53 protein-coding genes and 5 pseudogenes (2 of these 58 cut by a window edge) are annotated in these 56,654 nt (G+C 60.2%); 35 read left to right on the plus strand and 23 right to left on the minus strand.

Translation table 11 applies throughout. The annotated features are described in order from the left end of the window. Together GWE18_RS08320 and GWE18_RS08325 are read right to left on the minus strand one after the other, a co-directional pair. Window positions 1-628: the 5' portion of a response regulator transcription factor gene (locus GWE18_RS08320; protein WP_275185290.1), read on the minus strand. It extends 77 nt beyond the left edge of the window; 628 of the gene's 705 nt are visible here — the first part of the coding sequence; the start codon lies at window positions 626-628; its stop codon lies off the left edge, out of view. Window positions 629-662: 34 nt separating this feature from the next. After that, window positions 663-2,153, minus strand: a complete 1,491-nt coding sequence (locus GWE18_RS08325; RefSeq protein ID WP_275185291.1) for a DUF4173 domain-containing protein — start codon at window positions 2,151-2,153, stop codon at window positions 663-665. Between the two features lie 314 nt (window positions 2,154-2,467). Between GWE18_RS08325 and GWE18_RS08330 the strand changes: the two genes are divergently transcribed. Next, window positions 2,468-3,769, plus strand: coding sequence for a glycoside hydrolase family 3 N-terminal domain-containing protein (locus tag GWE18_RS08330; RefSeq protein WP_275185292.1), 1,302 nt, complete (start codon window positions 2,468-2,470; stop codon window positions 3,767-3,769). Here GWE18_RS08330 and GWE18_RS08335 read toward each other — a convergent pair. The 3 genes from GWE18_RS08335 to GWE18_RS08345 all read right to left on the minus strand — a co-directional run bounded on the left by GWE18_RS08335 (window position 3,661) and on the right by GWE18_RS08345 (window position 6,193). Further along, window positions 3,661-4,944, minus strand: a complete 1,284-nt coding sequence (locus GWE18_RS08335) for an OpgC domain-containing protein (protein WP_275185293.1) — start codon at window positions 4,942-4,944, stop codon at window positions 3,661-3,663. The genes GWE18_RS08330 and GWE18_RS08335 overlap by 109 nt on opposite strands. Window positions 4,945-5,107: 163 nt before the next feature. Further along, window positions 5,108-5,383 (minus strand): hypothetical protein, encoded by a 276-nt coding sequence (locus tag GWE18_RS08340; RefSeq protein WP_275185294.1) that lies wholly within the window; start codon window positions 5,381-5,383, stop codon window positions 5,108-5,110. A gap of 171 nt (window positions 5,384-5,554) precedes the next feature. Beyond that, window positions 5,555-6,193 (minus strand): S24 family peptidase, encoded by a 639-nt coding sequence (locus GWE18_RS08345; protein ID WP_275185584.1) that lies wholly within the window; start codon window positions 6,191-6,193, stop codon window positions 5,555-5,557. 131 nt (window positions 6,194-6,324) lie between these two features. Here GWE18_RS08345 and GWE18_RS08350 point away from each other — a divergent pair, with 131 nt between their 5' ends. From GWE18_RS08350 to GWE18_RS08360, 3 genes and pseudogenes are all read left to right on the plus strand, one after another. Then, complete coding sequence (locus GWE18_RS08350) at window positions 6,325-6,858, plus strand: GcrA family cell cycle regulator (RefSeq protein ID WP_275185295.1); 534 nt, start codon at window positions 6,325-6,327, stop codon at window positions 6,856-6,858. Continuing rightward, window positions 6,855-7,025, plus strand: a complete 171-nt coding sequence (locus tag GWE18_RS08355; protein WP_275185296.1) for a hypothetical protein — start codon at window positions 6,855-6,857, stop codon at window positions 7,023-7,025. The genes GWE18_RS08350 and GWE18_RS08355 overlap by 4 nt, the downstream gene beginning before the upstream one ends. Window positions 7,026-7,071: 46 nt before the next feature. Continuing rightward, window positions 7,072-7,648: pseudogene (locus GWE18_RS08360) on the plus strand (DUF6456 domain-containing protein). Here the strand turns inward: GWE18_RS08360 and bamA are convergent. Next, entirely contained in the window at window positions 7,629-9,974 is a 2,346-nt protein-coding gene (gene bamA / locus GWE18_RS08365; RefSeq protein ID WP_342804236.1) for an outer membrane protein assembly factor BamA, read from the minus strand. The pseudogene GWE18_RS08360 and the gene bamA sit on opposite strands and share 20 nt — an antisense overlap. Window positions 9,975-10,243: 269 nt before the next feature. Here bamA and GWE18_RS08370 point away from each other — a divergent pair, with 269 nt between their 5' ends. Further along, a complete protein-coding gene (locus GWE18_RS08370; RefSeq protein ID WP_342804244.1) occupies window positions 10,244-11,263 on the plus strand; it encodes a hypothetical protein in 1,020 nt (339 codons plus the stop codon). Window positions 11,264-11,284: 21 nt separating this feature from the next. Here GWE18_RS08370 and GWE18_RS08375 read toward each other — a convergent pair whose 3' ends face one another. Next, window positions 11,285-12,841: a winged helix-turn-helix domain-containing tetratricopeptide repeat protein gene (locus tag GWE18_RS08375; protein WP_275185298.1), complete on the minus strand. Its 1,557-nt coding sequence runs from the start codon at window positions 12,839-12,841 to the stop codon at window positions 11,285-11,287. A 143-nt stretch (window positions 12,842-12,984) separates the two neighbouring features. Here GWE18_RS08375 and mddA point away from each other — a divergent pair, with 143 nt between their 5' ends. The 3 genes from mddA to GWE18_RS08390 all read left to right on the plus strand — a co-directional run bounded on the left by mddA (window position 12,985) and on the right by GWE18_RS08390 (window position 15,802). Continuing rightward, window positions 12,985-13,761 (plus strand): methanethiol S-methyltransferase, encoded by a 777-nt coding sequence (mddA, locus tag GWE18_RS08380; RefSeq protein ID WP_275185299.1) that lies wholly within the window; start codon window positions 12,985-12,987, stop codon window positions 13,759-13,761. Window positions 13,762-13,796: 35 nt separating this feature from the next. After that, complete coding sequence (locus tag GWE18_RS08385) at window positions 13,797-14,219, plus strand: GFA family protein (protein ID WP_275185586.1); 423 nt, start codon at window positions 13,797-13,799, stop codon at window positions 14,217-14,219. A 320-nt stretch (window positions 14,220-14,539) separates the two neighbouring features. Continuing rightward, entirely contained in the window at window positions 14,540-15,802 is a 1,263-nt protein-coding gene (locus tag GWE18_RS08390) for a CoA transferase (RefSeq protein WP_275185300.1), read from the plus strand. A 286-nt stretch (window positions 15,803-16,088) separates the two neighbouring features. On the opposite strand, the gene GWE18_RS08395 is transcribed toward GWE18_RS08390, so the two are convergent. Then, window positions 16,089-17,195 (minus strand): Fic family protein, encoded by a 1,107-nt coding sequence (locus GWE18_RS08395; protein ID WP_275185301.1) that lies wholly within the window; start codon window positions 17,193-17,195, stop codon window positions 16,089-16,091. A gap of 564 nt (window positions 17,196-17,759) precedes the next feature. Here GWE18_RS08395 and GWE18_RS08400 point away from each other — a divergent pair. Beyond that, window positions 17,760-18,893 carry an alpha-hydroxy acid oxidase gene (locus tag GWE18_RS08400; protein ID WP_275185302.1) on the plus strand — a complete coding sequence of 378 codons (1,134 nt, stop codon included), beginning with the start codon at window positions 17,760-17,762 and terminating at the stop codon, window positions 18,891-18,893. Between the two features lie 153 nt (window positions 18,894-19,046). After that, window positions 19,047-19,253: a hypothetical protein gene (locus GWE18_RS08405; RefSeq protein ID WP_275185303.1), complete on the plus strand. Its 207-nt coding sequence runs from the start codon at window positions 19,047-19,049 to the stop codon at window positions 19,251-19,253. On the opposite strand, the gene GWE18_RS08410 is transcribed toward GWE18_RS08405, so the two are convergent. Next, entirely contained in the window at window positions 19,254-19,382 is a 129-nt protein-coding gene (locus GWE18_RS08410) for a hypothetical protein (RefSeq protein WP_275185304.1), read from the minus strand. Between the two features lie 326 nt (window positions 19,383-19,708). Between GWE18_RS08410 and GWE18_RS08415 the strand changes: the two genes are divergently transcribed. Further along, window positions 19,709-20,062, plus strand: coding sequence for a phasin (locus tag GWE18_RS08415; RefSeq protein ID WP_275185587.1), 354 nt, complete (start codon window positions 19,709-19,711; stop codon window positions 20,060-20,062). 8 nt (window positions 20,063-20,070) lie between these two features. Here the strand turns inward: GWE18_RS08415 and GWE18_RS08420 are convergent, their stop codons facing one another. Further along, the gene (locus tag GWE18_RS08420; protein WP_275185305.1) at window positions 20,071-20,292 is read right to left on the minus strand and encodes a hypothetical protein; all 222 of its coding nucleotides are present in this window, start codon (window positions 20,290-20,292) and stop codon (window positions 20,071-20,073) included. A gap of 110 nt (window positions 20,293-20,402) precedes the next feature. Between GWE18_RS08420 and GWE18_RS08425 the strand changes: the two genes are divergently transcribed. Beyond that, the gene (locus GWE18_RS08425) at window positions 20,403-20,780 is read left to right on the plus strand and encodes a hypothetical protein (RefSeq protein WP_342804237.1); all 378 of its coding nucleotides are present in this window, start codon (window positions 20,403-20,405) and stop codon (window positions 20,778-20,780) included. Window positions 20,781-20,872: 92 nt separating this feature from the next. Here the strand turns inward: GWE18_RS08425 and GWE18_RS42245 are convergent, their stop codons facing one another. Next, window positions 20,873-21,247: a hypothetical protein gene (locus tag GWE18_RS42245; RefSeq protein WP_342804238.1), complete on the minus strand. Its 375-nt coding sequence runs from the start codon at window positions 21,245-21,247 to the stop codon at window positions 20,873-20,875. Window positions 21,248-22,234: 987 nt separating this feature from the next. Here GWE18_RS42245 and GWE18_RS08435 point away from each other — a divergent pair. Further along, a complete protein-coding gene (locus tag GWE18_RS08435; RefSeq protein WP_275185306.1) occupies window positions 22,235-23,689 on the plus strand; it encodes an acetamidase/formamidase family protein in 1,455 nt (484 codons plus the stop codon). Between the two features lie 124 nt (window positions 23,690-23,813). Here GWE18_RS08435 and GWE18_RS08440 read toward each other — a convergent pair whose 3' ends face one another. From GWE18_RS08440 to GWE18_RS08450, 3 genes are all read right to left on the minus strand, one after another. After that, window positions 23,814-24,668: a sugar phosphate isomerase/epimerase gene (locus tag GWE18_RS08440; RefSeq protein WP_275185307.1), complete on the minus strand. Its 855-nt coding sequence runs from the start codon at window positions 24,666-24,668 to the stop codon at window positions 23,814-23,816. A gap of 3 nt (window positions 24,669-24,671) precedes the next feature. Then, window positions 24,672-26,030: an MFS transporter gene (locus GWE18_RS08445; RefSeq protein WP_275185308.1), complete on the minus strand. Its 1,359-nt coding sequence runs from the start codon at window positions 26,028-26,030 to the stop codon at window positions 24,672-24,674. Between the two features lie 105 nt (window positions 26,031-26,135). Next, window positions 26,136-27,005, minus strand: a complete 870-nt coding sequence (locus GWE18_RS08450) for a phytanoyl-CoA dioxygenase family protein (RefSeq protein ID WP_275185309.1) — start codon at window positions 27,003-27,005, stop codon at window positions 26,136-26,138. Window positions 27,006-27,103: 98 nt separating this feature from the next. On the opposite strand from GWE18_RS08450, the gene GWE18_RS08455 reads away from it, so the two are divergent. From GWE18_RS08455 to GWE18_RS08465, 3 genes and pseudogenes are all read left to right on the plus strand, one after another. Beyond that, window positions 27,104-28,114: a LacI family DNA-binding transcriptional regulator gene (locus tag GWE18_RS08455; RefSeq protein ID WP_275185310.1), complete on the plus strand. Its 1,011-nt coding sequence runs from the start codon at window positions 27,104-27,106 to the stop codon at window positions 28,112-28,114. A gap of 840 nt (window positions 28,115-28,954) precedes the next feature. Next, window positions 28,955-29,941: a transporter substrate-binding domain-containing protein gene (locus GWE18_RS08460; protein WP_275185311.1), complete on the plus strand. Its 987-nt coding sequence runs from the start codon at window positions 28,955-28,957 to the stop codon at window positions 29,939-29,941. A gap of 27 nt (window positions 29,942-29,968) precedes the next feature. Continuing rightward, window positions 29,969-30,280 (plus strand): annotated as a pseudogene (locus GWE18_RS08465) (TRAP transporter large permease subunit); the annotation flags it as partial. Window positions 30,281-30,876: 596 nt separating this feature from the next. Here GWE18_RS08465 and GWE18_RS08470 read toward each other — a convergent pair. Next, entirely contained in the window at window positions 30,877-31,140 is a 264-nt protein-coding gene (locus tag GWE18_RS08470; RefSeq protein WP_275185312.1) for a hypothetical protein, read from the minus strand. A 66-nt stretch (window positions 31,141-31,206) separates the two neighbouring features. On the opposite strand from GWE18_RS08470, the pseudogene GWE18_RS08475 reads away from it, so the two are divergent. Beyond that, window positions 31,207-31,374: pseudogene (locus GWE18_RS08475) on the plus strand (STAS domain-containing protein); the annotation flags it as partial. A 431-nt stretch (window positions 31,375-31,805) separates the two neighbouring features. Here the strand turns inward: GWE18_RS08475 and GWE18_RS08480 are convergent. The 5 genes from GWE18_RS08480 to GWE18_RS08500 form a co-directional block, all read right to left on the minus strand. Beyond that, a complete protein-coding gene (locus tag GWE18_RS08480; RefSeq protein ID WP_275185314.1) occupies window positions 31,806-32,678 on the minus strand; it encodes an ABC transporter ATP-binding protein in 873 nt (290 codons plus the stop codon). Beyond that, complete coding sequence (locus GWE18_RS08485) at window positions 32,675-33,580, minus strand: ABC transporter permease (RefSeq protein WP_275185315.1); 906 nt, start codon at window positions 33,578-33,580, stop codon at window positions 32,675-32,677. Before GWE18_RS08485 ends, GWE18_RS08480 begins: the two co-directional genes overlap by 4 nt. Further along, window positions 33,577-34,998, minus strand: a complete 1,422-nt coding sequence (locus GWE18_RS08490; RefSeq protein WP_275185316.1) for an ABC transporter substrate-binding protein — start codon at window positions 34,996-34,998, stop codon at window positions 33,577-33,579. Before GWE18_RS08490 ends, GWE18_RS08485 begins: the two co-directional genes overlap by 4 nt. Window positions 34,999-35,161: 163 nt before the next feature. After that, complete coding sequence (locus GWE18_RS08495; protein ID WP_275185317.1) at window positions 35,162-35,950, minus strand: Crp/Fnr family transcriptional regulator; 789 nt, start codon at window positions 35,948-35,950, stop codon at window positions 35,162-35,164. Between the two features lie 101 nt (window positions 35,951-36,051). Further along, entirely contained in the window at window positions 36,052-36,351 is a 300-nt protein-coding gene (locus GWE18_RS08500) for a DUF971 domain-containing protein (protein WP_275185318.1), read from the minus strand. 154 nt (window positions 36,352-36,505) lie between these two features. Between GWE18_RS08500 and GWE18_RS08505 the strand changes: the two genes are divergently transcribed. The 5 genes from GWE18_RS08505 to GWE18_RS08525 all read left to right on the plus strand — a co-directional run bounded on the left by GWE18_RS08505 (window position 36,506) and on the right by GWE18_RS08525 (window position 41,586). Then, entirely contained in the window at window positions 36,506-37,519 is a 1,014-nt protein-coding gene (locus tag GWE18_RS08505; protein ID WP_275185589.1) for a putative sulfate exporter family transporter, read from the plus strand. Between the two features lie 141 nt (window positions 37,520-37,660). Then, on the plus strand, window positions 37,661-38,434 hold the full coding sequence (locus GWE18_RS08510) for a ferredoxin--NADP reductase (protein ID WP_275185319.1): 774 nt from the start codon (window positions 37,661-37,663) through the stop codon (window positions 38,432-38,434). A 162-nt stretch (window positions 38,435-38,596) separates the two neighbouring features. Further along, window positions 38,597-40,339: a fumarate reductase/succinate dehydrogenase flavoprotein subunit gene (locus GWE18_RS08515; RefSeq protein ID WP_275185320.1), complete on the plus strand. Its 1,743-nt coding sequence runs from the start codon at window positions 38,597-38,599 to the stop codon at window positions 40,337-40,339. Between the two features lie 33 nt (window positions 40,340-40,372). After that, the gene (locus tag GWE18_RS08520; protein WP_275185321.1) at window positions 40,373-40,606 is read left to right on the plus strand and encodes a ferredoxin family protein; all 234 of its coding nucleotides are present in this window, start codon (window positions 40,373-40,375) and stop codon (window positions 40,604-40,606) included. A 2-nt stretch (window positions 40,607-40,608) separates the two neighbouring features. Beyond that, window positions 40,609-41,586 carry a HEAT repeat domain-containing protein gene (locus GWE18_RS08525; RefSeq protein WP_275185322.1) on the plus strand — a complete coding sequence of 326 codons (978 nt, stop codon included), beginning with the start codon at window positions 40,609-40,611 and terminating at the stop codon, window positions 41,584-41,586. 168 nt (window positions 41,587-41,754) lie between these two features. Here the strand turns inward: GWE18_RS08525 and GWE18_RS08530 are convergent, their stop codons facing one another. Then, window positions 41,755-41,925: a hypothetical protein gene (locus tag GWE18_RS08530; RefSeq protein WP_275185323.1), complete on the minus strand. Its 171-nt coding sequence runs from the start codon at window positions 41,923-41,925 to the stop codon at window positions 41,755-41,757. 118 nt (window positions 41,926-42,043) lie between these two features. Here GWE18_RS08530 and GWE18_RS08535 point away from each other — a divergent pair, with 118 nt between their 5' ends. From GWE18_RS08535 to GWE18_RS08580, 10 genes and pseudogenes are all read left to right on the plus strand, one after another. Further along, window positions 42,044-42,262 carry a cold-shock protein gene (locus tag GWE18_RS08535; protein ID WP_275185590.1) on the plus strand — a complete coding sequence of 73 codons (219 nt, stop codon included), beginning with the start codon at window positions 42,044-42,046 and terminating at the stop codon, window positions 42,260-42,262. Window positions 42,263-42,497: 235 nt separating this feature from the next. Further along, entirely contained in the window at window positions 42,498-42,932 is a 435-nt protein-coding gene (locus GWE18_RS08540) for a hypothetical protein (protein WP_275185324.1), read from the plus strand. A gap of 420 nt (window positions 42,933-43,352) precedes the next feature. Further along, window positions 43,353-44,941 (plus strand): annotated as a pseudogene (locus GWE18_RS08545) (ABC transporter substrate-binding protein). A gap of 61 nt (window positions 44,942-45,002) precedes the next feature. Next, a complete protein-coding gene (locus GWE18_RS08550; RefSeq protein ID WP_275185325.1) occupies window positions 45,003-45,935 on the plus strand; it encodes an ABC transporter permease in 933 nt (310 codons plus the stop codon). Between the two features lie 67 nt (window positions 45,936-46,002). Next, window positions 46,003-46,824 carry an ABC transporter permease gene (locus GWE18_RS08555; RefSeq protein WP_275185326.1) on the plus strand — a complete coding sequence of 274 codons (822 nt, stop codon included), beginning with the start codon at window positions 46,003-46,005 and terminating at the stop codon, window positions 46,822-46,824. Next, window positions 46,821-47,801, plus strand: a complete 981-nt coding sequence (locus GWE18_RS08560; protein WP_275185327.1) for an ABC transporter ATP-binding protein — start codon at window positions 46,821-46,823, stop codon at window positions 47,799-47,801. Before GWE18_RS08555 ends, GWE18_RS08560 begins: the two co-directional genes overlap by 4 nt. Then, the gene (locus GWE18_RS08565) at window positions 47,794-48,831 is read left to right on the plus strand and encodes an oligopeptide/dipeptide ABC transporter ATP-binding protein (protein WP_275185328.1); all 1,038 of its coding nucleotides are present in this window, start codon (window positions 47,794-47,796) and stop codon (window positions 48,829-48,831) included. The genes GWE18_RS08560 and GWE18_RS08565 overlap by 8 nt, the downstream gene beginning before the upstream one ends. An 87-nt stretch (window positions 48,832-48,918) precedes the next feature. Continuing rightward, window positions 48,919-49,219, plus strand: a pseudogene (locus GWE18_RS08570) (transposase); the annotation flags it as partial. Between the two features lie 130 nt (window positions 49,220-49,349). Continuing rightward, on the plus strand, window positions 49,350-50,576 hold the full coding sequence (locus GWE18_RS08575; RefSeq protein WP_275185329.1) for an acyl-CoA dehydrogenase family protein: 1,227 nt from the start codon (window positions 49,350-49,352) through the stop codon (window positions 50,574-50,576). 10 nt (window positions 50,577-50,586) lie between these two features. Then, window positions 50,587-51,141 carry a flavin reductase family protein gene (locus tag GWE18_RS08580; RefSeq protein ID WP_275185330.1) on the plus strand — a complete coding sequence of 185 codons (555 nt, stop codon included), beginning with the start codon at window positions 50,587-50,589 and terminating at the stop codon, window positions 51,139-51,141. 42 nt (window positions 51,142-51,183) lie between these two features. Here GWE18_RS08580 and GWE18_RS08585 read toward each other — a convergent pair whose 3' ends face one another. After that, window positions 51,184-52,059, minus strand: coding sequence for a polysaccharide deacetylase family protein (locus tag GWE18_RS08585; RefSeq protein ID WP_275185331.1), 876 nt, complete (start codon window positions 52,057-52,059; stop codon window positions 51,184-51,186). 25 nt (window positions 52,060-52,084) lie between these two features. After that, window positions 52,085-53,191 carry an LLM class flavin-dependent oxidoreductase gene (locus GWE18_RS08590; protein ID WP_275185332.1) on the minus strand — a complete coding sequence of 369 codons (1,107 nt, stop codon included), beginning with the start codon at window positions 53,189-53,191 and terminating at the stop codon, window positions 52,085-52,087. A gap of 179 nt (window positions 53,192-53,370) precedes the next feature. Here GWE18_RS08590 and GWE18_RS08595 point away from each other — a divergent pair, with 179 nt between their 5' ends. The 3 genes in view from GWE18_RS08595 to GWE18_RS08605 are tightly spaced (each overlapping or abutting the next) and all read left to right on the plus strand, a layout consistent with a single transcriptional unit that may run on beyond the window. Then, on the plus strand, window positions 53,371-54,252 hold the full coding sequence (locus GWE18_RS08595; RefSeq protein ID WP_275185333.1) for a xanthine dehydrogenase family protein subunit M: 882 nt from the start codon (window positions 53,371-53,373) through the stop codon (window positions 54,250-54,252). Beyond that, on the plus strand, window positions 54,249-54,734 hold the full coding sequence (locus GWE18_RS08600) for a (2Fe-2S)-binding protein (protein WP_275185334.1): 486 nt from the start codon (window positions 54,249-54,251) through the stop codon (window positions 54,732-54,734). Before GWE18_RS08595 ends, GWE18_RS08600 begins: the two co-directional genes overlap by 4 nt. Beyond that, on the plus strand, window positions 54,731-56,654 hold the 5' portion of the coding sequence (locus tag GWE18_RS08605) for a xanthine dehydrogenase family protein molybdopterin-binding subunit (RefSeq protein WP_275185335.1). It continues 470 nt past the right edge of the window; the window shows 1,924 of its 2,394 coding nt (coding positions 1-1,924); its start codon is at window positions 54,731-54,733; the stop codon falls past the right edge of the window. The genes GWE18_RS08600 and GWE18_RS08605 overlap by 4 nt, the downstream gene beginning before the upstream one ends.

Here is a 56,654-nt window from a genome sequence, read left to right on the forward strand (position 1 = left end):
CGGACAGCTTGGCGCGGATATTGCGGATGTGGCTGTCGATGGTGCGATCCGATACCTGGATGTTGAGCTGATAGGCGGCGCTCATGATCTGCTCGCGGCTGAAGACGAGCGTTGGCCGTGTCAGAAATGCCCTGAGGATACCGAACTCGATGGCGGTCAGGCGCAGCGGCGTGCCCGCGAAGTCGGCGATATGCTGTCCTGGATCAACCGACAGCTTGCCTTGCGAAAGCGCCGCCGTTGGGGCCCTTGCATCCTCCCCGCGCGAAGCCATGCGGCGCAGGATGACGTTCACCCTTGCTACGAGTTCGCGCGGGCTGAAGGGCTTGGTGACATAATCGTCACCGCCGATCTCCAGGCCCAGGACGCGATCGATCTCATCGTCGCGCGCGGAGAGAAAAAGGATCGGAACGTCCGAGGATTTTCTAATTTCCCGGCAGACGTCCAGGCCGTCGAATTCCGGCATGCCGATATCCAGAATCATCAGATCCGGCTTGTCGGCGGCAAAACGGGTCAACGCTTCCTTGCCGTCGCGCGCCTCGAAGACGGTCATTCCGGCCTTCTTCAGTGCAACACGGATGACCTCGCGTATATGCAGTTCGTCGTCAACGATGAGAATGCGGTGCGTCAAACGTCTCTCCCGGCTCAATCGGCCTGCGGTCGAACTAGCCTGTGGTCGAACTCTTCGGTTGGGCGTCCAGGGCGCGCTGGAGGCGCCAGTTCCGAAAACCCCAGGAGCGCCAGGAAGCCGTCTCTTTCACCTGCTGTTCTACAAGGCAACCACGGCGGGAAACAAGGGTGGGATCGAACCCGCGAAGGGCTATGGCCCGGTCGATGGCCGGCAATGCCTGCGGTCCCAGGGAAAACAGATAGTTCATGTCGATCCATACTCCCTTGCCGGTGGCTTCGCGGCTATGGCTGACGTTGTAGTCAGCTATGATGGCGGCAAAATTGATCAGCGAGCAGATGTAGAGCGCTGCCGTCAGGGTGATGAGATTGGCGCGGATCAGCCAATCATTCGAGCGGTTCAGGACGATGCGGGCGACAATGAGCACGAGCCCCAACGCGACCAATAGCATCCAGATAAAAGCCGCGACGCGCCACCAGGTCAGCAGGTAGATTTGAACATAGAGATCGAGGCGCAGGATCGACGACATCACCAGCAGGACATTTTGCGCCACCCACAGATAAACCAGCGGCCGGATCACCCTCGATTGTTCGGCCGGGCCACCTGGCCTCATGGCGGCCAGGACGAAACCTGCCGCCAATAGCGCCGTGACAATGAGGGGATAGGCGCCCCGATGCGCATATGAAGCGTAGCCGATATCGGCGGGCAAGGTCGCGTTGCCCCAGAGATAGATCGCATCGAGGGTGGTCTGAACGGCGAACAGCAAATTGAACAGGACCAGCGAACGCAGGATCGTCGCAACACCAAAAAACTCGACGGTATCCGATCGCGGCTTCCGGTCCGCAGCAGCCATTTCGGCGAAACCGGACGAGAACCGAACCTTGCTGCGCCACCAGACATGAATGAAGGGCCATATGATTGACAGCGCAACGGTCCAAAACAGTATTCGTCCTGGACTCAGATAGGAGCCGACATTGCCGGGGTTCATCAGGCGAACCCACTTCTCGAGCAATGGATTTGCCGAGACCAGCAGAGAAACAAAAATGCCGCCGAGAACCACGGGAATCAACCAGACGGTGAAGCCGGTCTTCAAGATCGGCAGATTGAACACGCCGATGGTGTCCCAAAAAAATCTGAACGGACCGACCAGAAAGAGATCGCATAACGCCGCTGCCCGCTCGCTGAGGCTGTTCTGTTGAGTATTGGTCGTCAGCAGCAGACCAACGCCGAGCCCAAAGGCCATGAAGGCCAGAGAAGCTGCGTTGAATTCCTCGACGACAGGTACGAGTCCGGCTAGCAATAGCGCGCCTGCCGGCAGCATCCGGCTTCTGTTCAATCTTGCGAAATTGGCAGCGAGCGAGCCGACAACCAGTGCGAGCGCAAAGGCGACTGCGGAAATTCCGATCTGGTGGCCGTAGAACAGCCAGTCGGCCAACGCCGCCAGCGCGACGGCAATCGCGGGTTTGACGGGAAGCGGACTCGCCTGAGCGGAGCCTGCATCGGATGCCGGCGTAGCGAAATCGGTCATGCTTGCGATGCCCGTTTGGAGAGGAAAATTGCAAATCAGCGCCGTCGCGGGGCGCTCACACAGCCACCACCCGTCGTTCGCTAGTCTTGTGGGAATAGGCATTCGATGATCGCCACTGTTTGCGCGACGAACTATCCGACGCCGTTGTGCATTTGCTTGGAACGCCGTCAGCAGGAGTTCAGGATTTTTATGCAGTTTCCGTGCAAGCGCGGTTATGCGCTCGCATCGGCGAGGCAAGTTTGATACGGGAAATTCTGCTTTGATACGGGCAATTCTGACGTTCGACCTCCTCTCGCAAGCCCCATCCCATTTTCATGCAAATTCTCAAACGCATTGGCCTCATCCTGGTCTGGCTCGCCTGGGCCGTCTTCGTTTTTGCTGCAGCCAACAAGAACGATCCTTATCTGATTTCGCTGCGCGGGCCGGGAAACATTGTTCTGGTTGCCGCGAGCGTCGTTATTGTCGTCATCCTCATTGGCGGTGGCTTTTGGAGGAGGGGTATTGCGGGAAGGGCGCTCATTCTTCTGTGGTGCCTGCCATCGCTATCGATGCTCGGCGCGCATGCTTCGTTTGAATGGCGCAAGCAACGTGTTTTGCAAACTGACGCCTCGCAGGCGCGAAGCCTTGGACGGCATTTTATTGTTGGATACTCGTCATTCCCCGAGGTGGCTGTTCTTGCCGAGAAGGGCCTGATCTTCGGCATCTACATCACCAAGCACAATGTCGTGGGATCGTCGGTGGCGCGTCTAGGGGAAGAGATTGCGGCGCTGCAGGAAAAGCGGCGCGTTGCTAGTCTGCCGCCTCTGATCGTTGCGGCCGACCAGGAAGGCGGCATCGTATCGCATCTGGCGCCGCCCTTGACCAAGCTGCCGGCGCTATCGACGCTTGCGAGCCTGGCGCCGGATGTTCGCGCCGAGAAAGCGGAGGCGTTCGGGCGTATTCACGGGCAGGAGCTGGCGGCGCTCGGCGTCAACGTGAACCTTGCGCCGGTGCTGGATTTGCGGCCCGAGCTGAAGCGCAACCGATTCGACTTCAACACGCTGATCGGCCGACGCGCGATTTCAGATGATCCGACTGTCGTCGCCGATATCGCGCGGGCCTACGTAAACGGGCTGGAAGCGTCAGGTGTCGGCGCGACGGTCAAGCATTTTCCAGGGCTCGGACGCGTACGAACCGATACCCATCATTTCAGCGCCGATCTGGATACGCCCGTGGACGAACTCGAAGCGTCGGACTGGATACCTTTCAGGAAGGTGCTGGCCGGCTCGAAAGCGCAACTGATGATCGGGCATGTGACGCTGACCTCAGTTGATCCGGAGCGCGCCGCGTCGCATTCCAAACGGGTCGTCGACGGCATCATCCGCAAGAAATGGAACTATCAGGGCGTCGTCATGACCGACGACCTCGTGATGGGGGCGATCTACCAGCGCAACGTCTGTACGGCGGTGGTCGAGGCGCTCAACGCCGGTGTCGACCTGCTGCTGGTCGCCTTTGACGGGTCGCAGTTCTATCGCATTTTTACCTGCGCGGTGGCGGCGTCGGCCGAGGGAAGGCTCGACGCCGGCATGCTGGGCGCGAGTGAGGCGCGGTTGAAAGGGGTATTCCCCGCAGATTGAGGGGCGGGTGCAGGTAGCCCCGTCGTCGCCTGGGTCCGGAATGCCGGCTTGTGATCTTGTCGTTTGGACCACGACACGTAGTAGGCCACGCCCGTCATGATCAAAATCCCGGCAAAGCTGACGAGGACATGCATGGCGAGCAAATCCGGGCTCGTGATCAGGACAAGGTGTCCGGCAAACGAGAGAAATACCCCGGCGCAAAACACCGATAGCCACTCCCGCCCACATGTGATGATCGGCTGCAACATCTGCCATCGGAATCCGGACCAGTCGCGCGGCACCATGTAGCTAAACAGAAAAGCCAGCGCGAGAAAGTGAAGCACCTGGTGAGGGGCAAGGTTTCCCTTGTCGTTGGGAACAAAGACGCCACGCAGGAGATCCGGAAGGAGGCCGGCCTGGGGAAATTTCCCTGCCAATGCCACCACCAGGGCAAACAGCAGATACAGCCACGTCGCGGCGCGCAGAACCGGGAGCTTCTGAAGCGCATGTAGGGCGCGCATTTGATTCGCGCCGCTCAAGGCAAGCCAGGCGCCGAGCATAAACAGGAGTTGCCAACAGAACGGATTGAGGTGCCACCGTCCATCCGGAAACGAAGACAGATTCCAGTCGAATTGACGGGCTGCGAGGTAGAGTCCAATCGACCCGGCCATGGTGACATTCGGCCGGCGGATCATGCCGAACAGAACGAACGGGAAGACCGCCATCAATACGATGAACAGTTGCAGCACATCGAGGTTCAGCGGCTTGGCCTGAAGCAGCAGGCCGTGAATCAGGGTCCGGATCGTATGGTCGACGATTCCCGTGACGTTGAACTCGCCGATAAGTGCGGGCGCGGCGGATTGGCGCGCGACATATCCGATCAGATCGATATAGATCACGAACAGGACGATATAAGCGGCGTAAAGCTGCCACAGCCGCTTGAAGATACGGGTTGCCGTCACGACGAACCCCCGCTCCAGCATCATCCTTCCATACAGGATCGCGGCCGTATAGCCGCCGATAAACACGAACAGGTCGGTAGCGCCGCTGAACCCGAAACTGCGCATGGTCAGCAGGCTGACCGCATTGTGCGGGACGTGATCCAGAAAGAGAAACCAGGCCGCGACACCAAGCAGGAGACAGAGTCGGAGGTCGCCATCGCGCGCCGCGAGCTCAGCCTTCATTGACGGATACATTGCGGGTTAAGAACTTTGCAGGTCGGAGGAATCGAATCGCAACATTAGCGCGACCGTCCGCTCAGCCGGAATAGACTTTACGTGAATAATACTTAATCAAGATGTCGGCGATTCAAGCCCGCTCGACAGTCACAATGTTTTGAGGGAATGGAGTGTGACCGAGTCACGCTCTCTCGTGCTTACGCAGATCGCGAATGTGATCGAAATGGTTGGCTTGGAGGTCGGTGCCCGTCGCGCCGATCTCGGGCAGGGCCGCCTCGCTGAGAATCTCGGTGGTGATATCCTCGACCGAACAATCTGCGATTTCGTGGATGAAGCTGATATTCCTGTATTCACCCGACGCAACGCGGGAGATGACCTCGCGCCTTGTGATTTCCGGGTCGACGATGGCCTCGCGACCGCGGCGGCCGTAGTCGATCATCACGACGAAATACTGCATGCTGGCGATCTGACCTTATCCCGTGCGTCGGTATCGACGATGGCAGTATTTCTGAAAAACGGAAATTAGTCAAGTAAAAATTCTGAAAAACAGAATTCGTGCCGAGAGCAGGCGGAGAGTGTTGCGGCCATCGACAGAGTTAGCTCGATTCGGAAATCGCGACCGCGGTTGCTATCTGTCCGGCGAGCGACCGCCCGCCGTCCTTGCGGCCTTGCGTACCCGGGCCGCCGCCTTGTTGCGCAATCGCTCGATCTGGCCCCGGGGCAGGGTGACGCAAATCTCGCCGATCCATTCCAGCTTTACACCGGTGATCGGCTTGGCATTGAAGCTCGTGAGGTTGACCGAGGTCGAAGATTTCCCCCGCTCGATCGTCTTCAGATAGCGCTCGCCCGTCTTCAGGCGGACGGCGGCTTCCTCGCCGTAGAAGCTCGATAGCGGGTGGCGCTGCTCGCGATAGACCACGATAATATCGCCATTTTCGTATTTCGGCAGCATGGAATCGCCGGACACCTCGAAGGCGATAGTCTCTTCGGCGATCGGGAAGGGCAGTTCGACCTCGCCGAGGCCTTCCGGCGGCACCTGCTCGTGCTCCGGCTCGATCGAGGCGCCGGCGCCGACGCGGCCCATGATCGGCACCGAGTTCAATTCGAGATAGTCAATGATCGGCGCGATCTCAGACGCCTTGATCAGGCGTATCCCTGACAGGATTTCGGAGACGGCGCCAGGGCGAACGCCCATCGCGGCGGCCAATCCGCCCTTGGTCTTGCCCGGCTTTTCCAGGCCCCGCTCGATCAACCTGATGTCCAGCACGGTCAAACCTTTCCGAATTTCAGGAATCATAGCAGTTCCGATTATCCGAAATCAAGCTTGACTTTTCATTTCGGAATATCAGAAATTGATTGTCCGGCGTCGGGCGGCGTTGACAAGAGCAAGGACAACAAATGGAACTGTCGAACTGGGCGCCCGAGCACTCGGACGCGCTGCGGGAATTTATTGCCAAAGGCATGAGCTATTCGGAGGCCGCGCAAGCGATCAATTCACGATTCAATACGTTCTACACTCGCAGTGCAGCGCTCGGGCGCGCGCGGCGCCTGGGACTGGGGGTTGATGATCGCCTGCAGCCGTCGATGCCCACCAAGCCGGCAGACCTGGCTGAGATCGCAGAGCCTCGAGCCCGCGATTTCAGGGCACCCGCGCTCCTCTGGCCGGCGCCGGTGTTCAAGGAGATCAAGCCGGTCAAGCTGCGCTGCGTCCCGGTCGAACCGCGGCATCTCGCCCTGATCGAGCTTGAGCGTGGCGATTGCCGCTATCCCTATGGTGGCGATGAAGAGGGCGAGGCCATCACCTTCTGTGGTCATCCGCGGCGGCCGGGTTCGAGCTATTGCACGCCGCATTTTCATCTGAGCCGCGATCCGATCGTGCCTGCCGAACGTGCGGTGAGCACCGTTTCGCTGCGGGTGGTGGAGGTGGCATGAAGAACGCTGCAATCACGGGGATGGCCGAGCGGCTGAAACGGCTGCCGCGCCGTCATCGGATCGCTCATCTGCGTGCGCTGATCGGACTTCAGCCGTTGGGCTGCGGCCGCCGGGACGAACTGTCCGAACTGCTGCGCGAGGAGATCGCGGACGCATCAATCGAATAGATTTTCTGGTCGAAACCGAATTCTACCGTTTGAAGGAGTCAATCAGATGCCGAAAGCCAAACGGCGAAAGCCACACAACCCAGCCAAGGCGCATGACCGGAGGTCCCGCGATCTGTTACGCAATGCCGAAGTCGCAACCGTCGAGGTCGATAATCCCCTGGCGTTGGAGCCGGGCGAGAAGATCGTCGCCCTGCGTTCGATCCGTAACGATCCACTCGCGCGCCTGCATTCCCACCGTCAGATCGACGAGGCCCAGTATCAGGCGGGGCGGGGCGTTCCAGAGCGACTGGGAGAAGGCCGAACGCGGGCCGCGGGCGGTCGATCCGGCCCGGGAATATGTCGATGGCGGGCAGGGGCGCGAACCGATCACCGAGGGCCAGCGCAAGGCCGTGCTGCGGCTGAACCGGGCCGAACGCGAACTTGGCGCGGACGGCTCGGCGCTGGTGCATGACGTCCTGGTCCAGGGGCTGACCATGGAACAGGTCGGCCAGCGGAGGGGCCTGTGCACCAAACGCTGGAGCGACTATTTTTCAAGGCGATTCCGCGAGTGCCTCGACCGGCTGGCGCTGTTGTATGGGTTCGCGACGGAGCATCCTGTTCCCGTCAAAACCCTCCCGCGCTGAATCGCAGAGGCTGCACCACGTCATAAGCAGCCTTGGTCAGCGGTACGGCGTAGTCGACGGTCAATGCTCCGAACGGCGAGGCCCAGGTCAGGCCTGCGCCGACCGAGGAGCGAACGACATTCTTGTTGGCGACCTGAAGCGATGCCGTCGATCCGCTGTAGCGAAATACGCTGCCGGCATCGACGAAGGCCGTGGCCCTGAGGCCGTATTCGTTGGGTACGCCGGGGATCGCGCTCTGCAGTTCGGTGGTCGTTGCCCAATAGGCACTGCCGCCGACGTTATCCATCGTGGTGCCCGGCGTCAGGTCGCGTGGGCCGAATCCGTTGGGGGCAAATCCGCGCACCATGGTCGGGCCGCCGAAGAAATTGTTCATCAGCGGCACCTGCTGGCCACCCCAACCGGTGACGTAGCCGCCCTGGGCGCGAACCATGCCAACCAGATCGCTGTTGAGCGATTTGTAGTAGCGCACGTCTTCCGTGGTCTTCAGAAATTTGACGTCGCCGCCAAGTCCCGCCAGATCCTGACTGAGCTGCGACCTGATTCCGCTGGTGGGGCTCTTTGTGTTGTCCAGTGTGCTGTAGGTCGTCGTGCTGCCGGGAGCGGAGACCCAGGTCGGACCGGCGGCCGCCGCCTGCCGGACGGCCAGCGAGGGTGTCAGGCCCGAAGCGTTCGGCGAAAGCCTGATGTTCTGATTGTAGATCGAGTAACGCCACTGCACGCCGAGTTCCTCGTTGATCGGCGTACCGAACTGCAGTCTCGCGCCATAGGTCGTGCTGCCATAGGATTGGTAGCTGTTGGCGTCGTTTTGGCGGCCGAAGAGCTCGATGCCGGCCGCAACCTTGGTGCCGAGAAAATAGGGCTCGGACGCAGCAAGGTTGATGCCGCGCGCATATTGGCCGTAGGTGAAGGTAGCCTGGACGTTTTTGCCCGTACCGTAGAGATTGCGTTCGCCCACCTTGACCTCGACGAGCGCGCCGTCGACGGTCGAGTAACCGCCGGCCACATTGAAGTCGCCGGTCGCCTGGTCAACCGCCTCGACATCGAGGATGACATGATCGGGCGCCGAGCCCGGCCTGTTCGATATCTTTACGGTCTTGAAGTGGTTCAAATTCTTCAAGCGCCGTTCGGCACGGTCTATCAGCGTCCTGTTGTAGGGATCGCCTTCTGCGATGTCGAATTCGCGCCGGATCACGTAGTCGCGGGTGCGCGTGTTGCCATGGATCTCGATCCGCTCGACATAGGCGCGAGGCCCCTGTTCGATCACGAAGGCGACGTCGATGCGTTGCGTGGCGGTATCGCGCGTGAGGCGAGGGGTCGTCTGGGCAAAGGGAAAGCCGAGCTTTGCCATTTCGATGGCCAGAAGCTCGGTAGCCTTGTCCAGCGCGTTGCCGTCGAACACTGCGCCGGGGTGGACGGTGGGGAGGGCACGAAGCTTGTCGCAATCCATGCCCGGAACGTTGCAGGTGACGCTGACTTCCCGGAAGTGATAGAGCGGACCCTCGTCGATTGCGAAGCTCAGCGTGAAGCCCTTCGTGGCCGGATCATACTCAGCCTTTGCCGATGGGACGCTGACATCGGCATAACCCTTGCTGCGGTAGTAAAGCCGTAGCTGTTCCTGGTCTTGCGCGATACGGTCGGGATCGTAGACGCCACCGCCGGTCAGAAAACTCAGCATGTGGGTGGCGGACGTCTTGATCACGGCGCTGAGCTGTCTTTGGCCAAAGACCTTGTTGCCGGTGAAGTCGATCTGCCGTACCGGAGTCTTTACTCCTTCCGTTATGGCGTAGATGAGGTCGACCCGGCCATTGCCGCGGTCGATGATCTGCGGGTCGACGCTGACCTCGGCACGGCCGACACGCCTATATGCCTCGATGATGCGGCCGACGTCGGCCTGCACGGTGGCACGTTGCAGCGAGCCGCGCGGCTTCGCTTCGACCGCTGCGGCCAGGTCGGCGTCCTTGACCTTCTTGTTGCCTTCGAATGCGACGCGGTCGAGCACGGGCGCTTCGGATAGATGCACGACAAGCCGCTCGCCGGCGCGGTCGATGGAAACCTTTTCGAACAGGCCTGTTGCAATCAGCGCTTTCAACGCTGCGTCACGTGCGTCGTCGTCGAAACGTCCATCGGGGGATGCGCGAAAATAGGAGCGGACGGTCTCGGCGTCGACGCGGCGGTTCCCTTCGACGACGATCGAATCCTTCGATGGCGGCGCGGTTTCGGCGACGACAGGTGTCGCGAAAATCAAGCCGAGGGCGCCGGCAAGCCGGCAAGCGGCCATCCCCGATCGGGATGGTCGGTTGCGCTGCGTGATGCGTCTGATCTCCACGTCCCGCCGGACTCCTATTGATCGGCTGCGATCGAATTGCCCGCGCGGGGCGAAAAAATGTCTGGGATAAGGTGAGTTGCGGGCGAGTTTTTCGCGATGCGCCACAATTTGGACGCCTTCTCTTAATGCGGATTTTCTCAGAATTGTCGCAATGCACGCTTCATGCTTCGCCGTCGAGAGCGCCTAGGACCTCGCGTACGAAACCGCGAATGCGCCTACGCTCGCAGGAGCATCACATGCGTTATGCAGTCTTCATTGCCGCCGCGCTTATGCTGGTTCAGCCGGCGCATGCAGGGAAGACACCGGAGGCCGATCCGCGCGCCTCGCTCGGCGTCGTCCAGCAATGGATCTATAACTACCGGGCCAAGCCGGACTATGCCCATGTCCCGGCAGCCGTGCGCGTGCTGTTTCATTCGCAGACGTTCAAGGAGCCGGAGAATGCCGGAATCTATCTCGGCTTTATCGCGGGTGCGATCGGCTCGAACCCAGCCAAGGCCGAGCAGCTCATTGCCAGTTTCTTTCCCGTCCGCCCCGAAGACGAGTGGGTGGTCGTCCGCGCCATCGCCTATTCGGGGCTGCCCGACTGGAGAAACGTTCTGCGCCGGGTCGCGCCACGAATGCCGGGCCGGCGGGTCATGATCGACAATTACCTGGCGGGCAAACTGCCGACCTTGACCGACATCCCGCTGGAGGAGGTGAAGCCCGGCGTGATGGACAAGCTGCGCGGGGCATTCACCAAGAATCCCTTCGCCAAGGAGGAGCGCAAGCTGAACACGACGCTCACATTTGCGAACAACCAGGATTTGCTGGATACGCTGTGGGGCTACTATTTTGCGACCGGCTCGCATGCATCCGTTCAGCGCATCATCCAGATGCTGCCGTGGAGCAAGAGCCGCGAGACGATCGACAAGCTGACGGTTGGAAGCATGGCGCGCTATACGCTGGCAAGCTACGCGATCCGCGATGCCAGTTTGCGCGAATATCTCCGCAGCGAACTTGCCAGACAACCGGCGGCGGTCAAGGTGCCGCTCGCCGAAGTGGTCGAGGCGGCGGACACGGTGCAGATCGCAGCTCTCCGCAAGGATGCGCTGGCCGCCGTGGATGAACTCAAGACCAAGGGCTCCGATAGCCGCCGCGACCTCAGCTTCTGGGGCCAGGTCGGCGTCGGCGCGGTCGCGCTCGGTTGTGTCTCTGCGGCTGCGCTGGGACAGGTCGCGGTCGGCATTCCCTGCGTGATCGGCGGCTCGGCCTCGCAGGGATTGTTGTCATTCTGGGAAAAGCAGCAGTAATCCAGGACCAGTTGCCGCAGCTCATTCCAGCCCGGCGCGGCGAAAGCCTTCGAGATAATGCTCGCGATCGGCGTCGTGCTTCCAGGGTAACTGCGTCGCGATCCAGGCGAGCGAAATATTGGGCTGGGTCCGGCGCAACTCCTGAAGCGCGGTCCGGGCGAGCTCGATCTGGCCGGTCATGCCGGCGGCGACCGTCAGCACCCGATAGGCGCCGGTGAGGTCGCCGCGCTGACGGGTGGCCTCGCGCGCCAGCGCAATCGCTTCCTGATAATTCCTTCCGACGAACTGGGCGTAGGCCGCAACGCCGTAGTAGATCGCCGAAGAGGGATCGCGCGGGCTCTGGCGGATGGCGCGTTGCGTCGCCGCATAGGCATCCGTCCACCGCCCACTATAGGACAGCGCCAGGGCGTAGTATCCCTGCGCCAGGGAGAAATTCGGGTTGAGCTGAAGCGCCAGTTCGAACTCGGCCAGCGAATGGTCGAGCCGGCGTGTAGAGAAATACACGCTGCCAAGAGCCGTATGTGCCCAGGCATCCTCGCTATCGGCGGCAATCGCCGCCAATGCTGCTTGCTCGGCGATGGGCGCCGCGGTGGCAAGGTCAGTCCAGCCCAGATGCACGCCGAACATATGATTGGTTGCGAACAGGGCCAACGCCTGGCCGTAATTCGGATCGATCGCAATCGCGCGTTCCAGCAGCGCCTGCGCGGCGAGGCTGTCGGGCCGCGTCACCCGCCAGTGATGCGACAGCGCCCGCATCACCAGATCCCACGCGTCCACGCTGCTCGGCGGCTTGCGCCGGCTGCGAAAGTTCTCAGCCGCGTAAATCTGTGGCTCGATCGCGGTAACGATGGCGTCGGTGATCTCGTCCTGCACGGCGAAGACGTCGGTCAGCTCGCGGTCATAGTGCTCAGCCCAGATGTGGCTGCCGGTCGCGGTGTCATTGAGCTGCGCAGTGATGCGTACGCGATCGCCGCTTCTTCTCACACTGCCTTCGACCACGTAGCGCACCCCGAGCTCGGCCGCGACCTGCCTCATGTGTACCGCCTTGCCTTTGTAGGTAAACGACGAGTTGCGCGCGATCACGAAGAACCAGCGCAATTTCGACAGCGCAGTGATGATGTCTTCGCTTATTCCGTCGGAAAAATACTCCTGCTTGCGGTCGCCGCTCATGTTGTTGAATGGCAGTACGGCTATCGCCGGCCGGTCGGGCAGCGTCAGTCCCGGACGCAGATGTTCTGCTTCTACCCGCGAAGCGGCCTGTGCATCGCATGGCCCATTCACGGTGCCGACGAAGCGCATCCCCTTGCGCGGAATGGTGCGAATGAGCCGCTGTTCCTTGCCGTTGTCGCCGATCGCGTTTCGGGCGGCGTTGATCCGGCTGTCCAGCGTCGAGTCCGAGACGATCCGTCCTCTCCACACCAGCGCAATGAGATCATCCCGGCTGACGACACGCTCGCGGTGTTTCAACAGGTGAACCAGCAAGTCGAATACTTGCGGCTGCATCGCCACCAGTTCGCCGCCACGGCGCAGCTCGCGACGATCGGTATCCAGGATGTGATTGTCGAAGTTGAATTTCACGTGCGCTGCCGCACCTTTCTCAAGAAACAATCAAGTCCGTCTCATGAAGAGATCAAGCGTCAGGCAAAGCCCTGGCGCCGTTCTCGGTGCATCCTGCCGAAATCGGGAGTTGTATTCCCATTTCCCGTAGCGGAGCCAATTTCATGACGGAAGCCCAAGCCATCAACCCGGCGATGCCGGGCAATCGAGTGCTAAGATTCACTGCATTTCTGTTCGGCGGTGTGGCCTATCTCACATTTCTGTTCACGATTCTGTACGCCATCGGGTTCGTATCGGGGCTCGTCGTGCCGAAGGCGATCGATACCGGCGCGAATTCGGGGATATTCGAGGCAATTATCGTCAATCTCGCACTGATGTCGTTATTTGCCGTCCAACATAGCGTCATGGCGCGTCAGTCGTTTAAACACTGGTGGACGCAGTTTATTCCGAAGTCTGTCGAGCGCAGCACCTATGTGCTGTGTGCAAGTCTGACGCTTCTGCTGCTGTTCTGGCAATGGCGTCCGATGCCGGCTGTCATCTGGAGCATCCAAGGGCCTGAAATGGCCATGGTGATTGCGACACTGTCGTTCGTTGGTTGGGTGATCGTGTTCACAAGCACCTTCCTGATCAATCATTTTGAACTGTTCGGATTGCATCAGGTCGCCAACAATCTGGTAGGCCGCGAGATGCCGCCGCCAGTTTTCCGGACGCCGTTCTTCTACCGTTTTGTCCGGCACCCGATCTATCTCGGTTTCATCATCGCCTTCTGGGCGGCCCCGACGATGAGCGCCGGCCATCTGCTGTTCGCGGCGGTGACGACGGCCTACATCTTCGTTGGCATAATGCTCGAAGAGCGCGACCTCGTCGGCATGTTCGGCGACGAATATCGCCGTTATCGGGAGCGCGTTTCCATGCTATTCCCCTGGCACAAGCGGGCCTGACCATTTCCCAATTGGCTGGAGGAGGCGGAGAAATGATGAAGCATACTGGAAGCTGTTTTTGCGGTGTGGTCGAAATCCAGGTCACGGGTGCGCCGGAAGGAATGGGTTATTGCCATTGCCGTTCCTGCCGTTCGTGGTCCGGGGGACCGGTGAATGCGTTCACCCTGTGGAAACCGGAGGCAGTACGGATCACGGCGGGAGCGCAACACGTTGCGACGTTCGAGAAGACGCCGATGAGTCAGCGCAAGTACTGCGCGGAGTGCGGCGGTCATTTGATGACCAATCATCCGACGCTCGGGTTGGTCGATGTCTTTGCCGCGACCCTTCCGACGTTCCCCTTCACGCCCGGCGTGCACGTCAATTACGCCGAGACAGTGCTGCCGATGCGGGATGGGCTGCCCAAACTGAAGGATTTTCCAGCCGAGCTTGGCGGCTCCGGTGAAGTGATCGCCGAGTAGGAACACGGCCTTCCGCAGAAGTGACGACGCAGCGAAGGTTGTTCGCGGCGTCTCCTCATCGATTGGACGCTGCTCGTGTCCCGGATCAGACCGGGAGGCGGGCGGCGTCTTTTTGCGGGCCGTCACGGTCGAGTCCGGATCTGCACCTTGGATGCAAGGGCAATGTTGCGGCTCCACGTGCCGTCTTAAGCTATGTCAGCGGCAGGTCCCGCCCTGCAAAATCGGGGTTTGGGTTACCCGTCTGGTTCCGGTAAGAAAGCCTTGAAGTCGCGGCGAAACCCTTTGTTTCGCCAGGCAAAATAAACGAGGAAATGCCGGAGATGACTGCCAGACCGCAATTGCCGGAGCGAACGCCGCGCGCAAAAGGCGAACCGACTGCGTTGGATGGTCTGCTGGTCGTCGACTTCACCAGGGTCGTTGCCGGCCCGGCCTGCACGCAAACGCTGGCCGATTTCGGCGCCGTGGTGATCAAGGTCGAAAACCCCGACGGGGGCGACGATACCCGCCATTACGAACATGCGGAAATCGGCGGTGAGAGCGCGGCGTTCCTCAGCCTCAATCGCAACAAGCGCGGCATCGCGCTCGATTTCAACAACCCTGCGGCGCTCGAAGTCGCGCGCGAACTGATCGCGAAGGCGGATGTCGTCGTGGAGAATTTCTCCGGCGGCGTGATGAAGAAGTTCGGCCTCGACTATGCTTCCGTCGCGCCGACCAATCCGAAGTTGATTTATTGCTCGATCTCGGCCTATGGCCGCAAGGGCGAGTTCGCCTTGCGTCCGGGCTTCGATCCGATTACGCAGGCCGAAAGCGGCTTCATGTCGCTGAACGGTTTTCCCGATGGGGAGCCGGTGCGGACCGGTCCGCCGATCGTCGACATGGCGACGGGTATGTCGGCATGCAACGCGATCCTGCTGGCGTTGATCGCCCGCGACCGGCTCGGCCGCGGCCAGCAGGTCGAGGTCGCGCTGATCGACACCGCCGTGGCGATGACCGGTTTCTACGGCATGGCCTATCTGATCAGCGGTGCGAATCCGGGCCGCTTCGGAAATTCGCCGAACGGTTCACCCACCGTCGGCGTCTATCAGGCATCCGATGGGCCGCTTTACATGGCCTGCGCCAACGATCGCCTGTACCGCCGGCTCGTGGTGGACGTGCTCGATCGGCCGGATCTCGTCACCGATCCCGAGTTCGCGCATCGGAAGAACCGAACCGCCAACAGGGAAAAGTTGCGCGCCATCATCGCTGGTGTCTTTGCCAGCGACAGTCTTGAGAACTGGATGGCGAAGATGAAGAAGGCCAACATACCGGTCGGCTATCTGCGCACCGTAGAGGAAGGCTTCAACGCGCCGGAAGTGCGTGACCGCCATCGTCTCAGCCGGATTGCGCATCCAACTGCGGGTGCCGTTCCCAATATTGAAACGCCGCTGCAGATGAGCCTGACGCCGACCGTCGACCCCGTGGCGGCGCCGCTGCTCGGCGAGCATACCAGGGAAGTACTCCGAGAGACTCTCGGCTATGATGAGCGACGTATCGCGGCTCTGGCCGAGGCGGGGGCTTTCGGGAAGGCGGGCAATACGGCCTGAGCGATGCTGTCAGGTTTGAAGACCTGCCGCGAGGGGCCATGAAGTCTCCGTGCGTTTGTCCCGAAAATTCACTGAACCTTGACGTATTCGGCCACAATCGAGGCGGATGCTGGCGTCATGAAAACGCTGGTCGCCATTTCGCTTCTTGCGCTGCTCACGATTTCTGGAGCGGCCTATACCGACCAACTCTTCATGGGCGATCAGGAAACGACGCGAGGGGTGGATTGAATTCGCCCCGGAGGCGTGTTGGCGGCTTCGGCACAAAACTGGCATCATGGAGTGGCGTTCAAGCGGAGACGAGGGAGTAGCTCGTGCTTCTACCGCCGCCTTCGCCCTTGGCGAGGATGCCATGGTCAACGAGATCCTGAATGTCGCGCAAGGCGGTATCGGGCGAGCACTTCTCGATTGCTGCCCATTTGCTCGAGGTCAGTTTTCCCTCGAAGCCGTCCAGCAGACGATTGAGCATATCGCGCTGCCGATCGTTGAACCTGGCAGCGGCATGCCGCTTCCAGAATTCCGTCTTTTCGAGCACGGCTGCGAGAATGGTACTAGCTCCACTGAAGGCGCGGTCGAGACAGTCCAAGAACCACTCAAGCCACGACGTGACGTTGAGGTCGCCCTTCTGGGTACTCTCCAGCATGTCGTAGTAGGTTTTCCGTTCTGCACGTATTTGGGCGGACATGCTGTAGAAGCGTTGCGGGATTCCTTCGGAACGGGCAAGCGACATGTCGGCGATGGCGCGCGCAATCCGTCCGTTGCCATCCTCGAAAGGGTGGATGGTCACGAACCAAAGATGTGCGATCGCGGCCTTGATGATCGGATCGATGTTTTCTTCCGTGTTGTACCAATTGAGAAACGCAGTCATTTCGGCCTCAAGCTTTTCCGCCGTCGGTGCCTCGTAATGCACGCGTTCGCGTCCGTAGTCGCCGGAGACGACCTGCATCGGTCCTGCCGACGCGTCGCGCCAGGCTCCCACAGTGATCTTCTTCATGTTGCTGCGGCTCGTCGGGAAAAGCGACGCATGCCAGCCGAAGAGTCTCTCCGCCGTAAGCTCGGCTTGGAATTTCTGAGTGGCGTCGAGCATCATCTCGACAATGCCTTCGACATTGCGATCTGCCGACGGCAAAGCGCCCGCATCCATGCCAAGGCGACGCGCGAGCGATGAGCGCACCGCGTTCTTGTCGAGTTTTTCTCCCTCGATGTCGCTGGACTTGAGGGCTTCTTCGGTCAGGGTGGTCAGCACAGCTTCTTCCTGCTGGGGGAAGCCCAGTCCCTGCATCCGGCCAATAAGCTGCCCCTGCCGCAGCCGAACCGCGGCAAGCTGCTTTGCCAGGGTGGTCGAATCCCAGGAAAAGTGAGGCCAATCAGGTAGTTGGTGGATATACTTTTGCATTCTCCGCGTCCTTTGCGGAGAATATGACCGCTATTCTCCGCATCCGCAAGGGTTATTTTTCGCAAATTGTGCGGAGAATGGAGCGACGATTCCCCGCATCGGGCCGAAAATCCCAGCATCGGACGATGAATTGAGCCCAGGGTTAGCGAGAGCGGTTTGTTCGTCAGCTCGCCGTGCGGGACCTTCTGTGACCCAATTCGACCGCGTAACCCAAACGTTCTTGAGAGGAATCATCCGTTGGTTGCTTTTGATGAAAGGACCGTCGGTTCAGGCGGGACGTTGTAACGGTCGTGCGGGCCGTTCGTTCGCACGCGCAGCGCAATCGAAGCAGACTAGACGATTTGAGATCCAGTTTGATCATTCCCGTATTCACCAGTGTGCCGGCCGTGATGGCGGGCTTCTGGTTGCTTTCCTGATTTCGGGGGCGGGAAACTCTCACTCCATCCCGATGCCTCTCGCGAATGAATAACATCCCTGCATTTGCACGGCGCCTAACCCGTTCAAAGCGGTAGCTTTTCCCGTTTGTCTCCGGCTAATGTGCCGCCAAAACGGGAGAGAAGCAGCATGAATGACGGGACCCCCTTGCAGCCGGCGAGGAATGTCGAACTCGGCGCCAGCGGTGAAGAATTCCAAAATCTCCACGAATTCGTCCGAAAAGCCCGCTCCCGACTCAACCAGAACGCATGGGATTACATCGTCGGCGCCTCCGAGACGGAGACCACCATGCGCCGCAACCGCATGGCGCTCGACGAGATTGCTTTCCGGCCCCGGGTGCTGCGCAATGTCGCGGAGGTCAACGCCTCGACCAAGGTATTCGGCCGCCGCCTGCGTTTGCCTGTCATGATCGCGCCGGTCGGCGCGCTTGAGATTTTCGATCCCGATTCAGGCGCCGCCGTCGCGCGCGGAGCGGGGCAGTTCGGCGCCGCTCACATGTTGAGTTCGGTGTCCGAGCCGGGGCTTGAGGCGACGGCCAAGGCCGCGCCCGCCGCGTTGCGCATTTACCAGCTCTATGTCCGAGGCGACGACGCCTTTGTCGAAGACGTTGTCAGCCGCACCATCGACAACGGTTATGCCGCGTTTTGCCTGACCGTCGACACGGCGCATTACAGCCGGCGCGAGCGCGATATCGCCAAGCGGTATGTCCGCGAAAGCCGTATCCGGGCCACCGGCGGCGACTTCCAGAAGGGGCTGGAATGGCGCACGGTGAAGCTGATCAAGGACAAGTATAAAATTCCGCTGGTGATCAAGGGTATCGCCACCGCGGAAGACGCAGCCATCGCGCTCGATCATGGCGTGGATTGGATCTATGTGTCGAACCACGGCGGCCGCCAGCTAGACCATGGACGCGGCGCGATGCACGTCTTGCCGGAAATCGTCGACGCGGTTGCCGGCCGCGCCAAGATCATGGTCGACGGCTCGTTCTGCCGTGGCACCGACATCGTGAAGGCGATCGCTTCCGGCGCCGACCTGGTCGGCATCGGCCGTCTGCAATGCTGGGCGCTCGCTGCTGCAGGCGAGGCCGGCGTCGTGCGGATGCTTGAATTGCTGGAAGACGAAATGATCCGCTGTCTCGGGCTGCTCGGTGTCACCAGCCTTACCGAACTCGACAAGTCCTATCTGCATCCGGCAACACCGACCAATCCGCCAAGTGTGTTCAGCGCCTTTCCGTTGCTGGATATCGAGCCCTATCGCTACTGAGGATCAAGGCTGCGGCACTGTCCGGCGTGCGGACCTCACCGGGCAGGTTGCCTTCGCATCGTCGGGAACCCGGTGTCGATTGCCGCATTATCAGGCGCAGCCAAGGCTTTGCAGCAACAGACCCGATCCACCTGATCCAATGGTCGAGCGCGAATGGCGGACAATCCTTTCGCTGAATTCAGCCTCGAGAAGGCTATCGCTCTCCGCTGGACATTGCGGGACATTCAGGCTCGCCGACTGAAAATGTCGCCGGTCAGCGATGAAGATTTGCGAACGTTGACAGACCTCGGCCTGATCGAAGTGCGCGACGAAGGGCTCGTGCTGACGCCGGCTGGAATCTCCGCAGTCAATGGCGCGTGATCAGCGCGCCTTCAGGAAGCTCTCTCCGGAGTCGCAAGGCGTGCAGCGATAGGTCAGCACGTCGTAATTCTGATCGCGTGGCTCGACCATGGCCAGCCGCATCTGCGTGCCGCATTTCATGCAAGGCATTTCTATGCTCGTTTGAAACCGCGTGCAGGTTGGCGTCGGCCGAAATGTTTGCAGCATCGTATCCCCTTGTCCCGAGAGAGACTTAAAACCAGAGACGCAACGCCACCGACGATCGATCCCTAACCCGAATCACTATGCCACACTGTTGCCACCATTGGAATCGGCGCCGCATCCGTACGGCTACGGACTGCGAGGGAAGGAAATCATTCCTTAGGATGGCGCTAGGCCCGGATGCCGGCCGCCACCGACCACGCTGGGGCCAATACAACGGAGACGCGGCCGGGAATTATGCTAACCTTGCCAAAGTCGACTTGGGAGAAGCGACCATGACTGAACCGAAACTAGAAGTCCCGGCCGAGCTGCGCGACCTGGCAGAGAAAACCATCGATCAGGCAGAAAAAGCGTTCGGCATGTTCTTCGATGCCGCCGGCAAGTCCATGACGGCGATGCCCGGCGCGAGCACGGAAATTTCCAAGCAGGCGCTCTCGTTTACCGAGCAGAATATGAAGGCTGCGTTCGAGCATGCCCGAAAGCTGGTCCATGCGACCGACCTTCAGGAGGCGATGCGGATCCAGTCTGAATTCCTGCGCAGCCAGTTCACCAATGCAGGGGAACATATGCGACAGATCACCGGCGGCGTCATATCGGCCGCAAAGGATTCGACGAAAGGCAAGATCTGAGAAACGCCCTAGCGGCGGCGTCCGACCGCGACACCGAACAGAAAGGCGATGAACAGGCTGGCGAGCGGCGCTTCGCGCGTAATCGCGCTAATGGTCGAGAGCGGCATTCCCGGTTTCCGTGCCTCTGTAATCGCATCGCTGAGGCGGCCGACCGCTGCCTGCAGCGCGGCGGATACTTCCGTCAGCGTGCGCGAAACATCGGTCGCAGTGTCGATGGCGCGTTCTGCCATGCCAGGCTGCGATGGATCTGAGGTTTCGGTTTTCACGTTCTGCAACTCACTGGTCACTCGGCCATTGGCCGAGCGACGACTGACATCCTGACAATACCTGGCTAAGGTATTTGTTCCCGGCAGTTGTCGCGCGTTGGCAGATAAGGAACCTTAATGATCGCTCGGATTTAATCTCGTCAGAGGAAATCAACGCGGATTTTCAGATGGCGAAGGAATTGACGGAAGATCGTCTGAGTCGACATGGTGGCGCGCCGCTGAGGGTTGCGATAGCGGTGGCGGTTCTGGGCGTACTCGGCATGCTGATCGTCGACCATGGGCCATGGAACAAGCCGAAGCAGCAGCCGGCCTTTATGGCGAGTTACAGCTCGACCGGCGAAGCTGCCCGCGCAGCCGGCGCGCAGATCCTGCCGACCGAACCGAAGTTGCAGGTGGAGCCTAATCCGCCCGTGCCAAGACCGGTTCACCCGGTGAACCCGGCGCCCAAGTAAAGCGTCCAAATAAAGCGCGCGGTTTGACACGCCGGGCAAATCACCGGCACAACGGTATCATCACCGAAATTCGCTGGCTCCGGACGAGTGCGTCAGCGCACGCTGACGAATGCGCCCCAGCACGCAGCCAACACTGCAGCTACCAGCACGAGTAGCGGATTGTCGCAGAACGGGCTGCCATATTGGCACATCGCGACGCCCAGCGAGCCGATCTCGTGACGGCTCGCCGCATAGAACAAGCCCGACAGAATCGTGAGCACGGCAGCAACGAAAAACATCGGACAGCCTCCTTGCGCTCTGTTGGGCCGCAGGTTGCGCCGTCCACGGCCGAACGATTTCGTTTCGATGCCGTTGTGCTGAATCTGGTTTGCTTTGGCCGCTTGACGCGTCGGGCAAATCAGGGGCACATTGGCATCATCGCCGATATCGTAGATGCCCGCGCCGGAAACGGCGGCGGGCTTCTTCATTTCACAAGACAATCGGCTAAGGCCGTTTCAATTTACCGAAACCGTTTCGTCGAATTTTCCGAAATTTGTTGAGAGCCGGCCATCGGAGTGCAGTGAAGGCTGCGAACCGGGGGAGCCGGTCGCGTGCAGCGCGAGCCTTTGGCGCTGTTCTCCCATGCAATCACGGCTCGACATGCACGCGCAATTAGACGCTCCGCTGCGAATGATGGCGCCCGGAGCATTGATTTTGTTGCCTTCTCAGTTCGAGCGCCACCATGCCGTTTCACACGGCGCCACTGCTGTGTCATCAAAATCAATGTGCAGACAAACATTTACGATCACAGGCGGTTAGCGCGACATCGTCGCTTTTATCTTGCCGTCTTGCCGTCTTGCCGTCTGGTGCGGGCGAAGCAATCCAGAGCTGCAGACAGACCAGGTCGCTTCGCTGCTTCCGACTCGCTCGTTGAGCTACTGCGGGACGAGGCACTTCGCAACGATATCAGGAGGTTGGCATGACCGGGTCTCTGATATGGGATCGCGCTCGTAATTGCCATTCGCTACGTGAACAAGTTGTGGACCTTGGACAAGGTTCTCGGCCTCGGCACAACCGATCCGCCCGTGGGCTTCGGGGCGATTACCTCGCATCTTGTGGTGCCGTGACATTCGCGGCACGCCGGGCCGACAAGATCATCGCGATGAAGAATGGCGCGCTCTACGTCCATCTGCTCGATATGGCCACACGAGGAGTAGTCACCAGTGCAAAGAAGTTATTGCATGGCAACGGTGGACACCCTTAGCGCTCAAGCAATGTCCGTGCTTCTTAAAGTTTGAGCACGCAATGCTCAAGCAATAGGCGAGGGGCTGTATATCCCTCGGCTGCGTTGAGCGGCGACGCGGCATTCGCCGTGCAACAGTCAAACTGACATGATGCACAAGTTTGACTGTTCCGATGAACTGCGATGGGATGAAGGCGCGCGTAAAATGCACGTTCAAACCAGGAGAGATCCGATGTGCGCGGGTGACGACAAGAGCTGTCCGGAATTCGAATTGCATCACCGCAAGTTCAGGGAAACGCTCGATCGGGAACGCCGGTCGTTCTTGAGGTCCAGCTTCGCCGCGGCCGGGGGCGCGGCGGCGATGACTGCGGGCGGTATTTCTCTCGTGACGCCGCAGATGGCGGCTGCCGCCGAGCGGAACCAACCAGCTAAGCGGTCCTATCACCATTTGCCGGCGAACGGCGACACCGTGCATTGGGGCTATTTCAGCAAGAAGTTGAAACCGCAGGTCGAGATCGATTCCGGCGACTTCATCACCATTGAGGCATTAACCCACCATGCCAACGACGACGCCGAGCGCATGGTGAAGGGCGATCCCGGCGCCGAAAGCGTGTTCCTGTGGACCAAGGAGAAGAAGGGCGTAAACCGACGCGGCGCAGGACCGATGGATGCCTCGCTGTTCGGGCGTGGCGCAGGCGAGGGCCTTGGCGTACACATCTGCACCGGCCCGGTCTACGTACGCGGCGCCCAGGAGGGTGACGTGATCGAGTTGCGCATTATCGACGTCACGCCCCGACCTTGCGCCAATCCGCAATATCCCGGAAAGGCTTTCGGCAGCAACGCGGCCGCATGGTGGGGCTTTCACTACAAGGACCTGCTCACCGAGCCAAAGCCGCGCGAAGTGGTCACGATCTACGAAGTCGACGCCACCGGCGAGCGCAACTGGGCGAAAGCCGTGTATAATTTCCGATGGACTCCGCAGACGGACCCCTCCGGCGTAGTTCACAAAACCATCGACTATCCTGGCGTTCCAGTCGATCACTCTACGATCAAGGAAAACCATGGCATCTTGAAGAATGTGCGCATTCCGATACGCCCACATTTCGGCGTGATAGGCTTGGCGCCCAAGGAGGCTGATATCGTCGACTCGATTCCGCCGAGCTATACCGGCGGCAACATCGATAATTGGCGGATAGGAAAGGGCGCCACGATGTATTATCCGGTTGCTGTCGATGGTGGCCTGTTATCGGTTGGCGATTCGCATGCTTCTCAGGGAGATTCCGAGCTGTGCGGTACGGCAATCGAATGCTCGCTGAACGGCACTTTCCAGATCATCCTGCACAAGAAAAACGATCTCGTCGGTACGGCTCTCGAAGCTCTAGACTACCCGATGCTGGAAACCAAGGACGAGTGGCTGGTGCACGGCTTCAGCTTCGCCAACTATCTCACCGAATTAGGGGACAAGGCACAGTCGGACATTTACTCGAAATCATCGGTCGACCTGGCTTTGCGCGATGCGTTCCGGAAGATGCGCAAATTTTTGATGACAACCAAAAAGCTGACCGAGGATGAGGCGATCTCTTTGATTACGATTGGCGTCGACTTCGGCATCACCCAAGTGGTGGATGGAAATTGGGGCGTTCACGCGGTTATCAAGAAGGATATCTTCGCCGGCGGCGAGGCCTGATCCTTAACACCGATGCGGTCGGCTCTCGCAGAAGCTGGCCGCGTCGCGCTGCATTTCGGGTCAACCGCGCTGAGGTCCGAATCCGGATATCGAAACGCAGAGCAGCTTGACGGCTTCTTACATGTCATCGCGGGCGCGCATCCTCTGCCGTGATCCGCTGCCACAGCGCCTTGATCATATCCTTCATTCGCAGCGCGTCTTGCCAGCGATCCGACAATTCCGCGCCGTCAGGCCCGGTGATGGCATAGGGCGGTGGGCCGAGTTCGCACAGGAAGGTCAGCACCGCATTGGGGCTCGCGCGTTTGCGCCAGGAGCGGATGGCGTATTCCCACCAGCCCATGAACAGATCGACCCAACCCTGATGCTGCGGAAAGCCCAGCGAGATCTGCACCTGCTCGCGGCTGGCGATCCGTCCGTGAATTCCCCAGGAATTGTCAAGTATGCGATGGATCATCGCATGATTGATCCGGTCCACCGGCCAGGCGAATTCGCGGCCGACGAGATAATGCGATACGTCAGCCGTTAGCCGCAGGTCGGGAAAGCAATCCAGCAGCTGCAACGTGAAAAACAGGTCCGTCGTCATGCGGTCGCGGTGGGTTTCCACATGCACCGCCAGACCCGCTTCATCACCCAGCCGCCGCCATCCCTCGAGCAGGGGAATGCACGCTTCCAGCCGTTGCGGCCGCACGTCCGGCTGTAGGTTGACGTGGTCGGCGCCTAGCCGCGCGACCAGATCGAGCACCGGTTTCAAGTCGTCGACGCAGGTAGGATAGCACTGCGCCTGCCAGATCATCCCATTCGCGCGAAGGAAGTCGGTGACTTCCCGCGCGAACGCCGGATCGATGAACCGGACACCGGCGCCGTCGAAGCCGGCGTCGCGGATCATCGCGAGCTGGGTTTGCAGCGGCCACTCCGCTTCATCCGCCCGCCGCCGCTCCATCGCCCAGAGCGACTGCAGGATGCGAAGTTGTTGCGCCATCGGCTACGTGGCGTGCTGTGGGACAGCGGCCGTCGCGGCGTTCATCCGGCCGTCGGATGTATTGTCGACGGTGATGCTCTCCTCGTAAGTCTCCGGACCACTCCAGATCGCGAGCGCGGTGAGGCCGGCCAGTAGTGTGGCGTAACATGCGACTGGCCACCAGCTTCCGGACCATGCCACCAGCGCCGCGGCCACGAACGGCGCCGGTCCGCCGGCCAATAGCGAGCCTAGTTCGCGCGCGAAGGCGAATCCGGCGAAACGCCGCTGCGGTGGGAACAGTTCGGCGAAGTACGCCGCCTGCGGACCGAACATCGCCGCCGTCACCACCGCGCGTGCGCCGATGAAGGCGACCGTGATCCAGATCCACTCCTTGGTGCCGACCAGCCAGAAGAAGGGGAACGCCCAGGCGATGCCGGCGAGCGCACCGAACATATAGACAGGACGGCGGCCAATGCGATCAGAGAGCGTGGCGAAGCCGACAATGGTGAAGAGCTCGATGACGAAGGCTAGCATTAGCGCGCTGAGCGCATCGGATCTGGGCACGCCGAGCGTGGTGATGACATAGCTGAGGCCGAACACCGGGAACAGATAGCCGAGACCATTTTCTGCCAGCCGAGCCCCCAGCACCACGAAGAAGTTTCGCGGATGCCGCTTCAGCGCTTCCATCGCCGGATTGCGCTCGACCTTGCCGCGCGCCACCACCGCCTCGGTGAAGACTGGTGTTTCCGTGATGCGTAGCCGAACGTAGATGCCGACCATGATCAGCAGGAAGCTTGCCAGGAACGGAATACGCCATCCCCACGACATCAGGTCCTCGCGTGGCAGCAGGGTCACCAGCGCGAACGCGCCGGCCGCCAGCAGATTGCCGACGGAAACGCCGAGCGGAGCAAAGCTGCCCCAGAAGCCGCGGTGCTTCGGGGGCGCGTTTTCCACCAGGAAGATCACCGCGCCGCCATATTCGGCGCCGGCTCCCAAACCCTGGACGACACGCATGGCGACGAGCAGCGTCGGTGCCCAAAAGCCGATCTGGGCATAGGTCGGCAGCAAGCCGATCAGCGTGGTGCCGACGCCGATCATCAACAGCGTCGCCACCAAAACGGGTTTGCGCCCGAAGCGATCGCCCATGATGCCGAACAGGATGCCGCCGAGCGGCCGTACCACAAAGCCGACGCCGAAGGTCAGGAACGCGAGCAGCGTGCCGACCACGGGATCGCTTTTCGGAAAGAACAACTCGCCGAACACCAGCGCGGCGGCGGTGCCGTACAGGAAGAAATCGTACCATTCGAGCGCGGACCCAATGCTGGCCGCCAGTATGACGCGCAAGCGCGAGCGATCGTCAGTCTTCGCTGTGATCTCCGTCATGGCTTTCCCCGTCTTGATTTTTTTGTCGTTGATTTATGGTCGTCGATTTATGGTCGTCGCCTCAGGCGTTGGCGTCCGTGCATCGCACGGACGCATTGGCAAAATTCAGGCGGCGCGGGTGAAGTAGGACTTCTTCGCCGCGGACTGGGTTTCGTAGATCGATCCCTGCCGCTTGGCCGGCGGCAACGGCAGTCGCACCGGAACATTGGTCATCCGCGGCGCAATGACGGGATCGCCTGACAGCAGCCGGCTGTTGAATTCGTCGAAGTCCTTCACGCCCATCAGGGGCCATGCGTCGCTGGCGGCAACTTCATACAGCAGCAGATTGCGCGGGCGGTCCGAGGTGTTCATGGCCGATCCATGCAGCGCCCGAACGTGGTGAAACGACATGCTGCCGGCCTTGCCCATGCAAGGCACCGCGCGCTCGATTTCGTCCTTGATGATATCGGGATCGATCAGGCCGGCGAAGCAACCGTCCTCGCCGTGATGATTCCAGACCTCGCGGTTATGCGTGCCCGGCGTCACCAGCATCGGCCCGTTGGCGAGATCGCAATCGTCCAGCAGCACGCCGATCGCGAGCACGTCGTCATTGGTGTGCGGATAGAACGCCCAGTCCTGATGCCATTCCACGGGCGAGCCATACTGCGCCGACTTCATGTTGAGTTTTGAGCCGTGCAGCCGCAGGCCCGGGCCGAGCAGCTTTTTCAGGATGTCGAGCACGGGTTCGCTGCGCACGATCTCGTCGAAAATTCTGTGCACCTTGTGCGGTGTCTTGATACGGCGGACCCGCGGGGTTTCCGCGGTATGCCCCGGTTCCAGATCATAGACGTCGGTGTGTTCAAGGGTTTTGGCCGATCCCGAGACCATCTCCGCGATCACCGAACGCACTTGGGAAAGCGTGTCCGCCCCCAGAACCTCAGGCACCACGATCACGCCATCGCGTTGATAAGTCTGCACATCCTTCTCTGAGATCATTTGGCCTCTTCCCATATGTTTACGTTGTCATTTGCAATGTTAACGTTGTCATTTGTCGTATTCAAGCCGAATCGTGCATTCCTGACCTGCATTCGCTAATGTCCGGCCAGATGAGCACCGCCAGCCCCGAAGAACCCCATTCCGTCCCGACCTTGTCGGCCGTGGCCAAACTGGCCGGCGTTTCGTCGATTACCGTAAGCCGCGTGGTGCGCCTGCCGGATCTGGTGGCGCCGGAAACGAGGGGCCGCGTCGAAGCCGCGATGCGCGAGCTTGGCTATGTGCCGAATCAACTCGCCGTTGGATTGGCCAGGGCTCGCACCCGTTCGATCGGCGTGCTGGTGCCGACGATCGCCAATTCGATCTTCGCCGATACGGTGCAGGGCCTCTCCGACGAACTGGAGCCGCTCGGCTACGCCGTGATCCTGGCGCAGTCGCGCTACGACGCTGCACGTGAAGATCACATGCTCTCGGCATTGCTGTCGCGGCGCCCCGAGGCGATCATCATGGTGGGCTCGCCCGCCACGGAAGACGGGGCGCGGTTGCTGCGGCGCGCGGGAATTCCCGTCGCGGAGACGTGGGATCTTCCGGCTGCACCGATCGACGCCGTTGCGGGGTTCAACAATTACGATGCCGGCGTCGCGGTGGCGCGGCATCTCGTGGCGCAAGGCCGCGACAGTCTGGCGTTCATCGGCGGCGACGATCCGCGCGCTACCCGGCGCTGGAATGGATTCAACGACACGGCACAAGCGCTTGGCGCCAAAGCGCCGCGCCGGCTGGTGCTGGATCGCAACGCCTCCGGCAGTGTCGTCGCGCTTGCAGAACTGCCCGGTGTCGACGCCGTGTTTGCAGCGAACGATGCACATGCCATCGGCTTCATGTCCGGTCTGCGAAAGGCGGGCTTGTTGCGCGACGGCCCGGCGGCGGAGCAACCGGTCGCGGTCATCGGCCTCGGCGATCTCGAAATGGGCCGTCTGATCGCACCAAGTCTCTCCACCATCCGCGTGAATGGGGATGCGATCGGGTGCACCGCTGCAAAATTGATCCTGACGCGGGCAGGGCCGCGTCACATCGATCTCGGATTTGAACTCGTCCTTCGGGATAGTGGCTAAACCATCGAACTGGGCCCGGCTATCTCCACCGGCGTGGACCCGTAGCAATGGGCTCCCAGAGTCGTCATATCAGCGTATGCACTTCACGTCGCACCAGTGCAGCGGTAACAGGCGGCGGCTTGCGCTTGGAGTTACACGAACTGATCCAGAACCCTCGACACATTGTTGAACTTGGGCTGAACTAGGCATACTCAAGCAAGCAGGTAGGCGCGGACTTCTTCGCGTAGGCCATCTGAAGGGCTCGGTGACCTCCGGCATCCCGGTTGCGCGGGCTGAAAGTTGATCGGGCGCGCCGATCATTCGTGAGTCAGGAGAACGAAAGTGTTGGCCATCACCGCGATTATCGCCGCCTATATCGGATCGCTACGAAAGTAAGGCGCAGCCGGCGTACCGGCGTCATCGAGTATTTCCGGGATTATCGCGCACTGTAGATGCCGGCAGGTGATCGCGAGGAAGGGCGGGTTAAGCGAACGTTGAAGCCGATTTTCACTGCGTCACCGCTTCTCGAAAGTTCCGCACGGGCCGAGCTGGTCGGCGCCCGCCAAGGACGAAATGCCGCCAAATAGCAATGCTTCCGTCGACCGATCTCCATAAGCATTAAGGTCCGCTATGAGTTCGTTCGAGGAACCCCCGGCAGTCGCGCACCGCGGCGCATTTGACGGGCCGGATTTCGCTTTGGAAGCCCTTGGCCGTTTAGAGCGCCGAGATCGGACCTGTCAAGGCGAACCAGCGACTTCGTCACTTCGACCGATCCTGCTATGCCTTCTGTGGTTGGCGGTGCTTGCACTCGGCTGCAACGCCGTTCGAGCCCAAGGCGCAGCCCCTGACAGGGAATTGGTGGTGGCAACCAAGGAAGCCCCGCCCTTCGCGATGAAGCAGCCGGACGGGAGCTGGAGCGGTATCAGCATCGAACTCTGGAGAAAAATCGCTGCTGGAGCGCATTTGCGCTTTCGCCTGGTCGAGACCCAGAACGTGCAGGATCTGCTGGATGACGTCGCGAAGGGCAGCCTCGACGCCGGTGTCGCAGCGGTAACTGTGACCGCCGGGCGCGCACGCAGCGTCGATTTCACCCAACCCTTCTACAACACCGGACTTGGGATTGCGGTGCCGGTCAATGAAAGCGCCTGGCGATCGATCGGGCGGGCGCTTCTTTCCTTCGGCTTCTTCCAGGCTGTCGCGGTACTGCTCTGTTTTGCGATGGCGGTCGGCTTCCTCATTTGGCTGCTGGAACGCCGGAAGACCGAACATTTCGGGGGTGGAGCCAAGGGACTCGGCTCCAGCTTTTGGTGGTCGACCATTGCCATGACACAGGCAGGCGCCGCCCAGAATGCGCCAGCAACGCTTCCAGGGCGGATCGTCGCAACCGGGTGGATGATCGCTTCCGTTATCGCCATAGCCGTGTTCACCGCGGGCATCACCTCCACGCTCACGCGCCGAGGGCTCGAAGGCGCCGTTCACGGTTTCAACGACCTGCGATCCGTGCGCGTCGGCGCCGTCGCCAACTCTGCGACGACCGACTACCTCACTCGTCAGCAGCTTTCCTTTCGAGCGTTTCCAGACCTTCAAAGCGGCCTATCTGCATTGAGCCGTGGCACGGTCGATGCCTTCGTCCATGACAAGCCGCTTCTGACCTGGGTCGCGCGGAAAGACTTCTCGGCCTCGGTTCGTATTGTCGACACCAGCTTCAGCACCGAGAGCTATGCGATCGTGCTGCCGAAAGGCAGCACATTGCGGCCCATGCTCGATCTCGCCGTGCTCGATCAGATCGAAAGCGATTGGTGGCGACAGACGCTATTCCAAACCCTTGGAAATGCGCGATCTCCCTAAGGTGTCCAGTTGCGACCCCATCGGCTTTCTGTGTCGTCTCAAATTCCGCGGGGGCCTATTTCGACCGGAGCCGTCGCATGCGTAAGGGCCGTTCCGCCGCTGTTTCCGATTGCCCGCCAGGTCGGCGTGCATGAGGTGCACTATGCCATGGTGGTCGTGCTTGCGATGGGTATCGGGCTTTTCGCGCGGCCCTTCGGGGTGGGCTATTACGCAGCGTGCGCGATCAGCCGTATCAATCCTGATGAAGGCATGAAGCCGATCGCCGCCTATATGATCGCGCTGCTGATTGGCACGATCAACGTTGCCGCCGTGCCGTGGATTTCGATCGGCTTCCTTTAGTCGGATTGTCTTTGCCTGAAAAAGATTAAAGCTTGCCCGTTCACGCTGGCATCTGCGCAGCCAGCGTGGCGAGGGCGGCTCCACTGCATTGCTGTGCTTCCGACCGGTCCCGCTATGGGCGTCAAGCTCAGCAAAAACATCGGCGGCTGCTTCCAAGGCGCCGAAGCTTGCAGGGAGTCCTGCGCAAAGACCGACCTGGATCAACACTTCCAGGATATCCATACGTGTGGCGCCGGCCTCGAGGGCGGCAAGAATGCGCATCCGCACACCTAGGATCCCAGCCGCACCCGATGCGCCGCAAGACGCGAGCAAGACCAGTTCTCGCGTCTTCAGGTCCAGCCTTCAGGTCCAGCCCGGACCGGTTTGACGAACTGCCAAACTCGGTCTCGATGAGCCGGCGTGCGAAGCCGGATACGATTGCATCCAGTGAATTGATGAACCAGATCGGAGGCTCTCCCATGACCGTTCCGGCATCCTGCCGATAGGATAAAATCGATCGGTAGTTTCGTTGGAAATCCTGATCCTGCCCGCGCGTGTGAGACAATTGGCTGACTAGCTATTTTGGAGCAGTCGGGTTGGCACTAACGAGGTGCCGTTCAGGTCTTGTACAAATTGTACAGACTGGACTCGAGGGTAGCTTCCGCAACCCTGAACCAAGTCACGATAGCTTCCCGAAACTTGAGCCATTCGCGGTAGATCTTGCGGAATTCAGGGTTCTTCTCCGCTTCCTCAGCGTAGAGCGCGAATGCCGCACGATATCCGCCTTTCATGATTTCGCGCGAGAACGGCCTGAGTTCAGTACCGCCTGCGATCAATCGGCACAGCGGGGCCATGTTACTGGCGTCATAGTGTGCGAGCATGTCCCAGGAGGCTTCTGCGGCTGCACCTCAAACGCACGCTGGTAGTGAGGCGGCAGCGCAGACCAACATTTCTGGGACCTCACCGCAATCGGCGCGCTAGACGATATAGTTCTGAAGCTTCGTCGCCACGGAGGGCATGTTGAGGTGATCGGTCTGAACGAGGCGAGTGCGACTATGGTCGAGCGGTTCGGCACTCACCACAAGCCAAATGCGCGGCAGAAGTTGGCGCACTGACAATGGTCGGGACACGGCGGACTTGCACCTCCAGACTCTCGCCCCTTAGCGAGCAAGCCAGTCGGGAGGTTGGCGGTCGCCAAAATCCGACCGTCGCATTCTGAGCGCTCACATAACGTAGTCGGCTTTTGGGAATTGAGCATAGGGGACAGGGGGCTATAGGCCCCTAAGCTGTCTCCCGATCAAGCAACAAAGTCAGATGGACCGAACTGGTGCCCAGCCGAGTCTGTAATATGAGCTCGCCAACCTAGACGTTCAAGCAGACGAGCCTTGTCGACAGCGGCGACAGGGTTGATGCGAATAGTGACAACGCTTTGTCCGTTTCTCGATGCGTGAATGGCGTACGTCATGGCGTCCTCAACCGACACAAAGCCCGTCGAGCGGGCGGCTAAAATTTCTGTCGCCGACCGGTTCGCTCCAGGCACAGCTGCTCAAAGTATTTCGGCCAACGACTGCCCGTGCAAGTCTATATTGAGCCCTTGCAAACCCTGGTCGCTGATTTCGCCTCCCATTGCTTTAAGGCTTTCCTCGCGAATCAGCGACATCAAGCCACGTTTCAGTGCCAGGAATTCCGACGACATCATCATCGATTGTTGACGAGGCCGCTCCAGCGGAATGGGAACTTCCGCCTTGATTGAGCCGGGGCGAGCCGTCATGCAGTAGACGCGGTCGGAAAGGAAGATCGCTTCGTCGATATCGTGTGTCACGAACAGGACTGAGATTTTCAGCCGTTGCCACATGTTATTGAGGATTTGCTGCATTATGACCCGTGTCTGCGCATCCAGGGCACCGAAGGGCTCATCGAGCAGAAGAACTTTCGGCCCTGTCGCCAAGGCTCGCACGATACCGACACGTTGCTTCATGCCACCGGAAAGTCGGTCAGGGTAATGCTTTCCGAACGCTTCGAGGCCGGCCAGTCCGAGCAGAGTTCGAGCAGCTCTATCGCGACGGGACCGGTCCATGCAGCGCATCTTGAGTCCGAATTCGACGTTCTCCTGGACTGTCTTCCAGGGAAAGAGAGAATATTGCTGGAAGACCATCCCGCGTTCGGCGCTCGGACCCTTTACCTCTTCGCCGTCGACCGTGACCGTTCCCGCGGTAGGCTTAAGGAAGCCTGCGACCGCATTCAAAAGCGTGGATTTTCCGCAACCCGATGGACCGACAATCGAGACGAATTCACCCGGCTTGACATGAATCTGTGTGTTCGTAACGGCTGCAACGGACCCATCGATGGTCTCATAGCTCAGCGCAAAGTTCTTTACCTCGATATGGCCTTCGCCTGCCTTTGCCTCGACGAGACTCATGTGCGCCCCCATGGCATTGCGAGCCTTCCAGCAGAGCGGATCAGCACACTGGACGTGAGGCCGAGCACGCCGATCGCGATCATGCCAAGTGCGATGTCGGCGTACTGGACCAGCGAATAGGCTTCCCAGGTGAAATAGCCAATTCCGTACTGGCCGGAGATCATCTCGGCCGCGATCAGCGAGACCCATGCAACGCCCATTCCAACGGTAAGTCCGGTAAAGATGTGCGGAAGCGAGGCCGGAAAATACACTTCGCGAAAGATTGAAGCTTCCTTGGCGCCGAGGCATCGCGCCGCCCGAACCAGAACCGGATCGACCAGAACCATGCCGTGCAGTGTATTCACCAGGATCGGAAAGAACGAACCGAGGAAAGTGATGAAGACGATGCTCTGTTCGTTTGTTGGCCAAAGCATGATCGCCATTGGCACCCAGGCGATCGCGGGAATCGGACGAAGGACTTCGGCAACCGGGAAAACTGTTTCGTGGATCAGCTTGAAGCGCCCCATGACGAGACCGAGCGGCACCGCGACAAGCGCCGCCAGTGAGAATCCGAATATAATTCTGCGGCAGCTCAGCGAGACATGCATCAGGAATTTGGGGTCGTGGATCGCTGTCGTGAAGCTCTCGTAGACGGCAAGTGGAGAAGGGACGTTGGTGAATCGCACGAAAAACACGACGCGATATTTCGTCAAGAGATGCCAGAGAATCAGAAATGCAACCAGGGAAAGGGCGCCGATCAACGTCGCGCGCAGACGACTCTTGTTGAGCCGGAACCATCGCGCGGCCAGGACAGCGATCGTGACGGGGCTGTGGACCGGCTCCACGGTGGGAGCCGGTTCGGCAGCGATCGCGGGTGTTTCGCGTTCCGTCAGATGCAGGGCATGCGCAGGACTGCTGCTCATGTCCTGCCTCCGCCCACGGCCGACTTCACCGCCTCTTCAAAACCAAGAACTTTGCCGCTGTTCTTGGCTGCGTGAGCTTCGGCGTCCTTCTTCAGGAGGAACGGCGTGATATCGTTACCGGCAACCGCATAGAAGGCCTGGTCCGCGAACAGTTTGATGCCTCGCGTCGTGTCGAAGACGTAAGTGACGTTGATCTTCTTTCCCTTGGTTTTGAAATCCGCGTAGGCGCCGAGCGTGCAGGTGGCGCTGCTGAACGGAAGAATGCCGGCGTCATCGACCCACACTTCGCCGGACTTGCGGGGATCGGAGATCGGCTTCTTGCAGAACTTGTCATCGCCGGAAATCTCGTAGTTCTTGGTACTGCCGAGCTGGGCGTCGTAGTCCAGCTTCATGTCGGCATAGGCTTTGCGGATGAAGGAATCGTCGACCCATTTCTTCGGATCGAATTCCTTCATTCGTCCAAGGTTCTGCAGCACCTTGACATCGACTTCCGCAGCGTCGATCAGGGCTGGCTTGATGGTGGGATCGGTAGTCATGTTGCCACTCGGACCGAGGAAGATGTAGACGACTTCCTTGCTGATGCCGGTCCATTCCGCAATTTTTTCCGCCGCCAGTTTGGGATCGGCGCGGAGCCACTGGTTGGCGGCGATGATCGCTTTCATGTAGGCGACGACGACCTCGGGATACTTCTCCGCGAAGTCGGTACGGACTACGACGCCGTGCCAGGTCGGCAGGTTCGTCTCTACGCCGTCGAAGATCTTGCGGGCAAATCCGCGAAACGGCAGCAGCTCTGCGAACGGGACAAAGTCAGCGTGGGCGTCGATCTTCTTCTCCTGAAGGTTCGTCGAGCCGACCTCAGGACTTTGACTGACCAACTGGAAGAAATCCGCCGGATAGCCCCGGTCCTGCATCGCCTTCAGCATCATGCCATGGGCGGCCGATCCAAAGGGGACGCTGACTAGCTTACCCTTGAGGTCCGCGAACTCATAATACGGCGAGTCCTTATGGACGACGAGACCATTGCCAGAGCCGGACATGCTGTAAGCCGCAACCGCGATCAGGCGGCTCTTGCTTTCAGGGTTCTTCTCGAACGTGAACCCGTTGACGACGAGGGGATAGTCTCCCATCGCACCGAATTGCAGCTTGTTGGCCATCATGCCGTTGGTGACGGGAGGACCCGAGGTGAAGTTCTGCCATTCGAGCTCGAACTTGATTTTGGCATACTTGCCGTCCGTCGGAAGGTACTTCTCCAGGAGGCGCAGTTGGCGGATGACGATGCCGGTTGTCACGGTGTTGGTCGTGGTATCCTGGGTGCCGATGCCGATTGTAACGGTCTCGCCTCTGGCCGGCTGCGCAAGAGCCAAAGCCACGGACGCTATGGATATCGCTATCGAGATTGATTGGACTTGGCGGACCATGTTCATCCCCATTCGGTTGGAAGCACTGCACACATGATTGGTTGGGCCAGCGTTCCAGGCAAATGCGGACTTGCCATCGGAGTAGATTAGTTGCCGCTAAAGGCCGGTTGCATACTCGTTGGGCAGTTTCACTGTGCGAAGCCGCTTACGTGTGCATTCAAACTCAATCCGATGCCTGACCGCGCATTTCTTCCAGAATATTTGGCAGACAGACGACGATCTGTGACCGTTTCGTCAGCACAATCCGCTTTTTTTGCATTCGCTTGAGACTGATCGTCACCCATTGTCGGGTCGCCCCTACCATGTGCGCCAGGTCGGCGTGGGTGAAAGCTGCGGCGATAACGACTCCATCGGAATCCTCGACGCCGTATAGATCCATCAGCTGCAACAGAAGGTGCGCGAGTCGTTGCGTAATCGAGCGCGTCCCCAGCATCTGCGCGAGTGCCGAATAGCATTTGCCCTTGAACGCGAGCCCCTCGATCAGCCCAATCGCGAGATTGGGAATTTCAGTTGCGAGTGTTCGGAGTTCCTTCCCGGGAAGCTGAACGATGCTGCAATTGCTGGAAGCGACCCCGGACCACTGATGAATGCCGGTGTCGAAGACCTCAGGCCCGCCCACAAAATTGCCCGCGTGCCAATAGGCGAGGGTGATCTCGCGTCCGAGCGGAGAGGAATAGAATACGCGTATGCGGCCGCTTTCGATCAGGAAAATGCCGTCATGTTTCGCGCCCTGACTGAAGATAGTCTGTCCACGACTAAGGACCTTTCGGCGCCCTTGTTTCAGGACGATCTCCCGCTCGCGTATCGTCAGCTTTTCCATCAGGGACGGTGGACCGCCCATCAATTGCTGGTTCTCGGAAAGAAGCAGGGATGAGGTTGATTTCGTCGCCGCGGCCGCGGCCGCGGCCGAAGGCGAGCGTCCGCTCGCCACATTTCCAGCCTGCAACAACATTGCCGGTCTCCAGACCATTCAAGAACTGATCTAAAAAGCAGCAATCTTCGTGCCAGATTGATCGTTGCGGCCAAAGACGCAGGCGAAAAACCCAAACAGTATCAAGACTCAGCCAATTGGGCCAAATAGCTTTTGGGGTAGATGCCTCGGTCGTGCCCGTCCGAGAACGAAATATTCAGACCGTAGCCGAGATCAGCGACCTCCACGATGGCGATCCCGGGGAAACGTTCGGGGAAGCGTTCGTCGAAGCGGGCGCGGATGCAATGCGCGCATTTGCAGAATAGCCGAAGCTTCTCCGCCGTAAGTGTCACCCGTGATCCGCCGTTTGCAATCATGGATATTGAGGCGAGATCGGCGCTTACCTCGCAACTCGTTCCTTCGGCAATCGGTGACATCGACATCGGCACATCCATCCTCGGACAGGCTACTTTCCGAGTGATCGCACAGATAGCAACTAATTGCCGGCGGGCGCCGAATCCCGGTTTTGGAAATTACTTGCTTGTTCCGCGTCAGTATCGCGAACACCACTTCGCGAACATCGCGCGGGGTAGGATAATGTTGCACCGGTCGGAAGGGATCATTGAACCGAACTGGCGTTGGAGGGATATCCCGGGTATCGCCCTCTGCGCGCTTATCGCCTGCGCTGCGACCTGGATGGCGCTTCTGGCCGGGTCGGCCGTCATCTGGGGCTTGATCCTCGGTCTCGTCCTTGCCGCGATCTGGTCGCCCCCGGCACTGTTTCAAACGGGTATTTCGTTTGCTGCAAGACAGGTGATGCGCATCGGCGTCGCGCTGCTTGGATTTCAAATCTCGCTCGCAACCCTGCAGATTTTGGATGTGGCTGACGTCGCTGCGCTCGCGATCAACGTAGCGATCGTTCTGGTGGTAGGCTGGTTCCTGGGCCCGATGCTCGGAATCACAAGGGAGTTGTCGCTGGTCGCCGCCGCCTCCGTTGCCATTTGCGGCGCCTCGGCTGCCGCCGCCGTTGCCTGTGTTGTCATGCGCAATGATTCGGCGAACAGAGATGTTGCGTGCACTATTGGCGCTGTCAGCATCATTTCGTCCGTGGCGATGATCCTATATCCGTTCCTGGTTCACATGGCCGGACTGGGCTCGGCCGCAGGCGGCATCTTTCTCGGTGGGAGTATTCACGAAGTGGCCCACGCGATTGCCGCCGGCTACAGCGTCAATCCCGAGACCGGCGATATGGCCACGGTGGCAAAGCTTCTACGTGTGGCGCTCCTTGCACCAGCGTGCATCGCTGTATCCTTCATCGCAACGGGTAGGGAAGTTTCGCAAAAGCCCCTTTTGCCGTTGCCGCCAGTCTTCTTGATCGGCTTTGTCGTGGCGGCGTTGCTCAATGCTTCGGGGCTCGTCCCGCGCGAACTATCTCAGGTGACCACGCCGCTTTCGCGTTTCTGTCTCGTCACGTCGATGGCGGCAATTGGATTGACGTTGCCCTGGAGAAGCATCCGTGCATTCGGCTTAATACCCATCATACTTCTACTTATTCTTTCTGCGATCCTGATCGGGTTGTCGTTAACCTACGTTAAGTATCATTCGTTCTGATGAAGTCTGCGAAAAACTAGAAACTAATCGACCAAGAACTGAAGTCTGTCGTTGCGAGACTTTCGCTTCTCACCCAACGTTCCAATCGTCGCGCTGTCATGCGCGTTACGGCGATCAGGCGATCGAAGGAGGAGAAGGACGATGAGCGCTTTTCAGAAGGAAACGGTTCTCTCGGTGAAACACTGGACCGATTCCTTGTTCAGCTTTACAGCCACGCGCGATCCGGGCTTTCGCTTCCAGAATGGACAATTCGCCATGATCGGGCTGGAGGTCGATGGACGGCCGCTTGTCCGCGCTTATAGCATGGCCAGCGCCAATCATGAGGACGCCCTCGAATTCTTCAGCATCAAGGTTGCCGATGGACCGCTGACGTCGCGCCTGCAGAAGATCAAGGAGGGCGACATGATTCTCGTCGGCCGCAAGCCAACCGGTACGCTCGTCACCGCAAATCTCATACCCGGAAAGCGGCTGCTGCTGCTTTCGACCGGTACCGGCATCGCGCCATTCGCAAGCCTCATCAAGGATCCCGACGTCTATGAGTCCTATGACACGATAATTCTTGCCCATGGCTGCCGCCAGATTTCCGAGCTGGCCTATGGCGAACGCCTGGTGGAGAAGCTTCGGCAGGACGAGTTGTTCGGACCGCTACTCGCCGACAAGCTCATCTATTATCCGACCGTGACCCGAGAGCCATTTCGCAACCGCGGCCGCATCACCGACCTGATCGAATCGGGCCAGTTCTTCGACGACGTCGGACTACCCGTGCTGGAACGGGAGACGGACCGCATCATGTTGTGCGGCAGCCCCGGCATGCTGGAGGAACTCCGTGTGATGTTCACGGAGCGCGGTTTTCTCGAAGGCAATCACAGCGAGCCGGGGCACTTCGTCATCGAGAAAGCCTTTGTCGAACGCTAACGGGCGTGTCTGCCTATTTGTTGCTCAAAGGCTGACTTCGATTTCGGCAACGGGCCCAAACATTGGGTTTCTCTCACTGGCGACAACTAATTGCTATCGCCGAAGGGTTAGCCGAACAAATCTAACACTAAGACGGCGAACACGCCGAACCGGGAGCGAATAATGGCAATGGATGAGATCGTCGACGGGCTTTCGGAAGTTTCCTGCGATGTGCTCGTTATCGGCGGCGGCACGGCCGGGCCGATGGCTGCACTGAAAGCGAAGCTGAAGAATCCCAAAGCGAATGTCGTTTTGCTCGAGAAGGCTAACGTGAAGCGGTCGGGTGCGATCTCGATGGGCATGGACGGGCTGAACAACGCCGTCATTCCCGGTTACGCGACGCCGGAGCAATACACTAAGGAGATAACCATCGCGAACGATGGCATTGTCGACCAGAAGGCCGTCTATAAATACGCGCAGAATTGCTACAAGATCATAGAGGAACTCGACAGCTTCGGCATCCGTTTCCTGAAGAATGAGAACGGCGATTACGCGGTCAAGAAGGTACATCATATCGGCACCTATGTGCTGCCGATGCCGAACGGCGAGACGGTGAAGAAGGCGATCTACCGGCAGCTCCGGCGCGCGAGAATCCTAATCTCGAACCGGTATATGGCCACGCGGCTGCTGACGTCGAGCGACGGACGTGTGGCGGGGGCCATCAGCGTCAATACCCGCACAGCCGAGATGTTGGTCATCAAGGCCAAGGCCGTCATCCTCTGCATGGGTGCGGCGGGACGCCTCGGCCTTCCGACCTCCGGCTACATGTTCGGTACCTACGAGAATGCCGCCAATTCAGGTGACGGCTATGCGATGGCCTATCATGCCGGCGCAGCACTCGCGAACCTCGAATGCTTCCAGATCAATCCGCTGATCAAGGATTACAACGGACCGGCCTGCGCCTATGTCGCTGGTCCCTTCGGTGCGTTCACCGCCAACAACGAAGGATCGCGCTTTATCGAATGTGATTACTGGTCGGGCCAGATGATGCTCGAGTTCTACAACGAATTGTCGTCAGGCAAGGGACCGGTGTTCCTTCAGCTCTCGCATCTTCACGAGAAAACGATCGAGGAAATCGAGTCCACGCTGCACAAGGTCGAGCGTCCGACGCGCGGGCTGTTCCAGAAGGGACGCGGTACCGACTACCGGACCGAATCGATCGAGATGCACATCTCCGAGATCGGGTTCTGTTCAGGACATAGCGCGTCCGGTGTGCTCGTCGATGATTTTGCTCGCACGACTGTGCCCGGTCTTTACGCCGCCGGCGATATGGCCAGCGTACCTCACAACTACATGCTAGGCGCTTTTACCAACGGCTCGGTCGCGGGCACCGACGCGATGGAGTTCGCGGACAACCACGACTTCGCCGCGTTCGATGCCGCGGACGTGGCCAAGGAGCGCGACCGCGTGATGGCGCCGACCAAGCGGGAAGACGGCATCCCGCCGAACCAGATCGAATACAAGGCCCGTCGCCTTGTGAACGATTATCTGCAGCCGCCGAAGGTCACGCGCAAGTTCGAACTCGGTCAGCGCCGGTTGGCGGAGGTCCGTGAGGATATGGAACAGCAGATGATCGCGCGGAATTCGCACGAACTGCTTCGCGCGCTCGAGACCCAGTCGATACTGGACTGTGCCGACATGGCCGCGCATGCCTCGCTTTACCGTGAGGAAAGCCGCTGGGGCCTCTATCACCTTCGCACCGATTTCCCGGAGAAGGACAACGAGAACTGGTTCTGCCACACACTTCTCAGCAAGAAGGACGGCAAGATGACCAGCGAGAAGCGGGATGTGGAGCCGTACGTCGTTCCGATCGCCGATGAAGAGAAGGACCTCTACGACAAGCAACGTATCCGCGCCAGTGCGTAACGGCCCCGCCACGAAGCAACAGGAGATTTAGCTATGCCTCTCGCCAGTTATCAGACTTTCGTGCCGGTCGTCGTCGACGATGCCAAGTGTATCGCGGACAAGGGATGCACCGTGTGTGTCGATGTCTGTCCGCTCGACGTGCTTCGCATCAGTGACATGACCGGAAAGGCCTTCATGGCCTACGATGAGTGCTGGTATTGCATGCCTTGCGAGGCTGATTGCCCGACCGGCGCTGTTACTGTCAACATTCCCTACCTCCTGAGGTAATCATGGCCGGTCCTTTCGAGTCTTACGACAATCTCGATGACGCCGACGAGCGGCTCGGGGCCGCCGATCCGGGCGAGCGCCGCGTCGCGATCATTGCGCTTGGCCATTCCGGGGATCCTGCGGCCGTTAGGCATCTGAGCGGCATGGTCGCGGACCCCAACGCAGGGGTGCGTCAGCAGGTGGCGATGGCGCTCGGAGAGTTCGATGGCCCAGAGTCGGCGGCGGCCCTGGCGAAACTGCTGGTCGATCCCGAGCCGGCGGTGGCTCACGCAGCGGCTGACAGCATGGCTGAATTCAAGGATCCGGCCTGCGCCGACGCGATACTTCCGCTGGTCAAGCACGGACACGCGTTCGTCCGCATGGGTGCGCTCCGTGCGCTGAAGGAACTACGGCGCAAGGACACGCTCAAGCCGGCGCTGGAAGCGCTCAGGGACAGCGATGCCGCAGTCCGCGTACAAGCGATCGGCGTCATCGGCTTTTTGAAGCTTGAGGAGTCGATACCTGCGCTGACTGCATCCACTGGCGATTCCGATGCCCATGTCAGGCGGGCGGCGGTTAGCGCTCTGGCGTTTTCGCAGCTGAAGCCGGCGGCTGAATCGATCACTCGTACGCTAGGGGATGAAGACTGGATGGTCCGCGAGATGGCGGCGGAGACGTTAGGCCAGAACGCCAATGGCATGGTCGCGGCGGATCAATTGATTGCCGCGTTGACGGACGATTTCTGGCAGGTGCGGCTCAAGGCGATCAGAAGCCTCGGCAAGATGAAAATCGACCGCGCGGTCCTTCCGATCGGCAAGTGCATCACGCACGAGCAGGCAAATCTGCGTAAGGAAGCTGCGGCGGCGTTGGGTGAGATTGCCGATCCAGCCGCGGAACCGTTCCTCGTCCTTGTCGCCAATGATTCTGATCCCGAAGTGAGGAAGAACGCGCGCTGGGCGCTCCAGCGGATCTTCGCCAAGAAGGCGAAGACGAGTTCTTAGCGCTCTGAATCGCGGGATTACCTGGGTAACGAGTAAGAATGGCGAGATAGTTCGGAGTTTCAGATGACGTATGGAGCGCCCGAAGGGCGAGCGCGGGATGCAGGGGCCACGGGGCGAGCCCGGTACCCCGGCGGCAGTCATCCAGAAGTGGCACCTCGACCGGAGCAGCTACATCGCGGTGCCGATCAGTTTCACATCCTGAAGGGCGATCCATTCGTCAATTGATCGTATTTCGGACTCAGTCCACTCAGGGTTTGGGCTGCTCGCCAGCGCCTTTTGAGCCATCCCTTTTGCAGCGGCTACGGACGCCGTGATTTTGGCTAGGGTGCTTTCTTTCATCGGATCTTCGCCTTCTTCGCTGACTCAACTCAGCGGCGGCTTTTCGTGCGAGGGCTCACCCTGGCGGGCCCTTTGTTTCGCCGGATTTCTGTCACCATCCTACCGTGTTTTCGAATCGATGGGGAGAATCGACGTGGCGATAGGTACCGTGAAGTGGTTCAACGCGACAAAGGGCTATGGATTTATTCAGCCCGACACTGGCGGCAAGGACGTGTTCGTCCATATCTCGGCCGTTGAGAGAGCAGGTCTCAGCAATCTGAATGAGGGCACGAAGGTGAGCTATGAAGTGGTAGCCAACCGCGGGAAAGAATCCGCCGAAAACCTCAGGGTAGGTTGATCCGGCACTTACGTTCCGCCATTACGCTAGCGGGTTGCTTGAGGAGAAACGCCCCCGGCCTACCGCTAGACCGGGGCCGCCGACTCCCGGCTGGGCTTGCGGGCGATACAGCCGGCAGCTTGCGAACGTTCGTAGCGCATTGAAATACAGATGCTGACGCGGATCGGGATTGCCAACGTCGACACTCACGTTACGGCCTTCCGCGGCGTATTGCACGGAGCGATGGCGCTCTACCTTGCTCGCTATCTCAATGTGCCGCCGGCGCGCATCCCGGGCGACGGGCGAGCAGCTCGATGATCTGCCCGCGGATCCAGAGACGATCGGCGCCGCCTTGCTTGACGCCTTCGACCGGCAGAGCCAGGTCGATCTCGCCGCACGCCTGGTGGCGCGGTATCTCACGCTCCGCCATTCGCCGCAGGCGCTGATCGCCACGCTCGCGCATGCGGTGCTGCGCGAAGATGCAGGCTTCCATGCGTATCAGATGCTGGAGGCGGGAGTCCGGCAATTCGGCGTGTGGGGCGCCACGGAAGAGGGCCGGCACATCCTCATCGCGGTTGCCCGCTATCTGGCGGCCCATTCACCGACCGAACGCGCGTCACTGCAGACAGCCGACATCGCCCTCCGCTTGATGCGGGGTGGCGAGCTACATCAAGACGCCGGATCGTCCTGACGTCACGCGCTTCAGGAGCGCCCTTCGACGGTTATTTGCCTCCGGAACCCTAGCTTCACGAATTCAGTACGGAACCTAAAATCCGTTCAGTCGCAATCGCTTACATGCTGGCACAAATTGCGAGTAAGGAGCGAGAGCGGTTAAATCAATTCCGGTGAACGCTCTATCCTTGCAACTCTGGATGTCCGCTTTGAGCTTTCGCGCTCCCTGCCTACTTCATTTGACACGCGTCTTGGTCAGCCCGCCGACGACACCTCGGACCAGATGGCGCACCACGTGCTGCCTTTCTATGGTCGTCGCACCCCTCGCGCTGACGCTGCACAAGTATTGGTCCCGATCGCCATAATGAGGATCTTGCGCTTGACATGCTCCGAGTGGTCAACTCGCTGATCGGAATACTCCTGTACTACTGGAGAAAGCATGATGTTCAAGAAAACTGTGATCGTGGCTGGTTTGGCACTGGCACTCGGCGCCACGGCGGAGGCCCAGACGCCGCGCAAAGGCGGCACCATTCGTATGACGGCGCCCTATGGCTCAAGTTTCACCAGCATGGACATTCATACGACACAGCGCGCCCAGGACGAGATATACGCCAAGGCTCTGCATCGATCGCTCTACAATTGGAACTCCGCTGATGGCAAGCCGGTTCTGGAGCTTGCCAGGGAGGTCACCGTCTCCGGCGGAGGCCTTGTTCATACCTTCAAGCTGCGCGACGACGCTTATTTCCACCATGGTCGCAAGATGACGGCCGACGACATCATCTGGAGCTACAATCGGATCATGGACGGCACCAAAGCCTATCCCGGCGCGCGTTTTGTCCGCGTGATCGAGGGCGCGTCCGAGGTCGAGAAGGGCAAAGCCAAGGAAATCTCCGGTCAAAAAAAATCGACGACTTCACGCTCGAAATGAAGCTCACCGAAAAGGTCGATCCGGGTTTCTACTTCTTCAACGCGATAACTTCGATCTATCCCTCCGACGAGGGCGCCAAGGAGAGCTTCATCCAGAAGCCGATTGGTCTTGGGCCGTTCAAATTTCTCGAGCACGTGCCGGGATCGCGCGTCGTTCTGGAACGGTGGGACAGGTTCTACAAGCCCGGCAAGGCGTACGCTGACAAAATGATCGTGTCGCTCATGAGCGAAGCCGCGGCGCGCGATGTCGCCTTCCGCAACAAGGAAATCGACACCTCGGTGCTCGGGCCCGCGCAGTATGTCGCCTATCAGGCCGACCCCGGCCTCAAGGGCACCATCGTCGAAGTCGCCGAGGTCTTCACGCGCCACATGGGGATGAATCCCGGATTCAAACCGTTCGCCGACAAGCGGGTGCGACAGGCCATCAACCATGCGATCGATGCCGATCTGATCATCAGCAAGCTGGTCAAGAGCAAAGCCTATCGCGCCACCAGCTGGCTGCCTCTGACCTCACCCGCTTACGACAAGACCATGAAGCCATACGCCTTCGATCCCGCGAAAGCGAAGCAGTTGCTCGCGGAAGCGGGCTATCCCACCGGCTTTGAATTCGAATGGACGACGAGTCCAAATGAAAGCTGGGGTTTGCCGATCGTCGAGGCCATTATTCCGATGCTGGATCGGGTGGGCATCAAGGTGAAGGTCAAGCAGGTCGAGACCGCGGTGCTGGCGGACGTCATTCGCAAGGGCGAGTTCCAGGCCTATGTTTATTCCATGGCGACCGGCCCCGATCCCTCGGCGGCGCTCAAATGCTTCCACTCGTCGACGCCGCAATCAGCTTGCAACTACACGAGCTTCAAGAACGCGGACTTCGACAAGATGATCGATGAGGCCGGGCAGACCGACGACGCCGCAAAGCGCGGCCAACTGCTGCAAAAGGCCAATGCTTTGCTCTATGAAGAAGCGCCGGTCTGGTTCTTCAACTACAACAAGGCGGTCATGGCGGTGCAGCCGTGGCTCAAGGGGATCCAGTTGAACGCGACGGAACTGACCCATCAAAACGCCGAAGACCTCTGGGTCGATGAGACCTCGCCCGCGAAGTGACACGCGCTCTCGCGCCTCCCTCCATCACAGAAAATGATGGAGGGAGGGAGGAACAGTTGCAATGCTCTCGTTCGTGATCCGTCGAATCCTGCAAACCATCCCGACCGTGCTGGCTGTCGTGCTGGTGATCTTTGTGCTGTTCAGCGTCGTTCCAGGCAGCATCATGTCGAGCATGAGCGATGACGGCAGAGCGACGGACCCGCAGATCGCCGAGCGCATGAAGAAGCAACTCGGCCTCGACGATCCCGTCTACATACGCTTCGGCTCCTACATTGCCAGCCTCGCGACAGGTGATTTCGGGACCTCGTTCCGGACCCGCGAGCCGGTCACCAGCATGATCGCCAAACGAGCGTGGCCAACCCTGCAATTGATATTCGCAGCCATGACGTTCGCGATTGTGATCGGCGTACCGCTCGGTTTCATCGCAGCGCTACGGCCGGGCGGCATCATCGACACGATCTCGATGGTCGTGGCGGTGTCCGGCCTTTCAATGGCCAAATTCTGGCTCGGGCTGCTGTTGATGTATCTGTTCGCGTTGAAACTCGGCTGGTTGCCGAGTTTTGGCTATGGCGATGGCGGGCTCAGATATTTGATCCTGCCTGCGGCGACGCTCGGTGTCTCGCCGATGGCACTGCTGGCACGGACGACGCGCGCCGCGGTTCTTGAGATCATGACCGCGGATTTCGTCCGGACGGCGCGATCGAAGGGCATGAGCGAGACCCTGGTCGTGAAGTGGCATGTGATGCGCAATGCTCTCGTCCTCATTCTCACTACCATCGGCCTGCAACTCGGCGCGTTGATGGGGCAGGCGGTCGTGGTCGAGAAATTGTTCTCCTGGCCGGGCATCGGCTCGCTGCTCGTCGACAGTGTGCTGCAGCGCGACATTCCCGCCGTGCAGGGCTCGATTCTCGTGGTGGTGCTGTTCTTTCTGACGATCAATACGGTGATTGACGTGCTCTATGCCGTGATCGATCCCAGGATCAGATACGCATGAGCGCCGGCCCGATCCATCACACCATGGTGCGATTGACTGTACCGCCTGTCGCGTCGGGGCGGCCGCGATGAAGTTCGGAACCAGTCTCATCATCGGCGGGGCGTTGTTCGCGCTTGCGATCTTCGTCGGCCTGCTCGCGCCCTGGCTGGCGCATACGGATCCTGTGATGGATGCCAACTTGATGAATGCGGAAGAGCCACCGAGCTGGACGTGGTGGTTCGGCACCGACGCGCAGGGCCGCGACATTTACTCCCGAGTTGTGCACGGCGCGCGCATTTCGCTGACGGTCGGCATCGTCTCGCAACTGGTCAACAGCGTCATCGGCGTGACGCTGGGCCTGACCGCGGGCTATTGGGGCGGCTGGTGGGACGACTTCGTCAACGGGCTGACCAATCTCATGCTCGCGATCCCCTCGCTGATCTTCGCGCTTGCCATCATGGCGGTGCTTGGATCCGGCCTGACCAGCCTGCTCATCGCGCTCGGGTTGACCAACTGGTCGTTCACTTGCCGGATCGCACGGGCGTCGACGTTGTCGCTCAAGAACCAAGGCTATGTGCAGGCTGCACGAGTGCTCGGCTACGGAGATCTGCGCATCATGATCACGCAGCTGCTGCCGAACATGCTCGGACCCATCATCGTCATCGGCACGCTGGGCATGGGCAGCGCGGTATTGGCCGAAGCCGCGCTTTCGTTCCTTGGCCTCGGAATCCGCCCGCCCTATCCAAGCTGGGGCAGCATGCTGTCAGAGGCCCGCGAGCAGATCACAACGGCGCCGTGGCTCTCGATTTTCCCCGGGCTCGCCATATTCCTGACGGTGCTTGGCCTGAATCTGCTCGGCGATGGCTTGCGTGACATTCTCGATCCACAGTCGCGGAGCCAGCGCGCATGACGGACTCTCCCCTGATCGAAGTCGAGGGCTTGCGCATCGATCTCAACGACCGGGCCAGCCATGTTGCGGCGGTCGAGGGCGTTTCATTCCGTATCGATCGTGGCGAGACATTCGGCCTGGTCGGCGAATCCGGCTGCGGCAAGAGTATTACGGCGCTCGCCCTGATCGGGCTGCTCCGCCAGCCGCTTTCGATCGGCGCCGGCGTCATACGGTTTGAGGGCCGGGAGATCCAGCGACTTCCGGCGGCCGAGCAACGGGCGCTGCGCGGCAATCGCATCGCCATGATCTTCCAGGAGCCGATGACGGCGCTTAATCCGGTCTCGCCCGTTGGCCAGCAGATCGCGGAGATGTTCGTGCTGCACAAAGGCAAAAACTGGCGGGAAGCAAACCAGCTGGCTGTCGAGGCGCTGGCGAGCGTCCGCGTCCCCGCGCCGGAGCGACGGGTGAAGGATTACCCGCACCAGCTTTCGGGCGGCATGCGTCAACGCGTGATGATCGCCATCGCGCTGGCATGCGGGCCGGATCTGCTGATCGCCGACGAGCCGACCACCGCACTCGACGTCACGGTGCAGGCGGAGATCATAGAACTAATGCGGAATTTATGCGCCGAGCGAGGTACGGCTATTTTGATGATCAGCCACGATCTCGGCCTGGTCGCCAACGTCTGCCGCCGCGTCGCCGTGATGTATGCCGGCCGCATTGTCGAGGAGCGCGGCTCGGCCGATATCTTCCGCGCATGCTCGCATCCCTATACGCAAGGCCTGATCGACTCGCTGCCGCGGCTGGGCAGTCGCGCAGCACTTGGCCGGACCCGGCTCCGGGAGATCGCGGGCGTCGTCCCGGCGATCGCTGATTTTCCGGACGGTTGCCGATTCAATCCGCGTTGCGCGCAGGCGACCGAGATTTGCCGGACCACCGCGCCGGAGCTGACATTGCTCGATGCGGGCGGGCTGGTCCGGTGCCATCACCATGCATGAACCTGCGGCGAGACCTGGCGACGATGTCATTCTCCGCGTGGAGGATCTCGCGGTGCATTTTCCGGTTGGTGGCGGCTTGCTGGGCGGCGGCCGGCGGCTGCTGCGTGCGGTCGACGGCATCGATCTCGAACTGAAGCGCGGTGAATGCCTCGGTCTCGTCGGCGAATCCGGTTGCGGCAAGTCGACTGTCGCACTTTCGATACTTGGCCTGCAGAAGCCGACGCGCGGCCGCATCGTGCTGGACGGGCAGGTCGTGACGGACCGGCAATCGGTCGATCGAAAGGCGTTGGCCCGTATCGTGCAAATCGTTTTTCAGGATCCCTACGCCTCGCTCAATCCACGCCAGACCGTGCGCCGCACGCTGGAAGCCCCGCTGCGCCTGCATGGCGTGACGGCTAAAAGCGAGATCGACGGACGCATCGCGGCGATGCTCAGGCATGTCGGCCTGCGGCCCGAACAAGCCGGCCGCTATCCGCATGAATTCTCGGGCGGCCAGCGTCAGCGGATCGGCATCGCTCGCGCGCTGATCCTCAATCCCAGGATTATCATCTGTGACGAACCTGTATCGGCGCTGGATGTCTCGATCCGCGCCCAAATCATCAATCTGTTGCTGGAATTAAAGGAAACGCTCGGCCTCTCCTATATCATGATCAGCCACGACCTCGGCGTAGTCGAGCACATGAGCGACAGGGTCGCCGTGATGTATCTCGGCCGCATTGTGGAGACCGGCGACTGGCGCGAAATCTTCGAACGGCCGGCGCACCCGTATACGCGAACCCTTATCGCCGCCATTCCCGATCCACTACGTCGCGCACCGTTAGCTACGACGCCGGGCGAGCTTCCCAATCCGCTCAATCCGCCGGACGGATGTGCGTTCAGTCCGCGCTGTCTCTACGCCGAGGCCGTGTGTCATCGCGAGCCTGGCCCATCGCTTGAAACGCGTCCCGATGGACACTCGGTCCGGTGCTGGCGAGCTGACGAGATTGCCGGTCAGACGGCGTTGGCCTCGACCGAAAGCGGACATCCCTAGGACGGAGGGTATGTCTGCTATGGATCCAGGCTGTATGAAAACGCTGTCAATGATATGATTCTCCGGCGATTTGGCCGGGGTCATTCGATGACTCGCTTTGTCGTTGGTGATGACCGCAGTCAGAGCACATTGTTTTCCGAGCGGCAGATGACTATTTGGGCGAGGACAATCCGGTCGTCCGGGCGATCGATGTTTTTGTCGATGAGCTTGATTTGACTGGGCTGGGCTTTGGCGGCGTCGAGCCAGAGGCGACGGGAAGGCCGGCCTATCATTCTGCGACGCTGTTGAAGATTTACGTCTACGGATACCTCAATCGGGTGCAGTCGAGCCGGCGGCTGGAGCGGGAGTGCCAGCGCAACATCGAGTGGTTTGGCTGACCGGCCGCCTGGACATCCGTTCACGAAGCCGAGAATGAAGAGCTAGCTTCGGGCCACGATCGACGCCTTGATCATTGCCGATCAGGCGGTAGACTGACGAAGCTCGGGCGGCGCAAAGCAACGGAGCAGGCGAGGAAACAGATGGCTGGAGATGGCGTCAAGCCTGATGCAGGTCCGGCCGCGGGACCGGGTACGGCCAGCTATGCCGCCATGGTTGCGCGTGCTAAGGCTCTGATTCCAGAATTGCGCGATCGTGCTTCAAAGACAGAAGAGCTTCGGCGCCTGCCGCCGGAGACCGAGCGCGATTTGCATGATGCAGGCCTATTCCGAGTCGTGCAGCCCAAACGCGTCGGAGGTGCGGAGCTTGACTACGTCGCTCTGGTCGATTGTGCCGATGCGCTGGGGCAGGCGGATGCTTCCGTGGCCTGGAATTTTGCCAATCTTGCCAGCCATCACTGGATGCTGGGGATGTTTGACCGGCAGGCACAGGACGCGGTCTGGACCAAGGATGCCGATGCGCTGATCGCGTCGTCCTTCATCTTTCCAGCCGGCCGCGCGAGAAAGGCGGACGGGGGATATGTCCTGCGTGGTCATTGGCCGTTCTCCTCGGGTGTCGAGTCTTGCGACTGGAACATGCTTTCCGGTGTGGTGTCTTCAGACGATGAGGCTGACGGCATCGAATACCGGATATTCCTGCTCAACAGGAGTGCGTACAAGATCAACGACACCTGGAACGCGACGGGGCTGTGCGGTACCGGGTCGAACGACGTATGGGTCGAGGATGCCTTTGTTGCGGAGAAAATGACCGTCGCGGTCAGTGATCTGACCGGCGGGCCGACGCCAGGAAGCGTCGTCAATCCAAACGCGCTGTATGCGCTGCCGGTATTCTCGCTGTTTCCCTACGTGTTGTCAGGTGTCGGCTTGGGTAATGCCCAGGCCTGTCTGAATGATTACGTCGAATTCGCGCGGCATCGGGCCTCGACTTACAATCGTGCCAAGCTCAGCGACCTCCAGACGACCCAAATCAAGATCGCGGAGGCATCCGCCAAAGTCGACGCGGCCCGCCTCGTCATGCGCACGAACTGTATCGATGCGATGGCCGACGCAAGGCGGGGCCACATTCCCGACCTTGCGGCCAAGACGAGACTGCGACGGGATGGTGCGTTCGCGGTGAACCTCTGCACCGAAGCGGTCTCGTTGTTGTTTGCGGCAAGCGGTGCGCGCAGCCTGTTCACGTCTGGCGCGCTGCAACGCCAGTTCCGCGACGCTCACGCGGTGAATTCGCACCTCGCATTCAATTTCGATGCGGCAGGAACCAATTATGGACGCGTGGCGCTTGGCCTGCCGTCCGAAAATCTGACGCTCTGAGGCCCGGCGGATGTCTGACGCACCCAAACATCCGGCCGATCCGGCCAACGAACTTGCCAGCGACAACTCGGCGATCGACCCGCGCGATTTTCGCAATGCCCTTGGCATGTTCGCCACGGGCGTCACCATCGTTACGGCGATGGCGGCGGATGGAAGGCCGTATGGCGTGACCTGCAACTCCTTTGCCTCGGTGTCACTCAATCCGCCGTTGGTATTGTGGAGTCTGGGGATGTTTTCTCAAGGACTTACGATCTTCCAGAATGCCAGCCATTTCGCGGTCAATGTTCTCGGAGCTTCCCAGCAAGCGCTGGCGTCGCGGTTTGCCAAATCGTCGGATGACAAGTTCGCTGGCGTGAGCTGGACGCCGGGGCTCGGCAACGCGCCGGTGTTGACCGACAGCGTCGCCAATTTCCAATGCCGCGCAGCCAATCGATATTACGGCGGCGACCACATCATCTTCCTGGGCGCCGTCGAAGCCTACGCCTATAATCGGCAGGAACCGCTGCTGTTTGCGCGCGGCAGCTTCGGCCGGTTTATTGCCGGGGATGGCGACAAGTCCTCGTGAGCGGATCGCAGCATTTCGCCGCAGGTTTGTGTAGAGCGCAGCCTAATTCTTTGCCATCTCAGCTCGGTACCAGTCGCCAATCTCGCTGGCTGTCATCAGTGCCACGCCGTCGTGACCAAGGACATAGTCGAGCAGCGCCTCCAGATACTTGATGCGATGCGGCACGCCCGTAATGTAGGGGTGGATTGAGATGGCCATGATCCGCGCGTTAGATGCGCCTTCGAGGTATAGCCGGTCGAACTGATCGGTGCAGCGTTTCAGGAATTGTTCGGAAGGCAGATGCTGCAGCGCGTGGATGACGATATCATTGGTTTCGACCGAATAGGGGATCGTCGTGATGGTGCCGTGAGGCGTGGCGATATCCTGCGGCAAATCGTCGATCACCCAGTCCGCGACATACTCGATACCGTTGAGGCGGAGCAGATCAAGTGTTTCGCCGGTCTCGGTGAGGCCGGGGCTTTCCCATGACCGTGGCGGCTTCCCCGAAAACTTTGAAATTGTTTCGACCGAGCGCTTGATGGCGTCTGCCTGGTTCTCGACCTTGTGCATCGGCCCCTGCACAAAGCCGTGGCCCATGAATTCGAATCCAGCTTCCAGCGCGGCGGATGCGACGCGCGGGTAGGAATTGCAAACATTGGCATTGATCGCCAGGGTCACCGGCATTTTGCGGTCGGTCAGTGCCTTGAACTGACGCCAGAAGCCGGCGCGCATGCCGTACTCGTGCCATGACCAGTTCGGTATATCAGGCAGCAGCGGCTGCCCCATAGGCGGGCTTAGCACCGTGCGAGGCATGGCGTTCTCGATCCGCCACTCCTCGATATTGAGGATGACCCATACCGCAAGCTTCTTTCCGCCGGGAAGTGCGAGCTTCGGCCGGTCGATCTGTGCTTGGTAAGGGATGCGATCGCTTAGCGCCACGGCAAGCGTTCCTCGTGTAAGCGGGTTATTCGGCGGCCCTGGAGCCGCTGGACGCACCGGCGTTGACCCTCGGCATGACTTTTTCGGCCATCAGGATCATCGACTGGCGCCCCAGTTCCCGGTCTCTCCAGTCTTTGCCGGCATAGAGCAGCGTGCCGAAGGGCCCGATCTCTTCCTGAAAAGCCAGTATCTGATCCGCCACGCTGTCCGGAGTGCCATGAATGATGAGCTTCTCGCAGATCGACTCCAGCGTCACTTCGTCGTCGGGCTGATCGCGGCGCGTCTTGAACAGCTCGATGCGACCGCCGCGCTGCAGCTTGGTAAGCAACGAGCGATAATAATAGACATAAGGCCCGTCCGGATCGGTGGCATACGCCTTTGCGGTGGCTGCGTCCTTGGCGACAAACACGCTCTTGGCAACGCGCCAATTCGCCGTGTCCGCAGGGCGGCCCGCGCGTTCGCAACCCTCGACATATTTCGGCCAGTGGCTTTTCACCCAGGCCGGCATCAGGAAGTTTGCGGAGATAGGATCCCAACCACGTGCGGCGGCTTCCGTTACGCCTTTAGAGAACGGCGCCACCGCCGTCACCACGATTGGCGGGTGTGGCTGTTGCAGCGGACGCGGAATGAAGCCCTGGCCAATGTCTTCGATCAGGGTTTTCTGAACTGATATGTTCCAGTAATTGCCGCGAAGATTGTATGGGGGATCGCTGGCCCAGATCTGAAGCACCTGGTTGATCGCCTCCAGGAACATGGCATTCCTGTCCGCTTCGAGATTGCCAAACACTTCCGCGTCCGAGAGCAGGCCACCGGGGCTGATACCGAAGATCAGGCGTCCGTCGAGCATGTGATCGAGCATCGCGATCGAGGCTGCAATAGCTGCCGGATGAGCGTTCGGCATGTTGACGGTGCCGGTGCCAAGCTTGATCTGCCTGGTTGCCGCAGCAAGCCATGCGATGAAAGCTATGCAGGACGTAATGTTCTCGGCTCTGTCGGTGGTGTGCTCGCCGACATAGCCCTCGGTGAACCCGAGCTCGTCGGCCAGCAGGAAAGCCTCTCGATCCTCCCTGAGCGACAGCCGCCAATCCTTGTCGACAGGATGGATCGGCATCGTAAAGAACCCAAGCATCATGGTCTGCTCTTCCCCGAAAGGCAGGCTTTTTGGTTTGGCACAGAACGTGCGTCGTTCGCCGCACGAAAACAAGCTCAAAGTCGAAATAATCACCCGACAACAAACTTGACCTTTGGCAGTCTCAGCCGTCTAATCCCGCGAAAATGCCGATCGTGTGGGCCGGGGAGGTCACGCCAAAAATGAAAGCCTCGGCTTTCGCTTACGCTCGCGCGACCAGCGTCGCAAATGCGCTGGAATTGCTGACCGCGCATGGCGAGAAGGCCAAGGTGTTGTCGGGCGGCCAGAGCCTGCTGCCGGCGATGAATCTACGCTTAATCGCGCCAGAACTCATTATCGATATCGGTGAGCTGGCCGAGTTGCGCGGGGTTGTGGTGAAGGGCGGCGTCCTCACCATCGGTGCGCTGACACGTCACGTCGATCTGTTGAAATCTCCGGAAATTGCGGCCCATGCTCCCTTGCTGAGGGATGCTCTCACCCATGTCGCCCATCCCGCGATCCGCAACCGCGGGACCATTGGAGGGAGCCTTGCGCAGGCAGATCCAGCTTCGGAGCTGCCGGCCTGCATGCTGACGCTTGGCGCGACCATTGTTGTTCGCGGGCCGAGCGGCGAGCGGCGGATTGCGGCAAACCAGTTCTTTGCCGGAATCTACGAAACCGCGCTTACGCCGCAGGAACTGTTGGTCGCTGTCGAGTTGCCGGTGACCCCAAAGAATTCGACGCATTTCTTTCATGAGTTCGCTCGCCGACATGGCGACTACGCGATCGTCGGCCTCGCAGCACAAGCCCTCGTCAAGGATGGGCAGTTCGCGGATCTTCGTCTTGGTTTCTTTGCCGTCGGAGATCGCCCGTTGCTAGCCAAGTCTGCCGGCAAACTGGTTGATGTCGTCATTACGTCGGCGGTGTTGTCGGAGGCGTTTTCCGCGTTGGATGACGAGTTGGATCCCCTGGAGGATCAACAGGCGACACCTGCCATGCGTCGGCATCTTGCGAAGGTCCTGCTAGCGCGTTGCGTATCGTCGTTGCTTGCCCGCCCTGATCTCTGCACGGGAGCATTGGCGTGACGGCTGCGGTTGCAATTTCACTGAGTGTTAATGGCGAGCGTGTTGAAGCAAATGTACTACCACGCCTGAATTTGGCGGATTTTCTTCGCGAGCATCTAAAGCTTACCGGCACGCATGTCGGGTGCGAGCACGGGGTGTGCGGTGCATGCACGGTCCGCGTCAATGGCGATATTGTCCGTTCCTGTTTGATGCTTGCGGTGCAGACGCACAATGCAACGGTTGAGACGATCGAGGGGCTATCCGACAGCGGTGAGATTGCGGATTTGCAGTCTGCGTTCCGGGAACGTAACGCACTGCAATGCGGCTTCTGTACGCCGGGAATGCTGATGGCGGCGCATGATCTGCTGAAGCAATCGCCGTCTCTGGACCGAGAACAGATCCGCGAACATCTTTCCGGCAATTATTGCCGCTGCACAGGCTACCAGGCAATCGTCGACGCCATCGAAACCACGGCGCGGGCACGCAGCGGACGCCTGCCATGACATCAGCCCGGGCAAATCCTGAAATGCTTTCTGCGCTGGACCGTCCGGGCTCTTATATCGGCAAGACAGTGCCACGGCCGAACCTCGACCGGCTGATGCAGGGGCGCGGGCTCTATGTCAGCGACATCGAGCTGCCGCGCATGGCACATGTCGTGTTTCTGCGCTCGCCACACGCGCATGCGAAGATCAATGGCATCGAAGCTTCGACAGCCAAACAGATGCCGGGAGTGATTGCGGTAGTGTCAGGCCGGGAGCTCTCGACCGTCATTACGCCATGGGTCGGCGTACTCTCGCATTTGAAGGGCCTCAAATCCGCTCCGCAAAGCGCTATCGCGGTTGACCGCGTGTGCTGGCAGGGCGAAGCGGTCGCGGCTGTAGTGGCGAGCAGCCGCGCGCAGGCCGAGGACGCCGCGGAGCTTGTCTCGATCGAATATGAGGAGCTCGATGCCGTAACGGATATGCGCACCGCGCTTGATCCAGCGACAGCCGTGATCCATGCCTCGCTCGGTGACAACCTGGCTTTTGAGCGCAATCACGACGCAGGCGCCGTCGACCAGGCCTTTGCCGAATCCGACGAGGTGGTGGAGGCAGACTTCGTTTTCGGGCGGCACACCGGCGTGACGCTGGAACCACGCGCGGTGGTGGCAGACTGGAATGCCGCGGAAGCAAGGTTGACCATCTATCAAGGCACGCAAGCGCCGCATATGGTGCAAAATATCGCTGCGCTCCATCTCGGTTTGAAGGAATCGCAGGTCCGCGTGGTCTGCAAGGACGTTGGCGGTTCCTTCGGCATTAAGGTCCACATCTATGCCGACGAGATGGCAACTTACGCGCTATCCAAGTTGCTGCGGCGTCCGGTCAAATTCGTCGCCGATCGGGTCGAGAGCTTCAACACTGACATTCATGCCCGCGACCATCGCTGCAAGGGAAAGATCGGCGTCAATCGTGACGGCACCATCACGGCCTTCGAGATCGACGATCTTACGGGTATCGGACCCTATTCAATGTATCCGCGCACCAGCGCGATCGAGGCCAATCAGGTCGTTAACCTCGTCGGCGGCCCCTATGCGACCAGGAACTACCGAGCCCGGGCTCGGGTCGTATTCCAGAACAAGAATGTGATGTGCCAGTACCGGGCTGTCGGCCATCCGATCGCCTGTTCGGTGACCGAAGGTCTGGTCGATATGGCGGCCATGAAGATCGGCATGGACCCGATCGAAATCCGTCGCCGTAATCTGATTGCCGATAACGCCTATCCCTGCGCCTCGCCATCGGGTTTGCGCTTCGAGCAGCTGTCGCATCACGCAGCGCTCGCCAAGCTCACCGGGATGATGGATTACGACGCGCTGCGCGTGGAGCAGGCGGCCTTGCGAACAAGAAATATCCATCGAGGTATCGGCATCGCCAGCTTCATCGAGGTCACCAATCCCAGCGCAGCCTTCTATGGTGTCGGGGGCGCGAAAATATCTTCCCAGGACGGCGTCGCGGTGCGGCTCGATGCTCAGGGCTCTGTGATTTGCCAGACCAGTATAACTGAGCAGGGGCAGGGCTCGGAATCGCTCACGGCACAGATCGTTGGCAGCGTGCTTGGCGTCTCGATGGACCGTGTACGCGTGATCCTGGGCGACACCGACAACACGCCGTATGGCGGGGGCACCTGGGCCTCTCGTGGCGCCGGCATTGGCGGGGAGGCCGCACTGCAGGCCACCAAGGTACTGCGCAAGAACATACTCGACGTCGCAGCCGCCATCCTCCAGGCTGCGCCGGGTGAACTCGACATCGTCAACAATGCTGTCGTGAATGCCGCCGATAGTGCGCCGCGGATCGAGTTGGGCGAACTCGCGCGGATTGTCTATTTCCGTCCCGACACGCTACCGCCGGGCATTCAGGCCGAACTGATGGCAGCCAGGCACTTTGTCC

The organism is Bradyrhizobium sp. CSA112 (assembly GCF_029051645.1).
Taxonomy (GTDB): Bacteria; Pseudomonadota; Alphaproteobacteria; order Rhizobiales; family Xanthobacteraceae; genus Bradyrhizobium.

Bases quoted from the DNA above. Each gene is read 5' to 3' on its own strand.
- GWE18_RS08325 (WP_275185291.1), bottom strand. From the start codon at position 2,153: ATGACCGATTTCGCTACGCCGGCATCCGATGCAGGCTCCGCTCAGGCG.
- GWE18_RS08330 (WP_275185292.1), top strand. From the start codon at position 2,468: ATGCAAATTCTCAAACGCATTGGCCTCATCCTGGTCTGGCTCGCCTGG.
- GWE18_RS08335 (WP_275185293.1), bottom strand. From the start codon at position 4,944: ATGTATCCGTCAATGAAGGCTGAGCTCGCGGCGCGCGATGGCGACCTC.
- GWE18_RS08340 (WP_275185294.1), bottom strand. From the start codon at position 5,383: ATGCAGTATTTCGTCGTGATGATCGACTACGGCCGCCGCGGTCGCGAG.
- GWE18_RS08350 (WP_275185295.1), top strand. From the start codon at position 6,325: ATGGAACTGTCGAACTGGGCGCCCGAGCACTCGGACGCGCTGCGGGAA.
- GWE18_RS08355 (WP_275185296.1), top strand. From the start codon at position 6,855: ATGAAGAACGCTGCAATCACGGGGATGGCCGAGCGGCTGAAACGGCTG.
- GWE18_RS08370 (WP_342804244.1), top strand. From the start codon at position 10,244: ATGCTGGTTCAGCCGGCGCATGCAGGGAAGACACCGGAGGCCGATCCG.
- mddA (WP_275185299.1), top strand. From the start codon at position 12,985: ATGACGGAAGCCCAAGCCATCAACCCGGCGATGCCGGGCAATCGAGTG.
- GWE18_RS08385 (WP_275185586.1), top strand. From the start codon at position 13,797: ATGAAGCATACTGGAAGCTGTTTTTGCGGTGTGGTCGAAATCCAGGTC.
- GWE18_RS08390 (WP_275185300.1), top strand. From the start codon at position 14,540: ATGACTGCCAGACCGCAATTGCCGGAGCGAACGCCGCGCGCAAAAGGC.
- GWE18_RS08395 (WP_275185301.1), bottom strand. From the start codon at position 17,195: ATGCAAAAGTATATCCACCAACTACCTGATTGGCCTCACTTTTCCTGG.
- GWE18_RS08400 (WP_275185302.1), top strand. From the start codon at position 17,760: ATGAATGACGGGACCCCCTTGCAGCCGGCGAGGAATGTCGAACTCGGC.
- GWE18_RS08405 (WP_275185303.1), top strand. From the start codon at position 19,047: ATGGCGGACAATCCTTTCGCTGAATTCAGCCTCGAGAAGGCTATCGCT.
- GWE18_RS08410 (WP_275185304.1), bottom strand. From the start codon at position 19,382: ATGCCTTGCATGAAATGCGGCACGCAGATGCGGCTGGCCATGGTCGAG.
- GWE18_RS08415 (WP_275185587.1), top strand. From the start codon at position 19,709: ATGACTGAACCGAAACTAGAAGTCCCGGCCGAGCTGCGCGACCTGGCA.
- GWE18_RS08420 (WP_275185305.1), bottom strand. From the start codon at position 20,292: ATGGCAGAACGCGCCATCGACACTGCGACCGATGTTTCGCGCACGCTG.
- GWE18_RS42245 (WP_342804238.1), bottom strand. From the start codon at position 21,247: ATGAAGAAGCCCGCCGCCGTTTCCGGCGCGGGCATCTACGATATCGGC.
- GWE18_RS08435 (WP_275185306.1), top strand. From the start codon at position 22,235: ATGTGCGCGGGTGACGACAAGAGCTGTCCGGAATTCGAATTGCATCAC.
- GWE18_RS08440 (WP_275185307.1), bottom strand. From the start codon at position 24,668: ATGGCGCAACAACTTCGCATCCTGCAGTCGCTCTGGGCGATGGAGCGG.
- GWE18_RS08445 (WP_275185308.1), bottom strand. From the start codon at position 26,030: ATGACGGAGATCACAGCGAAGACTGACGATCGCTCGCGCTTGCGCGTC.
- GWE18_RS08450 (WP_275185309.1), bottom strand. From the start codon at position 27,005: ATGATCTCAGAGAAGGATGTGCAGACTTATCAACGCGATGGCGTGATC.
- GWE18_RS08455 (WP_275185310.1), top strand. From the start codon at position 27,104: ATGTCCGGCCAGATGAGCACCGCCAGCCCCGAAGAACCCCATTCCGTC.
- GWE18_RS08470 (WP_275185312.1), bottom strand. From the start codon at position 31,140: ATGCTCGCACACTATGACGCCAGTAACATGGCCCCGCTGTGCCGATTG.
- GWE18_RS08480 (WP_275185314.1), bottom strand. From the start codon at position 32,678: ATGAGTCTCGTCGAGGCAAAGGCAGGCGAAGGCCATATCGAGGTAAAG.
- GWE18_RS08485 (WP_275185315.1), bottom strand. From the start codon at position 33,580: ATGAGCAGCAGTCCTGCGCATGCCCTGCATCTGACGGAACGCGAAACA.
- GWE18_RS08490 (WP_275185316.1), bottom strand. From the start codon at position 34,998: ATGGTCCGCCAAGTCCAATCAATCTCGATAGCGATATCCATAGCGTCC.
- GWE18_RS08495 (WP_275185317.1), bottom strand. From the start codon at position 35,950: ATGTTGTTGCAGGCTGGAAATGTGGCGAGCGGACGCTCGCCTTCGGCC.
- GWE18_RS08500 (WP_275185318.1), bottom strand. From the start codon at position 36,351: ATGTCGATGTCACCGATTGCCGAAGGAACGAGTTGCGAGGTAAGCGCC.
- GWE18_RS08505 (WP_275185589.1), top strand. From the start codon at position 36,506: ATGTTGCACCGGTCGGAAGGGATCATTGAACCGAACTGGCGTTGGAGG.
- GWE18_RS08510 (WP_275185319.1), top strand. From the start codon at position 37,661: ATGAGCGCTTTTCAGAAGGAAACGGTTCTCTCGGTGAAACACTGGACC.
- GWE18_RS08515 (WP_275185320.1), top strand. From the start codon at position 38,597: ATGGCAATGGATGAGATCGTCGACGGGCTTTCGGAAGTTTCCTGCGAT.
- GWE18_RS08520 (WP_275185321.1), top strand. From the start codon at position 40,373: ATGCCTCTCGCCAGTTATCAGACTTTCGTGCCGGTCGTCGTCGACGAT.
- GWE18_RS08525 (WP_275185322.1), top strand. From the start codon at position 40,609: ATGGCCGGTCCTTTCGAGTCTTACGACAATCTCGATGACGCCGACGAG.
- GWE18_RS08530 (WP_275185323.1), bottom strand. From the start codon at position 41,925: ATGAAAGAAAGCACCCTAGCCAAAATCACGGCGTCCGTAGCCGCTGCA.
- GWE18_RS08535 (WP_275185590.1), top strand. From the start codon at position 42,044: ATGGGGAGAATCGACGTGGCGATAGGTACCGTGAAGTGGTTCAACGCG.
- GWE18_RS08550 (WP_275185325.1), top strand. From the start codon at position 45,003: ATGCTCTCGTTCGTGATCCGTCGAATCCTGCAAACCATCCCGACCGTG.
- GWE18_RS08555 (WP_275185326.1), top strand. From the start codon at position 46,003: ATGAAGTTCGGAACCAGTCTCATCATCGGCGGGGCGTTGTTCGCGCTT.
- GWE18_RS08560 (WP_275185327.1), top strand. From the start codon at position 46,821: ATGACGGACTCTCCCCTGATCGAAGTCGAGGGCTTGCGCATCGATCTC.
- GWE18_RS08565 (WP_275185328.1), top strand. From the start codon at position 47,794: ATGCATGAACCTGCGGCGAGACCTGGCGACGATGTCATTCTCCGCGTG.
- GWE18_RS08575 (WP_275185329.1), top strand. From the start codon at position 49,350: ATGGCTGGAGATGGCGTCAAGCCTGATGCAGGTCCGGCCGCGGGACCG.
- GWE18_RS08580 (WP_275185330.1), top strand. From the start codon at position 50,587: ATGTCTGACGCACCCAAACATCCGGCCGATCCGGCCAACGAACTTGCC.
- GWE18_RS08590 (WP_275185332.1), bottom strand. From the start codon at position 53,191: ATGATGCTTGGGTTCTTTACGATGCCGATCCATCCTGTCGACAAGGAT.
- GWE18_RS08595 (WP_275185333.1), top strand. From the start codon at position 53,371: ATGAAAGCCTCGGCTTTCGCTTACGCTCGCGCGACCAGCGTCGCAAAT.